This window comes from Pseudomonas sp. FG86 (assembly GCF_057808775.1).
Map to the genome: position 1 here is coordinate 1 of NZ_JBMDIS010000003.1, position 57,671 is coordinate 57,671.

Sequence of the window (57,671 nt, forward strand, 5' to 3'; positions counted from 1 at the left end):
GTGCGTCCTGCCAAGCGAACAGGACGAGCCGTACACGGTCAACGACAACGACCTCTGACGCTCTTAGCCTGGTCGACGAATCGATCACGAGACACACAAAACCGAAAGAGCACCACCGTGAAAACCATTAATACGAATTCCCACAGTGGGACTTTTCATGACTAGTGCGTCCTGCAAAGCGTACTGGGCAGGCCGTACAAGCTCAACAAGAACGAGCTCTGATGCACCCAGCCTGGGCGCTAACTCGATCACGGGCACACGAAACCAAAAAGGCACCACCGTGACAACCATAAACAGGAATTCCCACAGTGGGACTTTTCATGACTGATGCGTCCTGCCAAGAGCACTGGGCAGGACGCACACGCTCAACAAGAACGAGCTCTGACGCTCCCAGCCTGGGCGCTAACTTGATCACGGGCACACGAAACCAAAAGGGCACCACCGTGGCAATCATAAATACGAATTCCCACTATGGGACTTTTCATGACTGATGCGTCCTGCCAAGAGCACTGGGCAGGCCGTCCACGGTCAACGAGAACAAGTTCTGACCTTCCCAGCCTAGGCGCAAACTCGATCAGGGGCACACGAAACCAAAAGGGTACCGCCGTGACAATCATAAATACGAATTCCCACTATGGGACTTTACATGCTTGATGTGCCCTGCCCGTTGATTCGGGCAGCCCGTAACAAGGTCGACAAGAACCACACAGACGCCCCTAGCCTAGGACGCCGATTTGATCACGTGAGATGCAGAACAGCGAGGCCGGCTGCACTGACAAACAAAGGTTGGATTCCCACTATGGGACTTTTCCTGTGAAGGGACTGACCTGATAAATCGGCAAAAAGAAAAAATCACCTGAACAACGCATGCAGAGATTCCCACTATGGGAACAAACGAGGGATACTGACACCCAATAGAGATGCGATAGGTAGCGGAAATAAAAAATAATGGGAAGACGAAAACAGACGAAAGGGCGGTAAAAAGATCGGATATGTTGCATAATCCCAAACAAGATGTATGACATACCGAGTACTACATCGACCCATTAGGAGCTCTCATGGCCTCACCAAAAGCCAAAACTGCAGAAATCGAAACAGTCATTATTGCAATCGCCAACCACAAAGGCGGGGTAACGAAAACGACAACTGCAATCAATTTGGCGGATAACCTGGCAAAGCTCGACGAGAATTGCACAGTAGTGCTTATTGATATGGATCCACAGGCGAACGCATCTCAACACATTGGCGTTGCGCACCCGGCAAAAGTTTCCCATAACCTAGCCGAGTTAATGCTGAACCCAACCGCAAATATTGCGGCGTTCATCTTTGATGAAACACATGTTGAAGGCGTAAGTCTCATCTATGGTTCGATGAGCCTCGAAAACGTACCGGACATCATCCGGCACGAAGCTGCACGCCCAAATGAGGTATTGAAGGAAAGAATTAAGCCGCTGATTGGCAAAGCTAATTATATTATTCTCGATTGCCCGCCAAATTTAGGGCTGCTGACAATGAACGCCTTGGCCGCCGCTACGCACTACATTATTCCAGTTGAGTCGGGCGCTAGTTATGGTTTGTATGGACTGGCAGACCTCCAGTCTAGGATCACAAAAGTTAAACAGATCAACCCTGATTTGACCTTTCTAGGTGCGCTTCTTGCCAAACACGACAAGAGAATGACTCTTTGCCAAGAAACTGAAAATGATGCAGTAATTTTGTTTGGAAGCGTAGTTCCAGTTTATATATCGCCAACTACAAGAGTTAACCAATCAATTGCTAGAAAACAAACGGTTGGTGATTTCGACAAAAACAACAAGGTAGCGAAGCAATATGCAGAGCTAGCTGTGTATGTTGCAAAAGAAACAAAAGGGAAGGGGCTTAAAGCATGAGCCAGGCACAAAAAAATCCCACATCAAAAACAGCTGCAAAACCAGCTGCAAAACCAGCTTCTAAAACGACTGCCAAAACAGAAACCCCAGCGCCTCGTAGACGCCAAGGGCTTGGTGCATCGTTGGCAGGATCACTAGTTGCAGGCATGCAGGAGCACCAAGCAGCAATTGATGAAGCTGGCGACAGCCAAACAATGGTATGGACTGCACGTCCAATTGATCTAACGAGCATCGACCCAAATCCATACCAACCACGGATCCGTTTCATAGGAATTGAAGAGCTTGCGCAGCTGATAGATGAGCAAGGGCTCCAACAGCCAATCACAGTTCGCCCATATGGTAATAGGTATCAGATCGTATCTGGCGAGCGCCGTGTACGCGCCCATAGACACCTTGGTAAGACAGTTATTCTTGCACATGTGAAAAACATCACAGAAGAAGAAATGTCGGCTCTGGCGCTAGCAGAGAACCTTGGACGCGAGGATTTGACAGACTTTGAACTTGCTCGATCGTTGTTGAAACACAAAAGTAAGTTTGGCAGTAGTGTTGGTACACATGCTGAATTCGGCTTAACCAAAACTGTCTACTACCGTTTGATGGCATTCGAAAACCTACCGGAAGCTGTTAATACACTTCTAGAGAAAAAACCAGAGCTGATTTCAGGACTGACAGCGGAGAACACCGTTAAAGTAATTAAGAAGCGTATTGAAGAAGGTATTGAACCAGATCAATTACATAAAGCGCTTATTTCTATCGTACAAAAAGCGATTACTAGTAATACGCCACTTAAAAATTTGGCAAGCACTCTAGAAGCTAAATTCAATCAAAGCGGTTTAAAAATCACGCCACAAGCGATTGAATCGAACGGTGTAACTATGGGGCAGGTTAAGACCACTAAGACTCACTTCGAGCTGAAACTTAAACGTACCTCTTTTACTGAAGAGCAATTGAAGCAGATCGAAGAATTCGTCAAAAATCTGAAAACTGCCTAATAGGTCCCAATGTGAGCACTGAGAAACCAGACGAGCCCAGAACTCCTGATCTCTTCAAAAACGAAGAAACAAGCGAAGGAAAGACTGCTTCTTCCAAAAGAAAGCCTGGGGATGGTCTTCGTGCAGCAAAAGAAAGAGCAGCTGCCGTTCAAAAAGAAGCACAAAAAACAGCAGAAATACGTCTGAAGGCCTGGGGAGAGGAGGTCAGGGAAGCACCAAACGAAGCATTACGAAGCGCGTTATTCACGGCAAGGAACCGTAACACTCCTCGTGAGCAGATGAAAAATATCGAGGTAGTGTCCTACGGTAACTCAAGATTGATCTACAGCGGCGAAGAGCTTCGTCAAGACGATTTAGACGTTTGGTTCCAAGTAGTTCACCTGGCCAGGGAAGCTGAACTCGGCCACCCGATCTGCTTCAGCCCGCTGGCGATGAAAAAAGATCTGAAAATGCCATACGGTAAAAAACACACCGAACGGCTTAAAAACATTCTGACCAGGCTCAAAGCAACCGCCGTTGCAATTCATTCTGAGCGATTGGGCCGCGGGGTCGTTCTTTCTCTAATTCGGAAATTCGAATACAGCGACGACCTTGAAGAGGACAACACCGGCAGGGACCTAAGCTGGGTGATAGAACTAGAACCTGAAATTGCTAAGCTTTTTGGCGGTGGCTTTTACAGTACCAGGATTGAGTGGGAGCAACGGCTTTCCCTAAAAGGTAACCTCGCCAAATGGATGCACGGGTTTTATGCCTCACATTCAGAGCCATACGATCTTAAGGTTGAAACGCTCATAAAGAGTGCCGGATCGAGAGTCTCATCGATCGGCAAGGCAAGACAAATGATTCGCGAAGCTCTCGACGAGCTCAAAAGATCTGGATTTCTCCTAGAAGGATCAATCGACGCCAAGGACAAGGTCGTAGTGAAGCGACGTAAGAACACGACATCAGACCCCGCATAAGCGGGGTTTTTTTTGCTCACAAAAAATAAAAGCCTGATTAAGGCGTAAGCCAGGATCGAGAAAAACACGAGTTGCCCACTGGTAATCCACCGCGTAGGTAACGGATTAAGGGGTAACAGCGGCAAAGACCTACGCCGCGACGGAAAAACTGATTAAGGGGTAAAGAGTGAAACACCACCACGCACGTTATGGCAGGGGAGGGGATACGTTTAGAAATCACACAGAAATGAACGCAAGCCACGTTATACGCGGCCCTCAGGAGGGCGCAGATAGGGCTTAAAGGGGAGGGGAGGACCAGTATGATCTTGAACTTTTTACCTCATAATCAGTGCGAAAAAGCCTGTCGTTTCACTGAAATTCGCGTCAGATGCAATCAAGAAAAAAGCTATATATATCAATAGCTTAGGTTTGTTTACCCCATAATCAGAAGGCATACCCCAAAGTCAGTTGGCCTTACTCCATAATCAGACAAAGCGTAAAAAAGATAAATATCCTTATATATCAATGACTTGCAGTCGATATCTAAAGCAGGAAAGAGGCTAAAAAGCAGGCTTACCTCATGATCAGGTACGTTTACCTCATAGTGAGGTACGTTTACCTCATGATCAGGTATCAAAACCTCTTAGTGAGGTAAGAGAACAATCGTTGAAAGCCTTATAAATCAAGGGCTTCAGCCATATTCTTGAGCCCTATAACCGCTCTTAACCGCTTTATAACCGCTTTTAACCAGAAGGGGTCTTTTTTCAAATTTTTAAACGTAAAGCGCAAGCTATTGGAGACCGTGAAGTAGCCGGCCTGTTGTACCACGTAATAGAAGAAGGCACGTCTGAGTGTCAGCTCGCGTCTGAAGGGACAGAACCTTCATGCCAATGACACCAAGGTGAAAAACTTTGTCCGGAGAAATAGGAATGCTGTGGCCAATTTGACCCTCAGTCACGCGTAAGTACAAAACCCCCTTATCAGACTGGTTAGCCAAGGAAAGTGATTTGTTTTTTTTCGGACCATGATTTCTTAAATCAAACGTCGGAGTGATACCGAGTACCGCGCACATGAGCTGAGGCATCTCACGATCGGTCACCTGGATAGCGATCTTGTTCTCCCAATCAAATGAATCCCTTGAGGGAACACGACCAGCGATGTCGACAGCAAGCACGAACACACCACCACGGTTGGCCACAATCTCAAATTTTGCCGAAGCAGAAGCGCCATAAACATGAAAGCCATCTACAAGTTTCTCAGTCACGGAACACCTCAATATTTGTTACGTATGCAGGGTAGGGCAGGTACGGGTCAGGGCGAAAAGCGAAAGATTCTTTTCCTGCTGATAAACGCAAGACCTTTCCCAAATCTAAACAGAGCAAGGCAACTGGAATCACAGATAAACAGTCACTAGGAATTGAAGGCTTACACAAGCAGTAGATCGCCGAGATTTTCAGCTCCAGCCCAGCGCCAGGCCCAGATCCAAGTGAAGGTGGTGCTATGCAACATGATCACCAAACATCTCGGTGCCTAGTGAACAAATTTACAGGAGAGCGTAAACACGCAAGCCCGAAAACCCGAAACAAACATGTTGAATAGATACAAGCAATCGAACGATTACGGGAGGTAATGCCAAAAGCTCATCGAGCTCAGACTGGGTGATCGAATGACATCCAAAGCATCTTCATGGATCAAGGATCCTGAATACCGCGGTTAGAGCGAAGCAACTGTGCTCATTGGGGCTTTAGCGTAAAGAAGCAGGGCTGCCAGACCAACGAGAGTCAGGCAACCATTACCACGGACCACATCATAGACCGCAAAAAAGGGTCGGGCCGGCTTGCACAATCGCTGGCCAGCCAATCGGTGAGCCGTGGCGAACATCATTTTAAGCCGACAGATAGAGGTAAAAAACTGAGGAAGAGAGTCAATGATAAAGGGCAGGAAACAGACAAGAAACCGACCATCCAGGAACACCACCCATTAGCATGGGTGCAATAGATACCCGGTAGGGCACTGATTATCAGCAAAACCGTCGACAGTGGGTTGTATGATTTAACCAGGTAACACAAGCCAAACTCGCTCCAACTGCAGATCCTCTCGAAGCTAAGTCGGCTCCAGCTTGATGCCGGGACGTTGGGCATCAACATTCGGCTACATGGCGAATTGTTGCTTAGTAACCAACGCAGGCAAAAACGCGATCCAACCTCGAACCAGGGCAACCATGGCGTTGCCAATGCAGTACCAGGAGCCCAGTCCACGGTTCTCTTCACAATCGACAACCGGTCGACAATCGAAAATCAGTGCATCCAGAGGAAGAAACTCACCAGGACGCGCTTAATCTATACCACCCCTGCATTAAAGAAACGCGCTAAACACAAATCCTTCCCTTCTTCGAACTCTGAAAGACCGCCACGGCCTTCCTCTGAGCCCGGTAGACCTACGTTAGTGCAGGCATGCGCGGGGTCACCATACCCCCGTACCTGATCGGCCCGCGTAGCGCGCGATGGAAGGTAAGCGGAAGGCTAAATGGATGGGGAAAGGAAGGTAAAGCGGGCAGCCCCAGTGGGGGAGTGCGGCTGTACAGGGAAAGTCGGGGGTGAAAAAGGCACACCACTATGCAGGGGTGGTATAATTATGCAAACACCATGGAGGCAACCGTATGTACGAAGACGTCGAGCGGGCTTACCAGCAACTAGTGAGAGCTGTCACACGCTTCAACGCGACATGGCCATCCCTCGTTGTACGAGGCAAGGTGTGGCGCCTGCCTGTGCTGCAGGAGCAACGGACCCCCGACATCATTGACGTGTCAGAGGTTGCTGATGACGAAATCATTGAGGTGACACTGGAAGCAATTGGCACGTTCGAACGAGATCTTGGCCAAGCACCAGGAACAGTGATGCGGCTGCCAGGCTATTTCCAACTAAGCGAATCGGTTTTGCCGCTCGCGCTGGAAATCAACACAGCCAAGAAAAAAGTGCTCGACGCGATCGAGGCAGTACGAGTCGCACAAAATCTAACACCCGAGATGCGGCCGCGAATTATGCGCAGGGCGCTCGGTCCGGGTTTCAGCACAAAGCAATTGCAGAGAACACTCCACGCATTCGACGGAGCTCCGCGGCGGATCTCGTTCACGTGGGCTGGCCATACCACAGGGAACGAAAAGATTTCGGTGGCAAAGATTCGGCTTCAGTTAATCAACGAATCAGAAGCCCGTGCAGCAAGTGAAGAAATTCCTGTCCATGACACTCCAGAGTATCTCGACCTACGGGCGATCAATCACCTTGCCGATACCGAAGTTCTGATCAAGCATAAAAGCGTTGCTCCTCATCCAAGGTGCATTATCTGGTTTGGTGAAAAAGGCGAGAGGTGGGACGCGACGATCAAAGCGAACCTTCCCGTATTTGTTCTAGCCGGCGAGCTTGAAATGAAGCTCAGCAAGCTGAAATCATTCAACAAGGCAGCAAGAGGCGAAAAACGACGCGACATTAAAGCGAGAGATGAGGTATGGCCGCAGCGGGATATCTACATGCCAACAGCGGGTGGCCAAGCCCCTGTCCAGGAGAAGCATGAGGTCGACGACCAGGTGCCCTCAACGTATCGGTTGAGCGGCGTGATTTACCAGCGTCAGTAGGGTTGCAGTTTAACGGGGTAGGGTAGGATCTAAGTAAGTCGAAAGGAGAATTTCATGAAAGCAATCATCGCTGCCGAAACGAAACGAGCAGAATCACTGATCGAAGGGTTCATGGGCCTTCCACCTGAAACTGTGGACTTGGCCACCTTCAATGCCGCCGTGCTCCAACAGGCTCCGAAGGAATTCGTTAAGGCAGTCGAAGCAATCCAGCGGATCTCCGAAAAAGCTGCCCCAAGCCAGAATGATGCAGCCTTTGCCGTCAACGTAGTTGATTTGATGGCCGAGTATGCGCAGCGCCCTAAGATGTCTCCAGCAATCGAGCCACTCTGGAAAGCTGAACATCTAGTGCGTGAGTCAGGTCTGGGTTGGACTCTTCGGCATCTGCTTGCTGTAGCGCTTTCATTCGGTGGCCTCATCGCCGGCGCCAGCCAGGATATGTCAATGAATGCGCAGGCCTATGCTTACCTTGCACTGATTTTCGCAGTTGGGTCGGGAGCCTTGCATCTGACCCATGGAAGAGACCCTGAGGTAAGGGTGCCACTGTTTGTCGTTGGTAGTTTGATTGGCTTCTGCCTTCTGACCGCTAAATTTAGCGCAGCTGTAGGATTTCTTGCGTTGCTAGCCGTCTCGGTAATTTTCATGCTATCGAGCCTAATTGGCCTCATGAGTGGAGCGACAAACAAATCGAGCACTTACGAACCACAAATGCCTCAGCAGGTGGAATACAACCCTTATGTAATCACTGAGGGGAATGAAATGTCGGAGCCCATGAGACAGCTCAAATAAAAAAACCGGCCATTAGGCCGGTTTTTTTTGCTGCGCTGTGAGCCTTTTACTGACCCGAGCGCGGGATACTCAAACTCATTCGATCTGTAACCGAATCACGATCGTTTAACGTACGAATATCCGCGAGCTGTGCTCCTGACCCGTTATCGTGCAAGCCAGCTTGAATCAGTTGCTGGTACATGCCGTCACGCAAGTCATGGTCCATTCCAACCGAATCCGCATAAGCGTCCCAGTGATCTTTGGAGTTGTCACCGAAACCACCAACACGCGCAGTCGCAAAGACTTCAGCTTGCGCGTCATTCAACCCCAGGTGGCGGCCTTCCTCAAGGTATTCCTCCCTGTTACCTCGCATCCCAAGTGTGCTACCAATGTTGTTGGTGATACCAGCAATCCCCCCGCCGGAGGACTCCCCAAAGTCATGCACGTCCTTGGCCAGGCCACGAATGCGACTCTCGGCTTGATCAGCGGCAGGTTTCATAGCTGATTGGCCGTACACCTGTGCGTCGTTTTCCACCACCGGCTGCATGCGCTGGTACTCACCACCAGGATTGGAATTATTAATCGCAGCATCTTTCCTTCCAGCGAATGAAGAATTGAAGCTGGACGTATCAACAGAATGGCCAGCACGCTGCGTTTCTCCCTCGAGGTTACCGGGGGCAGGTGCTCGAAGATTTGCATAGCGATCGTAATCAACAGCTGGACCGTCAAGCGACGAAAAATCACCATGCTTAGCAAGTGTCATTAGAGCAGCAGCAGCGTCAGCTCGACGAGGATCAAGCATTGTGTTGCTCAATTGGCGCTGATGCTCCTGGAACTCTTCACCGTACTTGTTCATCGCATCGGAAACGACAGCACCATCGCGACCCTCACCAACAACCTTACCTGCCCAGGAATCCAATTTAAAATTCTCACTGTAGCCGGCGGACCGCACAAAGGATTCAGCTTGTTGGAACGCCTTCTGATCGGATAGCGTTTGCTGAGCTGATTTAGAAAGACTCTCCTGATCTGATTTGGAGACACCAGCTCTCTCTGAATGGTCAAAATTTTGAGCGAGGTTATAACCCTGTGTACGATTCAAAGAGTTGGCAATTCTCTCGCCAAGAACGGCTTTTACCGCATTGTTAACGTTCTCTGAGCTGTTCATGTTGTCAGATCTGGACGACTGACTGGTATTGGATGCATCCACACCACCGCTAACACCCACCCCAGCACTCCCTCCAGTTCCGCCTGGTGCTTCGGCCTTAGCACTTAGCCCCGCGGTACCAGAGGCGCCGCCACGCAAAGCGACACTGGCAATGCCGGCCTCAATTTGAGTCGAGGAGTATCCTTGCTGCCGTAACTGGTCGATACCGGCTTGAAAGCCAGCATCGCTATTCATACCAAAGGAGCTCTGCAAACCACGGCCAACTGCTGCCTGGTCACCGATGCTGTTTGAACTGTCAAGTTGACGGCCGTAGGCGCTGGTAAGTTGTTTCGAGAAACTTTCAGCGGAAGCTTCGGCACGAGTGCGCGTGCTGGAGAGCCCCTCGCTCATCATTGAGCCTACCGAAATATCGCCGCGTTGATTTTCTGAACCATTAATACGCAGACCTTTGTCGTAATCACTGGTAGCGAAAGGCGTCGTCTGAAGCCCTGCTGCAGGCGTGATGACGTCTGGAGAAGCTATTTTTTCGTTGATCTGATCGGAACCGTTCATACGCCCGGCGATACCAGATGCAGCGATGGCGGTTCCCGAAACAAGAAACAAGCAGATTGCTGGCACTGACGACGCCATCAGGCCTGCAACGCCAACAGCTTGCTCAAGGGCTGGCTGCATTTGCTTCAGCATCTCAAAAGATACAGCCGCACCGCCCACGTCAAATGACGAGGTATTCAACAACCCCTGCATCACCGACGCGGTGGAGGAAACCGTATATAAATTCACGATGGACAGCGCCGGCATCCACAGCACCATCCATGCGAGCAGCATCATGTACTTACCGATTAGGCTAATGCCAAAACCTCCCATAGCAATTAAGAACGCCATTAGGGGGGTGATCGCATAGATCAAACCTTCAAAGAACGTCATAAAGGGCCGAACGTACTTCGTGAACATCGTACCTTCTGCTGCCCACTGAGTGTTTTGCTGAGCTTGGGCCTGACTCATCATCACGGCATAACTACCCTGAAGATCCTCAACCGCCTTTTGACCAGGTGCTTGAGTGAAAATCGGGTAAAGGATAGAAGCCATCGTGAACGCGCGGGCATCCATCGAGGAAAGGTTCAAAGCATAAAGAGCATCACCGATCCGTGTGGTGACGTCATCACCACTCACTACCTTGCCTGGACGCTGGAAACCGGCCGTAGCCACTTCCTCCATCACGTTGTCAGCTGACGAATTGGTAGCAGAGACCAAAGCGCTATGAGCATCTGAACAGCTCAACGTCCGGCCGCCGGCGGTGCCATCAAAAATTTGTGTGTAATAGACGTTGCTGGAGAATTTCGCTGATTGCATTGGATCGTTGCTACGAGCGACATTCGCATAAACCGTCATGTCGTCCCCCATGCCGGCGAGGGTGCATTCGCGAAAGTAATTGGACCAGGATGAAAGTAGGTCCTGATTGACGGTACCACCGTTTGTAAAAGCAGGTATCGACATCAAGTTGCCCGTCACCGACCGAACTCTCATAAGAGTCTCGATAGGGTCAGCAAAACCATAATTTGTCATCGAAGGTGTAGAGAACGCCTGCTCCATCAGGTGAGTGATGTTGTAGCCGACGTTGGAGATGGTCGAGCCAACCATCAGCGGCCCCAACGGAACATTGTCTACGACCGTGACGGTGCCGTCATAGACGTCTTCGATGATTGCGCGTCCGGAAGGACCATACATTGCCAGATAGAGGATTAAGCAAACGCCAACCTGGTGGAATGGAATCGCCTGATTCTTATAAACAGCCTGGAAACCAAGAAAAAGGGCGCCAATCAAAAAACCAATTTTGGCCAAAGACTCAACATCACCGGTGCCGCAGATCATGGCCACGGCATTTAACACCTCTTCAAGGTAGGAGGCTGAACCTACCGAATAGATAGTGAACTCCATTACTGAGCCCTCACAGAGCGATTTCCCATAGTCGCAATAAAGTTCGGAGGCGGTATAACTTCCATGCGGACAGTCCAGTCCTTATACATGTCATTATCGTTACCGTATTTAGCTTGAAGTGCCAGATGTTCCGAGGTTAAACGATCACGTGCATCGACAATAAAATCTCGACTCTTCTCGCCTAATTGATCAACCATTTTCCCCCGTTGAAGCACAGATTCAGCGGTATTAATGTAGGACGATGTGAGCGAATAAGCCCCTTCCAAAGCAAGCATTTTGGCGTGTGCGGCGACAAATCCTTTAGCCATCGACTCACTTCGCTGAGCAATGCGTTGAATCATCGCGGAGAAACCAGCTTTCTGCAGTGCGCTAATAACAGCTACTTCATCTGCATTGAAAGAACCAACATTGGTTGCCCACTTATAAACGATACCTGGAGAGTTCGAATTGCCATTGAATGACTTAACGATCTTTTCGGCAAGACCATCGAATGCAATTTGCTGGCTCTTGATCTCCATGCATGCAGCTTCATCTGCAGAACAGTCGTAGATCGAGACTTGTTCTTCTTTTTTCCCCTCTACAATATCTTGCAGTGTAATACCCGTCGGACCGAAATACTGGGTCTCAGGGACTTTTCCCTTACCGTCTTCGGAATCAGTCAGAGACTTGATAATTACGGTGCCCGTAAAAGACATGATCATTTCATCAGTCTGCCTTGAACCGTATGTGAAGAAACTTCTTGCACCATACTGCTCCATGGAGCACCAGAGAACGTTACCGATATCTTCGCAGGACTTAAAATGCCCAGCATCATTTTGCTGTTCTTTAGGAGATTTCGAAGTCAGGCTCCCAGGCATAAGAGAAGCAAACGCATCGCCCACACCTGAAGTAACGTTGATGTTGGCAGCGCGCATTGTCTCCTTGGAGGTAAAAGAACTGAATGCGTCAGTTACCAAACCTTGCGCTAGTTGGCAGGAGTTAGACATCAAACTGTTGATGTCCTGCATAACCTCCTGAAGATTCTGAATAACGTTATGAACCGTAGGCCCCATAGCATTCAGTGCAAGCTTGAATGCGTAGCCAGATGCAACGCCGACAGCGTTCGACGCAACAGATCGAAGCGACTGAACGAATTGCTGTGCATTGATAAACGAGAAAGACCCCGCAAACATATCGATCCCACCACAACCTGCCTGAAATGACGGTGGTCTGAACGAGACAATGGGTGTGGTTGAGATCTTATTGCGAACTCGTAAGGAGCCCCCTGTGATGACGCCTCGTGTGGCAGTCTCATAAGCACCAGCGTCGGTAACGTTCGACATCGAATCAAACATCGAATCGAGTTGAGACTGTATATCCGCGTGTGCACCAAGCGGCGCTAAACCCAATAGCGCTGCAAGGATTAAGGTATTACTCTTCAGTCTCATTGTGAGGCTCCCCATCAATAGCCTTGCGTGCCAATTTCTTTTTCATTGCTTCGACGAATTTCTCAGGATTATTCAGAAGATCTTCGTTAATGCCATCGTTATCATCCAGTGACAGAAGACCGTTATCGAAGAACGGCTGCGTGCTATCGAACGTCTTTTTATCAATTAGACCTGTATCGCGCGCAGCAATTAATATCCGATTAAATAAGACGTCTAGAGTAATTGCGCCATAGCCGACTATTTCAGTCTTGTTAGGAGGAATAGCAAGCGCTAAAGCCGGAGTTTGGAACACTTCGAGTTTTTTAGACTGGCCGTCGTCGATGCGGTAATCAGGAAAAGCGTTGTTATCTAAAGGCTTACCATCCACCGAGACTGGGATAATATTGATTCCAGTAGACGTTGTCAGCGATTGCAAGACACTGGCTTGTTCAGCACAGAGAATGCAGTTCGATTTAAAGAAGAAAAATAGCCCAACCTTGTTACCAAGACTTCGAAGTACTTTGTCTTTATTCGATGTAACTTCCCGGTTTAGAGCATTTGCTGCATAAGTTGCAACTGGACGTCGACTATCCTCATCCAGGAATGGATCCTTCATGATTACTCTCGACGATGCTTCAGAGAACTGTGAAGCTTTGTCCATCATGACGCGCTGCAAATAATAATATGCCTGAACGTTAGCATCGGTCGGGTTATCAATTGCTCGATCACGATAGACAGGGAGATTTTTCTTAATCCACGCCACGCTGAAAACCTCCGGACCTTTTGGCGCAGGAGGTTCTTGTTTTTCCGGCTCTTTCTCTGGAACCGGGGCAGGCGGAGGAGGGGGTGGAGGCTTTATGGGTTCCTCAGGAATCTCCTCTGGGGGATCTTTGTACCAAAACCAGCCTTCTGCTTTGCCCTTATAAAAGCTTTCACTTCCCGCTGATGGCAGAGAAGGTTCTTCTTGAGTATCCGCATTAACGGAATTAGTAATCGAAATTAACAGAGCCGAAGCTAATGCTAGTGAAACCCGCATATTCAACTTCCTTGCCCAAGGTAAGTGGCGACAGCAGCAGTTCCATATACCCAGAATCTGCCCTTTTTTTTGCGTGCTGGGTTGATCACCTTCACCCACGCCAGGTGTTGATATTGAGCATTGCCAATTTTTTTCCTGAAGTAATTTTCGGAATAATTAAGCTCGCGAGAAACCTGTTCGCTCGTCATGTAATCGCCGTAGAGGCTAGACAAGCGCTTAAGGGTTTCTTCAAGAAGTTTTTCGTAGTTTATGGCCACAACCGCAGCTGAGGACTGCTGTCCATGGTCAGACGTGAGTTGAAGCATCGCAGCACCGCATTGTTGATCTGATGCCTTAATGCTATTGACCGAGCTCCTTTGATGGAGGCCAATTGGCCCCCTGCTGGGGTACGGAACGAGTCAGGTCTTTGTTGTCTACGTTACTGTGTACGCTTTGATACTGGATCAGTCCTGCCACAATCAGGCTCAGGGTAGGGCTAAAAATTGGGAATTGGACATTAATCGTCTACGTTATATCGATCAGAGGCGATTTCTAACAAGAAGGTGGTGAGACGCGTCTCCAGGCTCAGTCAGATGAGATAGACTCTAAATTTAATGTCTACGTTATGCAGGAAAGATGAGATGGCCAAATCGAAGGTAGTGGAGGCCGAAATCGTTGCTGAGCACGAACGCATGGACGGCGGTACCGACATGTTAGTGAAGTGCACCTTGATAGATTCTCAAATCAAGTGGCTTGCTTACCGATCGACAATCGATTCTGCATGCGTAGTCCATCAGCACATTAAGCGAGATCAGGGGAGGAGGGGGACATGCCTCAATACCAAGCCTGCACCTGTTCCTGTCGAAAGCATTGAAAGGAAAAGAACCTTTCGATCAACGACCCGAACAGCGCTGACAACCGCCACGTATGCCTTCAAAGCTGAATACTCAGACGCCCTCACTGATTATCTTCTTCTGAAAGGTGACGATGAATATGCGCGACAACACATCGTCAACCTTAAAAGGGTATGGCGCATCCACGAGCTATTGTGGCCTAAAGAAAAAGGTCATGACGGTGGCAGATTCCTAGCTCGTCTTTCCTGCAGCAGGAATGACAGTTATGGCTTTGCAACCACACAGTTTGTCCTTGAGGCAGCCCCGTTTGGCCAGATTGGCCTTCGGAGTCTGGATCCCCGCGGTTACTCACCAGAACCTGAATATGACAAGAAAATAATCGATGGGATTTCTAATGCTCTGCTGCAAGACAATCAACGCATTCTTTCAATGCTCTTGGTTGACCTCGAACGGGGAATTGAAAACGCCAGGGACGCACAAATTGTGTTCGACCGCCGGCGGAAAGAACTCGGTGACGGATTTACGTATTTCGACCTGCAACGGCCAAATTCAGTGCGACAAAAGGGCGGTGATCATGAAGCCCGATTGGAGGTTGTCCATTCCTACGATGGACGACTAGCGCAAGCATTCCTGATGAAAAACGACGAGTTCTGGTTCGTTCTACTCGTCACGCGCAATGTTTTTGGCAAGGAAAAGATGGCCAAGATCACAGGGGGCAACGGGCATTACAAGGAGGTTGTATTCACCACTCCTATTGAAACTGCGCGACGTTTACTTGGCCTGGCATCATCAGAGCAGACCGAAGCAGAAGCGAGAATTGAGCTGCAAAAAACGGTTGATCGTGATTTCCAACGATTGCTGACCGATCATAGCTCAAGGGCTTTAATCACCATCTGCGAAATTGCTGAATTAGATAGCGGTGGTGCTGCAGCCTTCTACTCGGTCCTGCCATCAACGCCAATGAGTTTACCGGCTAACTGCCCCCGGCCGATCTATCGCATCAAGGTTCTACAACCTAAAGACTCCAAATATGGCACCAAGAAGCTCTACAGCCTCACGACCCTTCCATCAGGCAGAGATTCATCCGCATTCAATGGAAAGGCATCTACCGATTTCCTTACTTTTTTGCGGGATGCAATCACTCCGAGTCGCTACAGCGAAGCCATTAAATACCTTCAGGACAACGTGTTCCATGATGACCCTGGATACCACGAACTGGACGAAGCTTGCAGTGCGTGGAGCATTCTCACTGCCGGCCGTACGTCGACAGCAATCGACGGCTTGGTATGCCCGGTGGGTGCACCAGTTCTTGAGCGCCTTGGTCAAATAGCTGTTGATCGAGAACTTAACAAAATTCGACAAGGTATCGAGGATGGCTACTGGGAGAAGGGATATCTTGAGGAGTTCATCGCCAAGTTAGAAAAACAGAAAATCCTCCCACCAGAAATTAATGAATGTGTTGAGTTCCACACAAAGCAGCACACCCGTAACGTAGACAATATTTTATCCCTCCCTCCGACAATCAAGAAGCGAGGTCGGCCCCCAAAGGCTTGGGACAGCGATGAAGCGAAAGCAATTGCTCGGCGGGAGGCGAAAGCCCAGTGGGCTAGAGATGCTCGAGAGGCTGGTAAGCTCAAAGAACCAAAAGAACGAGTCGCAGCTAGACAAGCACAGTGGCGCAAACGTAATGCAGACCGCGAAGAGTAGCCAACGGGCGCACGGGCGCATCAGCCATTTTAATTAGTACCAGCCGATAAGGATTCTCAATGTTTGTTGGGCCCGACCAGTATCAGGACTGTATTCGCTCTATGGTTGCTAGCGAGGACCGGTTGGACGTCGCCGTGGCATTTTGGGGGAGGGGGGCTGATAAGTTAATTCATCCCAAGCGGGATAAACCACTCCGTATTGTTTGCAATCTCAGAAGTGGCGGAACAAACCCCGCGGTTATCAAAAAGCTGGTCGCTCGCGCAAAAAAAATAGAACACGTACAGATCCTTCAGTGCGATCGCCTTCACGCGAAAGTAATCGTTGGGCCATCCCAGGCAATCATCGGATCAGCGAACCTATCAGCCAACGGCTTAGGTTTTGAAGGGGCCGAACTCTCCAAATGGTTGGAAGCAGCAATCCACACTACCGAAGAATCGGAGGTCGGTTCAGCGCAGAAATGGTTTGAACAGCTTTGGGCATCGAGAGATACACGAGAAATAACCGACCAAGACCTGGTAGAAGCAGAGGAGGCATATAAGAAGAATCGTAACGGTCGCCCGGACTACGGAAAAAAGGGGCCTTTCTCTTTTACCAATTATTCGATCTCAGACCTCGAGGGACGCGATGCATTTGCGCTGCTATATACGTCGAGGCCTGGACCGGAGGCGGATGCTCGTAAGGACCAACACGACAAACAGGAACACCTTGAACATGCAAACACAGCTAGTGATGGGGAGGGGACCGAACGGTGGGCATTTGAGACATGGCCCGAATCTCTCGACACCACAGACAAGAATGAGTACCTGTGCGTTTTTTGGGACGATCGAAAGCGTCTAAGGGTCGACGGCGCGTGCCGCATGACAGATACAAAACTGAAATTCATCTACGAAGAGGATGGAAGCGATGGCTGGGTGGATCTGGCAAAGCCTGCGGCCACGCTGCTCGGACGCCGGCTTACAACCGGTGATTGCAGGAGGCTTACTACGGAAATCAGGCCAAGATTTGAGGCCATCTGGAATGCATCAGAGATGCTGGATGAGGACGCCAGGAGAATTCACCTTTCCATCCTTCTAAGCATTCTTCAATCTGAGAACACATGAGCAAGCCTACGGATTAGCAGCTGTATTAACTCAACCAAAGGGCTATTTAGTTGAGTTATCTTCTTTAGCTACTTTAGGAGGAGGGGATCAGTCTCTGTAGTGTATGGAATATCTACCAATAATCGATCACCTTTTGTTTTTATGAATAATCCAGCCCTGCAAACCAAATCATCAATAATTCCTGCTATTAAAAAAAATCTCGCTGTATCAGTCCATTTTCCAAAATCTTTAGCGATCTCCTGGCAAGCATCACCGAGCCTTTCGAAATACGGCAAAAACCAATGGCCATGCAGGGCTAACGCTGTTTTTTCCGAATTATGCCACGGTATCCCCAGGCCTTGAAGATTGCCGAGGTGATAGGCCGCGAACTTTAACAATGTGCCGTAACAACCGTATATTTCTCCTAAAATCTGCTCAACTGACTGATGCCTTCTGAATTCCAAAATCAGCTTATTAGATTGCTCATCGACTAAAGCCAAGTCGTTTAGAAAACTGTTTTCGTAGGATTCAGTTTGGCTTTCACCGAATGGCGCAGAAATCATCGTAACTGCATACTCATCCCAAACTGATAAAATAACTTTCCACTGAAGCTGCTCTAGAATCGGCCCATATTTAGGCCGTAGCAGTACATTTGGAAAGCATCGATCGAATGCATTCGTCACTTCAACATGACCACACTCATGAGCTAAAACATGGATTGCGTGAGCTCGACCCTCGGCATCGTCCAATTCAAGAAGAGGCCAAATGTGTCCTGCATTTACGACGATATGCGATTTCAGAACGTCGCCGCGCAAGACGGCAGGTGTCATGGCGACTCCGGCAACATGCGAGTTCGTAGCGGTCAATTTGAAGGTCGTTTCGTAACCGCGATCCAGTTCAAGCAGTGCCTGGTTGTAGTCCACAGCAATCGTGACGCCATCTAGGCCGCTTAGATCGAATTTGTTGCCTAAAGCACGAACAACTTCGCCGGTGATCGTAGCAAGACGAGTTGCTGAATCGGCGTCACTAAAACCTCTCGCGCTGATACCGAAATTTGGTGTCATGGACGTGACCTGGTTGAGGGTGTCAGCGGAAGTATCCTGCGAGTCATCCATGATAATTACTCCTTCGATGGTTAGAGCAGCCTGTGTGATCCAAACCGTTTCCGTCAAGGCGTACCTGCCAATTTGCTGCCGTTTGATTCCATGCCAGTTACCAAACACGCCTACCTGAGCGGTTTAGCACTACTGATGATCTAGGCAGATTAAATGAAAGGAAAACTGTCACTTTGCGTAGTATCATATGGCCATCATTTAACATAATGTTTATTATATGAAACGTAAGCATTTGTTTTTTCTAGAAATTTTTTAAATCTAGGAATTATTGCGAAATGCGCGTACTGATCGTTTTAAACAGACTTTAGCTTTCTATAAAATATCTTTTTCGTCAAGCTTCGTCGTCAATGGTTAAGATCAACGATCATCGATGCCTATCAGGAAACCCACTTGTCAGACTCGAACGAAATACTGAATCTTCTGGGACAAGCAAAAATCGTTGCGCAGAAATATCGCGCCCTCACAGGGAAGCCTTTGGGTATCACAGGCGAAGTTGCTGAATTTGAAGCTGCGCATCTTCTCGGGCTAACCCTAAGCGATGCCCGACAATCAGGCTACGACGCCACTGAGGTGCGTTCAGGGCACACATGGAAGATCCAGATCAAAGGGCGGTGTGTGACGTCCACTTCAGCTATGGGCCGCTTGGGGAGTATCGACGTCACTAAGGAATTTGATGCGGTCATGCTGGTACTGTTGGATTTCAACTTCAACGCGATCGCTATCTATGAGGCGTCACGTGACAAGGTTATTTCGAGGATCGCGGAGCCTGGTTCAAAGGCCCGCAACATTCGTGGCTCATTGGGAATTCAGCAATTCAAGTCGATAGCAACACTTCGTTGGAAGCGGACAGAACCTGCCAAACCTGCTTGCGGTTAGCCTCCAACAATTCCTGCCAAACTTCGCCGGCGACACCCTAGCTAAAGAAGATCGAGCAACTCAGATCCGTGAATCTGCTTGCCTGTCTCCATACTCACGAATTCGTCAAGGCGACCGATCAGGTTGGGCCCTTCAAGGGGTACATCGCGGCCGACGTGATGTACTGGAACACCTACCAATTGAACTGCAAGAGGAAGGCCGCGGTCATCGTAGGTGATCTGCCTGGTCTGTAGTCGATATACCCCCCCATTGGAGATTCGCTGTACGAAGGAGCTCTCGGAAAAGCCTGCTGCGCATAGCGCCCGTTGTGAAATGTTCTGCAGAATTACTGGCTGCCCTATCAGGTAGTCAACTGCTAACTGATCTCTATCAACCGAGCACTCGAAGATATCCTTCCCTGCTTCCCATGCCGTGGGGTCTGTGATTTTTAGCAGCGAGACTAGATCGTCCATAAACCGTTCAACGTGTTGCCTAAGCCTATCCATTTGCTATTCCGCTATGCCTGCCTTTGATACACCGTCAATGCGACGAGCGCGTCCTTGTTTTCTGTTGGTCGGACAACAATTTGCCAACCTGCTGAGTTGTTCAGGTATCGAACGCCATCTTGAGAGCTCCCATACCGCCGAGCCTTGTAACCCGCCTCCTTATCTGGGAGCGCTGCCTCCCGATCCGCATCCCGCACCAGGCGGCTCAATCTAGCGAAAACATTCTCCTCCTTGCACTCGCCATTGGTCTCGTCCAAGTACTCAACAGCGGAGTGATAGGTCAGGAAAATCTTTCCAAAAACTGGATTGTCAATTGAAGGCTGGGGTGGAGGTTTGCCATCCCATTTGACGCTGATACCCGGATGAGTTTCAGCTGTCCACCCTTCTCCCTTCTCAACCGATATGTCATGAAGACCGAAGAGTTGTGTACGCAGCGCATACGCATGCTGATACAGCTCCTCCTTTGAACTCGTGACCATAAGGAGGCGCTTTACAGCGCCACGTGAAACAACGATTTTCAGATTTCGAGATGTGCGCCCAGAGCCGGCAAGCTCCAGCCACACCAAGCAGCACCAGAGTCCGTAGATTTCAATAAAATCTAGCGTGTTCGGCCCGAAGTCACGGGACACGTGAATCTCAATCGAACGAAAGAACCGGTCATCGCCATTAAACAGAACTTGATAGACGCCTGGCTGCGCGGTTGCTGATGTGCTGACTTTGACGACTTTGAAGGTCATGTAAATTCTCTGTTGGACTCACTTCATGAGACCACGCTTATCGTACATTGCAATTGTAATTCTACAGACAGACGGTTAGCGGCGACAAAAAAAAAGGGCCAGCATCAGCTGGCCCTTCTCATTGTGGTTTCCGCAGCGCAAATCCGAGAGAGAATCTCGACTGCAGCTACAGCATATCGTCCCGTAACAGTGATACCGCCCTCCTCTAAGGATCTTGCATGATCCATGATGACGCGACGTGTCGATGGAACCCTGAACCGGCGAACCATCAACAGTCGGTAATCCGCCGACCCACCGATAAAATCGGCGGGTGGCGAGAAAGGACATGACTCACAGCTACCAGGATCAGTTACGACGACCCTTGGGTCGAAGTCGAGGCACTGACTCATGCCACCGCCCTCCTTCGCTTAGGGAAGCCCATACGGCCGAGCTGGATCAAAACATCATTCCAGTCGACAGATTTATCACCATCAGCGATAGGCAACGAAGGCATCATGATCTGAGCCTTGATACCTTTCTCCCATAGGCGCCGTTTTAGCTCCAAGGCTGCCTCTTCACCGCGTCCAGATCTGTCTTTATCAGCCCAAATCACCACCATCTTTGTGTTTGGTCCTGGTGTGAAACTTTCAAGCAATGTCGCATTAACGGTAGGAAAAACATCAATTTCCTGATCCATACCTGTCTCGATTGCCCAAGCAGTTTCTAGCCCCTCACACACATGGACAACCTCTGCATCCATGTTGCCGATGATGATTCCACCTCCCGTCACCAACCTATCGGTTGGATACGAGCACATCTTTTTTGAGCTCTCCACCGGCGCCTTCAGACCTTTATCAGTCAGAAAATACCTGTGAAGCGTTATTGGCACTCCATCTCTGGTGACCTTTGCCACGATTCCGGGAAACTCACCCTCAAACTCCCCGTCTTCGTTGTAGCTGGCCAGCCTTGGATGAAACCTCACTACTCGTGCAGCACCTGGCTTGTCCCAGCAAAGAATCTTTCGACTTGCTAGGTAAAGTCGCGCCGGCTCTGCATCGGTATGAGTTAAAGGTAACGTCTCCGACCAGATCTGGTTGAGCCGTGATCGAAGGTATAGGTTTGAAGCCCTTTCCTTCTCCTCAAACTCTCTACGTCGCTCATCAAGCTTGGACTTGTTTTCGCGATTGATACGCTCCTGTGCATGCTCGTCGTCAGTTGAGCGGATGCCCAGTTCATCTCCGACCAATGCAACAGCATCTGCGAAATCAATGCGCTTAAGCCATTGGAGAAGTGCGAAACCGTCCGGAAATAACCCGCACGTATTGCAAACACCTCCACCTGCCTCCGCGAACGGAATTTTCTTGTTTAAGAACCTGAAACCATCACCACCCCGACTTGGTTTTCCATGGACGGGGCACCGGACGTGACGGCCAGGTTTGTCGAATGCACGAGTTTCAATCTCGGGGCATAGGCTCTGTAGTATCGAATCCCATCCCTTCTGCTTCGCTGCATTACGAACAACCTCTGCTTTTAAGTTTCTCATCATGTACCTCCAGAAAAGCCCAACTCGGGACTTCCCAAAGCCTCCGACACGGGAGCTTGGGGAAGCCCCGAAGCCGGGGGAAAAGTGACTGGAGGTACTCCGCCCCAAGGGGGCCAGAGACCCCCATGGGATTGTTTTATGCTGCTTGCCGCAATCGCGGCTTAAGAAGTTTGGTGTACGTTTCTCGAGCTTCGACTATTGCTTCACGCACCAAAGACCGACTGTGTGGACACAGCCCAGAGATTGACGAGTCCCTTGAGAACCCTTCAAAAACACTCATGGCCAGAGTTGAAATTTCTTCGCCATCATCGTCTAGCATCTCGATTCGAACCTCTAATCCGAGCGCTTCGATTTTTCCACACAGGACTTCCTGTATGACCAAGTCGAGCTCATCGGTGGAGGTTGCTTCACCAAAAATGTCATAGCGCTCGTCTGAGAACTTATAGACTTCGACTCTGAAATTTCGCCTTGAGAAGCGTCGAATCAGTTTTTCCTCACTTGGATAGGCCTCTATGATTTTGTAGCCCAGTGATGCGAGCTCACTGCCGGTATCGACAATGTCTGCCTCCAAAGCCTGAACCAGACAGTGGAAAGCTACCCGCTGCGCTGCGCCACCCAACTCGTGTGCCTCAGTGAGCTCAACGCATTTAGCGTCATGGCTTAAAGAGGTGGATCTTTCATGGACATAACGACAGCTACTGATCCGATTGATCGCAAGCTTTTCGTCAAGCTGGAGGCCTTTCCAAATCTCCTCCGAGTACTGTGGGACCAGCCGCTTGGCCAGGGTCACAATATCAAGCTCGCCGGCAAAGCTCGCTCCGTCACCCTGGCAGCTACTTAGGGAATAACGGATGTCATCCGTTGGATACCCCTTCGCTGTTAAGTGACGAGTCATTGCTGTTTTGATTGCATGATTCATAGACATAGAAGAACTCCAGTAATGGAGGCTTCTCACCCCACCGGGGCAAAAAGCCCCTGATAGGGATGGTCGGTTTTATTTATTGAGGCTGGAGAGGAAAGTCTCCCACTGCTGATTGCCGTGAGAAACAACCGCTCCGTCGTGAATCAGCACACGTCGTCGACCGGTGTAGCCTCGATCGATCGCATATACCGTCTTATCAGCGGCGGCCGGATATCGACGCATGAGTCGAGAAACCGCCAGATTTTGTCGAAGAGCGAAAGCTCGGCGAACAACTTTATTTCTTCCGCCACATCTTGATACCGCTTCAGCCTCGACTCCCCTTGTGAGGGCTTCGGCTTCACCAAGAGTAAGATTCATGGTTTCACGGAGGAGCTCGATCAGTCTGGGAAATTTCTTCATTTTCCACCCGCCTTGGGCTTCGAAGGAATTCCACACAAACTGCTCATCAGATCAACAAAACGATCATCAGTGAGCGCATCAAGATGATGTCCAACCCGATTTATCGGCTTGGGGACAATAGGCTGCTGTGGTTGCTTGGGCTTATTGCTCATGCAGAACCTCCAGTGCCAGGCTGGAGCAAATCAAGGTCGAAATGCTTGCGAGATGGCCTTGGCCACGTACATGCCGTAACACGGGTAGACGTGGATTTTCAGAATTGATCATGAACACCTCCAGAATGGAGATGAAGTTCCGCCCCAATGAGGGAGGAACCCCATCGGGAGCGGCTGATGCCGAGTGCTGACTACGAGGGTCAGCTGCCTATCAAGAAGAAGCCACAGGGCGTCTTCTGGAATCTACTTTCGCAACACTGGTTTGCGGAAATAGACTCAAGACCTAAGGGTCTATCGCTTCAAGGAAGCGGTAGACCCCGGCCCAGATCGGTTTCACATGATGTCGAAAACGAAGTCGACAATGATGATGATCAAATCGAACATGGTGCACCTCATATTCAAGATGCAGAACCCACCCCAACAGGGGGTAAGACCCTGCAGGGTTGTGTAGCCCGAATGGGCAGTTAAGTGCTGCAAAGAATCGCGCAGCTTGCGATATCTCCAATCGCACAGGCGAGAGGAAGAATCTTGCTTTGGAAATACTGGTTTTCCAAAGCAATTCAGAAATCGGATATGACGATTTGCCTGCCGGCATGAGAGGTGCTGAGTCAGCTGTGTTGAAATATAGCACCAGGTATTGAGAGAAGAAAGCGGGGGAAAATCCCCCGCTTCTATCACTTACGCACTCTTTCGAACATCCACCATTTCAGCTTTCATCGCCCGGAGTAAATCCAAGCTATAAAGCCTCAACTCGGATGCAGGAACATTGCGACATTCCGCCGAGATCTGGTGAACCAACTCAATATGCTCACGAAGATGCTCCGTGGTAGTGATTCCGCGCTCACCGAGCCCTGCATCGATCTCCAGCTGAGAAATTCCAGCCAAAGCCGCCAGGTAGTGAGGACGATCTCTTCGATCCAGCAGAAGGGAATCTGCGAATCCCTCCTCCTCCCCGTTTGGGAACAACCGACGCTTACGCTGCTCGATGATTTCACGATAGTGTGAATACCGAAGCTGCAGATCATCAGTCAGTTTGTGGACAGGTTCATAATGCATAGGGCCTCCAACAGTTGATGCCGAGACCGCTCCCAATCGGGAGAGGCCCCGACTGGGTTTGCTGCAAACTGCAGCTGTAAATGCACCAAGGTGCGGTTTTTTACCAGGTTGCTTCCACAGCCTCGAACATCATATGAAGTCGAAGAAGCGGCTGCGTGAGAAGCCATTCTCTGGATTCACTGGTGTACTGGACAAGAAGGTTCACAAGGCGGCCGTGCTCATCGAGCTCAGCTTGAGTTGAAACCTTGACCAGTCGCATCCGACATTGAATGGAAAGCAATGTTTGCCTCTCAACCAACGTAAGAGTGTCTTCTGCGCTGCATTCAATTCCATTGGACATCATGCGCGCAACTCGTCCAGGCAGGGTCGCTGCAGCGGAATTCAAGCCTGCTGCTTCAAGCTGTTGAAAAATGTTCATAGGGACCTCCGGAAAAAGGAGATCTCATGCCCACAGGGGGATAAGAACCCCCATGGGTGAATTGGCGAATGCCAAAATGATTGCTGCATAGAGCTGCAGCTGACTATCAGCCTAGAAAACGCATTGCTTCCAGGTGGGATTCAATATCGACATCCGACAGAAGCTGCCTGAAAAATGTCGATATTGAACCCATCGAATTAGATGAGTGAAGAAATCAAATGAGAATCGACTGCCCTAGAGGAGGCAACCACAAACGGGGTGGAACCCGATCAGGAGGGAAAGAAGTTGCCCCTCGAAGAGGGGCAGATTTGAGCTATCAGCGGTTCTTTTTTGCTTGCTGGCGTACAGCTTTTGCGCCCACTACAGGTGCGAAGAAAATCGCCGGAGCAGCTTTGGCAGCAACGGCAAACTCAGCTGCAAAGCCTTTGACGAAGTCTACAAGTTGTTTCCGAACCATGATGAGCTCCTCGCTACGTTCATGATTTGAGCATACTCCTTGAGACTACGTCAGACAATGCAATCAGGCCCGCTTTGGGGTGTCGCCACGTGGTCCGTTTCTTTCACGCAACTTGCGCCATTGCTGAACCACCCCTTGAATCGCTCCACGTGCGGGAGCGAAATAAATCGCCGGCGCTTCAAGAGCCGCTTTGGCAAACTCATCGAAGCTATCAACGATCCAACTTGTATTACTCGCCATCCTTCATCTCCTTAAACGCACTGAGCGCCGTAAAGGCTAAATGTGAAAGAAACAAAGCACAGTCGACCATTAGGATGGTTCGTTCAAGCACTGAAAGGACGCTGATCGTGAACTCATCAACGTGATATTCCTTAAGTGTGTGCACGAGCCAGCCGAGCGCAACCGCGGGTGTAGCCACGATGACGAAGATGCCGCTCCCGATGATCGAGTGCGCCGCGAAATGAGCCAAAGGCGCATACCACGGTTTCTTGTGCGGAGACGAATTGTTCTCCATAGGTACCTCCATAGAAGATGCAGGGAGGTCACCACCCCACAGGGATGGATGTCCCTGCGGATTTTGGAATGCTGAAGAGAAAGTGCTCAGCTTCACTACTCAACCTGGTCACATGACCGGGCAGAAGATTCTTTGTTACCAGCTAAAACCACTTTGGAAATTGTTGAATTTCCAAAGTGGTTTCCGAATCAGCAGCCTAGGGCATGCGCCCTAGGATGCGATCAGATCCTGCCCTTGCGGAGAGGAAGTGCTGCAGTGCAATTGTGAGTTGGACCGCGGCGGATTTGAAGCAGGAAAGCCTAAGAGTCGAGTCTTGAAACACTATCCACCAGGTTGATGGTTGTGTTCTTCAACAGTACCCATAACGCTACAGCGGGTGCCCAGTAACCAATTGAAGATTGCTTGACGCCACGCTTGAAGCCACGGATGAAGTTATCCATTGGCGAATCCCTCTGTATTTCCTGTTTGTTTGGTAGGCGAGCTCGAGCCGCCTCATTGAGTCAGACTCAGCCACGCAGCTCTTTGCATGCCTTCCAGGTAGAAAAAAGCACCCACCAAGAAACGAACACGCAGTCCGCTACCAAAAGCAAAGACTCTATGAACCCGAGGAAGGGAACGAGATGTTTGCCAGCCTCAAAGCCACCGACCCAGTGAGTTACAACTGAGATCAGCAGACTAGCGAGAGCAAGTATTACGAAAAATACGATGCCCATTAGGATGTGGGCGAAGTACTCCCCCAACAATTCAAGTTTTTTCATGTGTTAACTCCAGAAATGGACGGAGCTAACACCCCAAACGGAGTGCCAAACCCCGTCGGTTGGTTTATGTGCTGATCAAGATGAACAGCTTTTCAGATCAGACGCACATTGGTCTGATTGAAACCGCTTGAGCAATTTGCCCTTGCCGAAGCGGTCTCTTCATCACCCCGGTTACCCGGAGTGATGTGAGATTCATTCTCTAGGCTGCGAGCCGATAGGTACCTGGCGCAACACGCTCAAAAAATCGAGCGTCTTGGCAGACCTGGCGGATTTTCGCTTCCCAATGTTGATTGGCCCGTGTCTGAGCGTAAGGCGCAATCAGTTCATTTATTTCCCGCAGGTGCATCACTTTTCCGCCCTGCAGAATTCGCCTTACAGCAGCCCTCCAGGTGGTACCGATCATCGAGGACGCTCGACGATCAACCTTGGCCAGGAAGAGAAGCGAACTTTGATCCTTTCTGAAAACCAGCAGTTTTTCGTGAGCGATCCTGACGATATTCCCATAGGTTTTTTGATCGGATAAACAGTTGTGCTGAGTCTTGATAATCTCATCAATCAGCTTTCCTGGAGCCACCCGCTCGACCAACGAAGACAGGTTGTAATACTCCCCCTTTCTCCTCAAATTACCCATGAGGATTCCGTAGGTACCGCCCCGCTCCATCGAGTCGTGGATATTCATGATCGCAAGCTCTAGGGCCTCAACAAAGTCGTTCATGGCCATGCGGCTCATGTCCCATTTGTTTGGCTCTCCCCACATGTTTCCACTGTACGTGATCATGTCCAGGTAAGCCGGGTGCCAAAAACAGCTGTGTGCTTCCTCTCCAAGAAACTGACCGACATCGTCAAGTAGGAGATTGAACCCCTGGTGTAGGTCTGTTCCTTTGAAACGAAGCCCCAGTTCCTTGGCTACGTCTACGGACGTCCCACCGCCGATGCTTGGGTCAAAGGCTAAGCCTGCTTTGTTCCGGTGATAGGTCTCGAAGAAACCTCGGATGACGTGCCCACTGCAGTTGCCGCGGTACTTGTTATCACCCCAAGGTCCACGATTTGGAAAGGACAGAACAGAGGATTGAAATTTCATGGTTTGCACTCCGGTTTAGGAGGGCACCACACCCAATGGGAGTGATACCCCCATTGGGTTTTTGAAGTTGATTGAGAAATGCTGAATTGCTGTCAGCTTAGCGATCTGCAGTCGAGCAACGACTGCGAGAGACAATTGCTTTCGCAAAGCAAGCTTGGGAAAGAAATCGTGAGGATGGTGGTGTTAACAAGAGTGCTGATCATCCAGCTATGCAGATAAGGCTGTGGAGCCTCAGCAAAACTATACGACAAGAAATCGCGAGATGGTAGAGGCTTCACCCGCCCCAAAGGACAGGTGAAACCGGATCAAGCAGCCATAAAGCGATTGGGTGAGAAGACCCGTGCGTGCCCCCGCTCGTAGTAATTGAGGAGAGTCTCAAAAGGCTCACCTCGCTCCTTCACACTACGAAAGCAGTGAGTGCCTGAGATTGGCGTATCACGAATCAACTCAATCACCTTTCCGTCATCAAGCTCCCAAAGAAAAATCGTACAGGACTCCGTCTTGGCAGTCCCACGTCGAGTCATCTTCCGATCGCCCATCATCCGGGCTGCAAGAAGTATTGGGTTCATGCATGGCACCTATGGTTAAGGCGGACACGCACCCCTGACGGGATGAATGCCCGTCAGGGTAGAAAATAAGGTCAGATCGACCTCACGTAGTTAACGATGAACACCATCGCCAACAAGGTTTCAGAATTCGCTAGGCGAACTCTAGCGCTACCTGGGAGGGGAAAGGCTGACTGGTGATTAACTGCGGCACCTGATCTGCTTTATTCCCTACTTCCAGAATTACATCCCAATCTGTAACGCCATCCTCAGCTGTCTCCTGACCAGGAAAATCAATCACACCGGATACAACCAGCTCGTTGAAAACGGGCTTAGGCTTTTGATTTGTCAGCGCCAGACCGAGGCTATATCCCACCGCTTCAAAGACCGGCCCAATAACAGATTGACCTAAGAGTTCATGCGCCGTTGTTTCTGAAAGCCCCTCAATAAGACTTTGGGGAACACCTTTCAAACGGGCATGCTCAAGCGGCGTGAAGAGACGGGAGAGGGTCGAATTCTCCGGGTGTTGAAGATGAGGATCTGTACTGCGCACCTTCTGATAACCGCGAGTCATCGTTCCCACTGATGTACTGTCATAGCTGATCAGCTGACGACGAAACCCTTTGCCATTTGCCTTATCGCGCTCCTCCTTGATAGCGAGGTAGTCATACGCTTTCCAGCGGTCCGAACTCAGAGAAATTTCGCTGTCAAGAATGTCAGCAACTGTTTGCGTTGTTTTCTTACCTTTCTCAGGGAAAGAAAAGTCCACATCCAGCCCCTTCGTAATGGCAACAAACACCATTCGCTCACGAGCCTCAAGAACGCCAAAATCCGTACCAACGAGAACCGTTTCGTACAGGTTGTAGCCTCTAGAAGTCAGGGTGCTGCGAATCACTGCCATGCCGGCCGAACTCGCATAATCCTTGACGTTTTCAATCAGAATGACCGCTGGATTGGAGGCTTTTGTAAAATCAAGGAAGTCGTTGAACAGCGTTCCTGCCGAATCGTGCTCTTCAGCATGCTTGATCTTATTTTTCGCCTTACCGGACCGACTGGCGCCCGTGCAAGGCACTCCACCGACCACCATCGACAATTGAGGAATGGCATTGCTCATGTCCAGGTCGCGGATGTCCGAGCAGACAGCGATCGAGTCAGCGCTCCATAGCTCTTGATTGTTGCGCAACGATGCATCCAGGTAGTCGCCGTTTATCTCAACGCCTACCTGAATAAACGTTGCTACTCCGGCAGCTAGCAAGCCTGAGTGCAACGCTTTATCGAGAACACCTCCGCCGTGAAACAGCGAGCCACATGCCAATTTCTCCTTGTTGGCCAGTTTCTGCTTAAGTCGCTCCACGCGTTCGCGAATCTTCATCTCAACATGCAGCGCTGAGATCGCGAGACGACCATTACGAATCACCACACGAACTTTCTCGCAGCCCTCATAGAAGGACTTGAGCAGCTCGGTGCGAATCTCCAATAGTGGGGTGATCAAACCGTTGCGCTCACGCTTGGAGACGGTCACAAGACCCTCTACAACCGAACCATCATCGACCGGCACAAGCTCGATGCGCTTTTGTGTTTCATCGCCTCGAACCAGGTACTTCGCACCGATCTTAATGCCAGCGTGAACCAGCTTTTGACCTTCCATCCAGACCCGAGCAACGCCGCTTCTGGATTCGCCAATTGTTACGTTTAAAATAGTCGTCATGGTGATACTCCGGTTTAGCAGGAGCACCACCCCCAAGGGGATGATTGCCCCTGTGGGTTTTAAAGTGCTGACGATCGCCAGCTGTTTTTCTCGTCCGCTCACATGAGCAGTCGAAGAATCCTTGCCTATATCCTTTGCGTTGACAGAGGAAAGAATTCTTTAGTTGTGGCCGGCCCAAAAGGGCCGGCACATTTAGGTTTTTTGATTGAGCAGCACGCTAAAATCTTCAGCCGTGGGAGGCCACACCAGATCCTCAACAAGGCGGTCGACATCTACATCACATAGGGACGTAACCTCATCACCATTTGTGGCCAGGTCCTGCATTTCATCCGATCGATTAACGGGATCGCACATCCCCTTCTCTTGCCAAAAGCGCAAAGCCGCAATCAGGGTATGGCGAACCTCTTCATCGCGGACGAAAATCGCCGGCGCTGTAGAACTCGTACTCCCAATACCACCGTCAGATTCATTCTGGGTGGCCAAATTCGAATCGGTTGTCATCTCACACTCCTAGAAATGGGAGGAGCAACGCCCATAAGGGACGATGCCCTCAAGGGTCAGGCCAGAACAGCCAAATCTTTTATGCTTTTCACGATCTGAACTTCTGGCGTCACGTCCTTCACGGACTCGACAACTTGCCCGTTGGCGAACGAAAGCCTCAGCAGATCTAACGGATCCTCGGACGTCACTTCATCCTGATGCAACTGGTTCACAACAGTGATTTTAGTAATGTCCGGCAAACCAAACGTCTGCACTTGAACTGGGTTTCCGTCGTTGAGAATCACTAGGACCTGCGGTGCAAGGGCGTCAAGATTGGAGTGATTAGCCATAACCGCTCGCATGTATTCGTCGTGCACAACGTGGAACTCGCCGGCGGAATAGCCAAGACAACCTTGGATATGCAGCCAAAGAGCACTCAACCGAGTGAATCGACCAAAGTTTGCGACCCAGTAGTTCTTTAAGCCCGCTTTGACGAGGAACATCAAACAAGCGGAAATATCTACATCACCATCGACTACGCAACCCAGATGGGTTGCATTTACTGGTACCTGCGCTGAAAGGAGACCACTGCTGAAATCCCGAAACGATGCCTTGAAGGCCTCGAAAACACTTCCCGCAGTAGCCTGGGATGCATTCGGGATGTCCCCAACACGCTTGGTTGCTGACAGGTAAACGATTGCCCGACCATCGTTGGTATGGGAAATCCAGGCTTGTAAGTTATTCATGATGCAGCTCCGTGATGGAGCAGAGCCATATCCCCAATGCGGGGTCATGAAACCCTGCAGGGTGATTGATGTGCTGGTAACACCAGCTAGTTTTCTCTGACGCCTCAAGGCAACAGATGAATCTTCTCACCAAGACTTTCAGCTTGGTCAAAGGACTCTTTGATGACGCGTGAGAAAGCCCGACATCTGGGCTACCTCACGCGAAGTATTTCTACATCACACCAACGCTTCCAAACGGAAGGCCGGCCAGTTTTGCAACATCGGCCTTGGACTGAAGCGGCGTCCAGCCCTTCTCCACTTCGAATTTCCCGCCAACGAGGATCTGAAAGCATCCACCTTCATACGGCCCATATATCTCAGGGAATTTTGCGATTTGAGAAACGTCACGCTGCCACTCAGCAAAAAGCCACTGATTGAAAGCCGCAACAAACTCGTTTGTGAGAAGCTCTGGTGGATAGCACGTCACCATTCCAAGCTTTCCATTTACTTGCAATTCCCAGTCAGCCTCAGAAATAGTTGCAGGCTGAATGTATGGCTGGCGTTCCACACGGCACATGAGCCGCACACATTCGCCTCCAGAGCGTCCATTTGGAATGGTAGCTTCATAGCTGAATACGCCCTGGTAGCTGCTAATAAATCGAAATCCGAATTGGGTATCGGTGATGCACGTCATGGTTTCTCTCCTGTGAAAGAGAGAGCCAAGCCCAAGAGGGGCTTCGCTCCCTCGAGGGTGGTTTTATGATGGTGAGCTCACCAAGCCAAAAGCTTGATACGCGCGCTGTGATTAAACCCATGCCACGTCACGACGCCTATCTGAGGTGACTCAGCGGTGTCCGTAAAGTGGAATCGATTGGTATCAATTAGCCTAGGATGCAGCTCTTACCGAAAAGCTGCCCCGCCGCGGATGGCGTCCGCATGGGATGAGATAGTTGCTGGAAATTCAGCTGAGAACAGTCGGCTCAAGCCGAATGAAACTGCTAACGATTGTGCCTGGTGATCACAGGCTGTGCAAGCCAGGCAATACCACACAAAAGCCCTCCCTGTCTGACCTGAAAGGCTCCTACTTTGTTGAGAGCGGACACCATCAAAGGACAATCTCAACAACTGTTATTCCAACCCAATGAAACAGGTTTCGAAACTCACTGAATCTCAATCGTTGGGTCGATGGCCACGTCAAAAGGTATGCCGGCCAAGTTCCTCACGTCCTCGAAGCTCTGTAGTCGAATCCAACCCGTTGGGCTGTAAACAGCGCCCACATAAACCTTGAATCCTTCAGGGATAAATCCCTTAAAGCGTTCCGGTTGCTTGAGCATTTCACTTACTTGGGCCGACCACTCCTCGTATCTCAAGCGATTGAACATTGCGATGAAATCGGTAGTGAGCCTTGACGGTGCAGAGGTCACGAACCCGACGGCACCGTTCACCGATCGCTCAAACGATTCTTGGGTCAGGTTTGAGTATTCGGGGTAGCGCTCCTTTGCAATTTGCACCTCTACTCGGAACTGCTCACCCTCGAAAGCACATTCGTAGGTATGCCGGCCTTGGTAAGACAGCAACCAATGAACACTCGAACGGTGAGCTAAGGTGGATTCATTAAACATAGGATCATCTCCAGAAGACGGACCCCTCCCCCGACGGGGAAAAAGGCCCGCAGGGGTTAAATCGGCATAGGCCGGTGCTGAGTTTTCAGCTTTTCCTGTCAGTACACACTGACAACAGAAAACGTATTCCGGAGCAGCTTCATGCTTTGGGATATGTTCTCAAAACGCCCCCCGACAAAGGGGGACGGATATACATTGAATGTCACTTTCCGGGTTTCAGATACTCATCAATTGCCTTCAGCCCCAGCGGGTCATCGGGCAAAAGCGCGTGCCAGGAAAGATTGCCATACCGGTCAATCACCGCTTTATCAGCTAAAAGTACCTTTGAACTGAATGGGCTTCTGAAAACCGAGATCTGACCTTCGTATTGGATGGCCTCCTGAGAATTACAGCCGCTCACTGAAAGTTCTCCTTTAAGCCGGTGCGAATCCACCCAGCACCTTGCCGATAGACGACAGGTACCACCGTTGGGAATGGGAGCAGTGATGGATCGCTGGGATGAATCACCCCATAACGCTCAGGCTGGCTTGTCAGGCGTAGTACCCTTTCAACATGCACTACATGCCTCCACTCATTGAACGCCACTACGAGCTCATCTGGCACCACGTTGTTGTCCGTAAAGCAGATCGTGTCCCTTCGACCAACGACATCCCGAACGAACTCTTCGTCACTCAGCCCTGAGAAGTACTCCCGCCGCCCATCGTATGAATTATCGCCAACGACAAGCTTGTGTTGTTTTCCGTCGATCCAGCAATCGTGCTCCCATGTTCCGTGGTACCGGAGGCCTTGTCTAAATCGAATATTAGGGTTTTGGTAAGTATTTTGAGTCACGGCTTGCTCCTCGTTTGAAGCAAGACCCCGCCCCAGCAGGGACAGAGCCCTGCTGGGTTATGTGTGATGCGAGCCCCTTCAGTAAGTCGGGGCACCGCGGTTAAATGGCAGGTTCTGAAAACTGTGTTTTTACACACTGATTCACGAAATTTATCCGCTCATCCGCGTTCAATTGGTCGAATCCAATTGGTAATTTGCGGTCGGCAACATCTCTAACAAGCGACATACCACCGAGATACACTGCTGTCGCTGGCATCCTGACAGTGAGAACAACTTGATCAGCACTATCGTCACCGGTGTCTTCGGTTGCGAGTTCAAGAGCCGAATGCTCGAGTCCAAAATGGCTCGCAAGTGCCTTGGCCCCCTGGATTGTTGCTACCTCTGGTATGCCGTACTTACTAGCATTTGGGTACGACGTATTCATGTGAAGAGCCGAAGCGCCAGCTACATGAGTGCGATCAATCAATACGCGACGTCCCGTAAGGGCGTGTACGGCAGCCCCTAGATCAGGATCCTGAAGGCCATCGGACGTGTCGACATCGAATGTTACTTCGACGGTACATTTCGACAGGTCCAGCTCACCTTGGTGGTTTAAGAGATCACGAGTTTCAAGACTCTCGACAAGCTCATCAAGGACATCGCCTAGATAAAACCCCTTCCCATGAATATTGGCAGCATGAACCGCAATACTCAGGATTTCTGAGATTGCAGCTGTGCTGAGCGCCGGCCTTATTTCCCCATAGAGCTCGCCAAAGCGGTCTAGGGTGGATAGCGTCAGTTGAATCGACACTTCGCCGGTTGCCTCAAGCGGACGATCAAGTTCAAAGATTTGGTTGCGAACCTGCTTGAGATAGCCAGAATCGACCACCGTTAGGCTGGCGTCACAACCAGTATCGTCGGCAGAAGATATGAGTGTTTCAGCGGCTTCCTGAAGTGACTCCAAAGCAGTCAGATATGTAAACAGCTCTGGAGGAACAGATATTCCCTGGCCACTGAGAACCGTGAGGTATTTTCGAACTGGATTAATGTTGGACATAGCGACTCCTAGAGAGAGTGAGGCCATACCCCCCAAGCGGGAGTATGAAACCCCGCTGGGTGTTTAAATGCTGATATCAGCTACTCAAGCGTCGGAACATCCGGACGCGATGAATCCTTTTTTGACAACGAGTGGTTCTCGAAAAAGGACTCAGCCAGGGCCGCCGTATGGCGACCCTGACTGAACAACTACTTATCCTGCGGTGGCTCAGGTGCACGTTGATGAACCTTTGCTACCCAGGTGTTGCGCTCTACCCACTTCTTGACAGTGATAACAGACTGATCAGGCTGAATCTCATCAACCTCGACTTCAACAGGCTGCTTACCAACACACTTCAAGGAAATGCGATCACCACGCTTGATGCCGTGAAGATTCACGACACGCTCAAGGTCTATACCCCAAACGTAGTTATGCTGACCCAGGCGAACCAGGTACGACATTGATTCCTTCTGGTCAAACTTGTAACGATAGCGGCCGACCTGCCGAACAACACCCGTCTTAGCATTGGACCAGTCGATCCCCTCGGAATCGTCCACCAATTGCTGCTGAGATTGAACAGTCCGATCATTACCGGTAACCGAGGTTTTTGAGTTCCCGTCATTTCGAGGCGGGCTCAATGCCAAGGTAGGTTGCCCATCCAAGTCGTCATCCATGCAGAGATTCGCATAGTCATCCAAAGTGCCTATTGGAACCTCATCCAACAGATGATGACTTGCCGCGGTGATAGGAAGATCGAGAGTCAAACGAGGCGCCGGCGGCATCTCATAACCCGCGAAAGACCCACGAAGATCTGCCGGAAACGAGCGAATGGAATCACCCGTAGCTTTCAGCACCTCAAACCGCTTCAGGAAGTCCTTCCGGCGTTCGCAATTCATCTCTTGCTGTTGCGAAGCCATAGCACTGAACTCTGCTCTGGATCGATTGTGGGGCGTCTCCTGATAGGGAAACAGTTCAATGCACAGTGGTTGTGTGATTTGAGCTTGATTAAAACGCATGAGTCTTCTCCGGTTTGGAGGGAAGCTCCTCCCCAAAGGGAAAGATGACTTCCCATTGGGTTATAAAAATTTTGCGGCCTGGTTAGGCAACATGCTGAAGCTGATCAATTACTTTTTCACGACGGCAAAGATGAACGAGGGATTCACGAAGCTCGTCCCCCCTTACACCCGCAAAGTAGGCGCAGACCATGAAAGAAAATGGTCCAACACTTTCACTCATGATCCACCCCCATCTGTCACGACGAGTCGCAACTGCTGCACGCTTGTCCAACAGAACATGGCACGCCTCATGTAGGAGCTTCTCTCGAAGCAAATCAACGTAGTCATCAGTCCACTCGAACTGCTCCAACTGATCTTCCGGCATAGCCAGGAGATCTAGGTAGAGCTGCTCAATGTCAGCATTGGTAAGAAGCTTTTTCGGACGCCGGGTTTTCGGTAATTGCTTACCTAGGAACTCACGCCCCTCAGGGATAAATCCCTCTCCTAAAGCTAAAGCAAATTGCATGGTGGAACCTCCGGGTAGGAGGAGGCGCACCACCCCTAAGGGGGTGATGAACCCCCTAGGGTTTGCCGGTTTTACACGGCTTGTATTAATACCTGTTGAACCAGGTTATTCAGAGCGTTCCGTAACTGACATAGGTCAGTAAGGAACTCCCAATGGTTGTCACCGAAAATATCCTGAAGCTTTCTGGTGTTCGCCGATCCAAAAGCGATAGCAAACACCTCGATCCCTGAAGCACGGCAACGATCCACCATGTTCTTTGCGGAGTCAGCATGATCAGGGTCGCCGTCGGTAATAACGATCATTACCTTCCGCTCACCTTTGGCTTTCAGAAGATCACCAGCGGCTGGCCACATTGCGTTAGACAATGGTGTTGATCCGCAGGGAACCTGCCCAAAACGACCTTCGCGGAAAGCGTTGGCCAAGTTCTGACTATGCCGCTTCAGCACACCTACGGCGTTCTCACGACCGTGGCTCTTTGGAAAGATCATTGCTCCAGTGGTTACACCGGAAATGCCTTCCAATGCCGTCAAAATTGCATACGCACTTTCTTCGGCGATCTGTAGCGCAGATTTACGAGCGTTAATTACAGCCTCTCGCTCGGCATCTGATAGCACATCAAGGTTTTCATTCGGACCGACAATTTTCATCGCCATCGAAGTAGAGCCATCCAGGACTAGCTGAATAGCGGCATTCGTCCGCTGCACAGGTTCTTGTCGCCGGAAGATCCGGTTTTCCCCAACCCGCACCCGTGCAAGACGACTGCCCTCAATTTTGCTGCCGCTACTTCTCAGACTTGCACGTGCGTTACGAGACCCTTGAATCAGACTGCTCATAACCTGGCGGAGCCCCATGGAAGCGGCCTGGCCATTTTTAAAAACGCGCATCGCCTGCAGCTCAGAACCGATCGGGTCTTTTATTACCAATGAAGGTACTGGCGTTTGATGATCTACAACCGTGGCAACCATGTCGGATGCCAAAGATGCGACATCAGAAATGGCATCCTTCAAGTCGTCTTCGGAAGCAGAAAGGATCTTCTGTTTCATATTCTGACCATCAGAAGCACCACTCGCAGGACTTCCAGACAGAGCTGGATCGTCCTTGCTATCCCCTTTATCACCAGCGCCGAAGCCATTGCTTTTGGGTTGAGAATCTTGGTCCTGATCGTTGCCATCCTGACCGGGTCCAGGCTCTCCACTTGATTGCTGTTGCGGCTGGTTTTGCGGGGATTGAGGCTGTTGCGGTTGAGTCGGCGGCTTCTGTTGATCCTCGTCCTCAGCCAGCACATCCAACATCCGGTGCGTCATTTGATACACCGCCTCAGTATCCGGCAGATCGGCGACTTGGCTTAAAAGCCCGAGCACTTTCGTGCTCCTCCCGACACCGAAAACCTTCTTGAACTCCGGCTCGATGATTGTCGCCTCAGCTTGCAGAGGTTGATTCAAAAGCCGAGCCCGACCAATGATCAAACATGCGTTCATCAAGAGTGTTGCTTCGTTCTGGCCGCTAAAATCACGCCCTCCGGCAATCACTTCCTTGACCATCACCGTAAGGGGATGAACCGTGGAAAAATGTTCAGCCATCATCCGTTTTTCGATCCGGATGTCCTCGAGCATGTTCATGAACCGAACGATGAACAATGCCTCAGCTTCAGCCTTGTCATACACCCCATCGTCCGAGTACTTGATATGAGCAGATTCATGCGCAGTCCAACCTAGCGCGACGAGAATCATTGTCTGAGACTCATCGGTAAGCATTGGAAGATAAAGAACCTTGTTTTTGGTCGCGGGCTGATTTCCACCCCACACCACTGTCACACCCAAATCATCGGTGTAGTAACGAGCGATGATTGGAAAAGCATTGTTCAAAGACTTTTGCATAGGTACCTCCAGGAAGTAGAGGCACTCCAACCCCGAGGGGGCAAGAGCGCCCCGAAAGGGTTGGTTTGATTAAAGGCAGAAATCCATGCTGTCGACCGCAAACGTATCGGCAGCCACCACGTGAGCAAACACCTCATTGGAAAGCACTTGAGGAGCTACTTCATCTACATCCGCCTTCTCCGCAGCGGCGTCGATCGCAGCGTTCTGAACCTCGTGAGCCAGTGAAGCCAGCTCGTTAACGTTCAGCGATGTCAGATCGGCGCCGGCCATAAGGTCAGCAAAAGATGTTGCGGAGGACTCAGCTACGAGAGCTGAATCCATCGCTCCAGCCAACACATCAAAGGCAGTTTCAACGTCCAGGATGTTGAAATCGGAGAAGTCTGGAGTTGTGTCATCCGACAGTTGCAGTGTTGGATCAACGAACGCACCTGGTGCATCCGCATTTGACTTCTGGAAGAGCCCCGCCATTTTCAAGATTTTGGTCTCGTCAGACAAAGTAAGAATCAGGGACAACAAATCCTGAAAGTCACTTCCCTTGTAAGGCCCCGATTTTGGAAGCTTACCGATAACATTCGTCATGTAGTCGGCAACCAACGAAACACCAGGGTTCAAAAAGGCCAGCGAGGACAGCTTTTTGTGCATTTTCAGCATCGAGCTCACTGCCTTTCTGCTCACGGAGTCCTTACCGACGAAGCTGTTATCCAGAAGATCTTCAGCAGCATCAGCAATTTCTCGGAACAGTTGGCCGGAAAGGCCATTGACCTCCTGAGCCAGACCTTTCGCAATGCTAGGGTTCGAGGTATCAGGAGCAACGCGGCAGAGCGTGAAGCGAAAACTAAATTTATGGGCAACCACATCCTTTGGAGTTTTGGCACTCAATACTGCCGAACGCCATTGAGGGTTAGCCCATTTGTTGACCCAAGCATCGAAATTCGAGTCGTAGGCCTTGATAAAGGCAACACGCTGATCCTCAAATTTGCGCTTGATGTCTTCAAGCTCAGCAGCAACCTCCGGTGCAACCTCATCTGGAAGACCGTAGCCACCCAGAAAACGTACACCGTTAAGCTCGAGCAAACGAACTGCCCTTCGCTTGAGATTTTCGAACTCTTTGAGCTCGTCTGAGTTGATGATTTTCTTACTTCCGAGGGAAGCAAGTTCAGAAGGAGGCAGGGTGACACCTGCTCCAAGATCCTCTGTACGAAGCTTCTTCCTGCCCGACCAAATGCTGACATTTAGGTCGACCAGCAGAAGCTTGCTGAGAGTATCGATTTCTTTTACGGGTGATGAAATTTGCATGAGATGCCTCCGGGTATAGAGGACGGTCTCGCCCCGACGGGGTAAGAACGCCCCGATGGGTTTCAATAGGAAATGCTGTTTTATAGTGAACAGCTATCACTTCACAAGGCCACTCACATAAGCGACCAGAGAACCTTCTTTGCTATAGCCCGACTATAGCAAAGGAGGCTCGAATGAGGGAGCCCTTACGGGCTCCCTTACTACCACTCGAATTGTGGCACGTCTTCATCCAGATACCCGTCTCGATCAAACCCCAAGTAGGTAACATTCTCCTCAGGAGAGATGCACCAATTGAGGATGTCTCGAAACTCGGTTGACGCGCCGGATTCGATGATGCCACGAACGGTCAATTCACCGATCGGGATCACAAAACCATAGCGGGTTTTAAGCACTACAGGACCAGTCCACCCTTCACAATGAAATCGCTGAAAATGCCGCGCAGATAGGTGCTCTAGTAGCTCGGCATCGCTTTTTCGAAGATGATTGGTGCAAAGCTCTACTGATTTACAGGTTGGAAGATTCATTGATGCTCCGGGTTGTTTTACGGAGCCCTCCCCAGCGGGAAGAGCCCCGCAAGGTTTAGAAACAAAAGTCTATTTCACCGACTGCCTGCGAACCGAAATCCGCATTTGCCAAGCTAGATAGATCGATCGGACGAGGTAGCGCACCGAGCTCAACAAGAGCTTTTACGCACACATCGTATTGCCCTGCTTCCTGGCCAACGATACGCAGCAGGTAAGCATCGACTTGTTTGGAGTCGCCGAAGTTCAGAGCGGCGCCATCGGTATCTGACAGCGACAGAACAGGGCTTGTGTTACTGGCGTCGCCGAGGTGGTGAGCAACAGCGACCAACAGAAGAACCAAGTTGCGATCCTCTATGAGATCAAGCTCGCCGGCGCCCACTGGGGTAAACATACGGTCGTGAAGATCTGATACAGCGCCCGCAAGACCAAGCACAGCAGCTACAGAGTCGAGACTCTGCAGTGCTTGCTTGATGGTTTCACGGGCCTGATCCTCACTTACAACAGAGAAGAACAGGCTCATTTTCCTACCCCTTAGCTAACCACCGGGTCAGCGCCCCAAGCACTACCGAATTTGTCTTTAGCAATGGTATGGAGAACCAGACGCATCGCTTTATCAGCACGGTTGCTCAGAGACTCACGCAATGCTTGAGCCAAAGGTGAAGCGAACGGGAACGAACCCGAATTAGCATTTGCAGCTTTGCTGTAGGTAATGCCCAAACGAGCCCACCGCAGCAGGGTACGAGTCGAGAAGGTCACCGTAATGCCCTGCTCACCAGGTTTGAGATCCATTTCAGGATTGCCAACAAATTGCTTTCGCACTTGGTTAGCGATGTCGACCATGGTTTCCAAAATAGAGATATCTACAGTCGGCATTGTCGATTGAAGAATCGCCATCTCAGACGCCTTATCGATGTATGGCACCTCAAGCAACCGAATACGATCCCAGGACGCAAGGTTCTGCGACAAGGTACCGTTGTAGAGCCCAGTCTCATCACCTTGGCCGCGGGTATTCCCTGTGATGCAGAAACGGAAATTCGGGTGAGCGTGAATGATCTCCCCTCCGTTATCTGCAAGCACCAGGTACCCACCTTCAAGCACGGCATTCAAACCTGCGAAAACGGAGGGATCCAGTACGTCAGCCTCGTTCAGAAGGAATATTGCTCCTTCTTTCATCGCCAAGGCCAAAGGACCATAACGAAACACGGTGCGTTGATCACCGGTCACGGGATCACACTCGAGGCCCATCTGTCCGACCAGCTCAGGAATCTCCATACGGGAGTGAGCATCGATCGTACGAAATGGCCAATTCAAACGAGCTGCGACCTGTGCAACGATTGAGGTTTTGCCAGCACCAGTAGGGCCAACAAGTCCCAACGCATCCCCACCAGGATTGACGAGGAAATTCATTACCGGCAACCGAAGTTCAGGGCGGAATAGGTAATGAGGGTTAACGCTTGGAACAATACCCATCAACTCATGGTCGGGCGCAAAACCTGGGGCTTTAACATCGCCTTGGGGACCTTGGATGCCGAACGAGCTGAGAGGGATAATGGATTGAAGTTTCATGGTGTATCTCCGGTTTGGAGGGACACCACACCCCTACTGGGATGTGAGTGTCCCAGAGGGTTTAGATTTTTGCTGTTGAGCGAACAGCTGCGCTATCGTCCTTTGCCACATGGCAAGGAACAGATTCGAAAGACTCTGGTAAGGAAGCCCTTGCCGCAGCCTTCAGAAAGAATACAAGGGCCCGAAGGCCCCTGTTTCTATATGCAAAATGCCTGATCAGACTCATCAAAGTCAACTGTCTGAAGTAGCTGCTCAAGCGGTGCTGTTGTGATCGGCGTTTGTGCATTCACCGTAATCCTGACCCTCTCCGAAGACGCTCCACGGAAAACATCAAGGTTCTCTGCAGGATAGTTTGGATGAAGCGAAGTGAACGCTTCCTTCCACCTCACATATCCTTGCTGGTTGTAGCGACAAACTCTAACGCCTGAAGCCTCTGCAAGGAGGTAGTCTCCCATCAAGCTGACAAAGCCCTGCTGGAGTTGCTCACGCTCAGCCTTCAGTTCCTTGATACGTAACTCAAGTGAAGCTAGTTCCGAGTCAAGCGTTGCCGCCTTGGAAGCGTGACCTTCCCACTCAATCAAACCTCCCCCCGTTGGCGTAAAGTAATCACGTTCAGGATCCTTTTCAGGCTCCTTATCCGCGACGACACTAGCCCAAAATCCGAGAGATGCTTTCAGAATGAGTTGGATTGCTTGATCGCTTCGAGCGACCTCGAAAACGATTGGTTGATTGCGAGTATGGTAGAAGACCAGATAACCAAAATCGGCCCCTGATACTGCAAGCTGATGTTGGACCTGCCACCAGTACAGACGGTAATGCGATGACCCCTCACCCTGCTCTGCAACCTCATTGAAATTCGAGTCAGCCAAGATTTTGATCTCAACCGGCCGCATCGTATCCAACTCCACCCCATCGAAGCTTGCCCGAAGCAAAGGATGAAGCGTTGACTCCCCACAGTACGGCATTAGCACCGTGTCGTATTTGTCCTGGAACCACGATAAAGCATGTGGCTCTAGCATGATTGCCAGTCGGACCTGAGGAATCATCGATAGATCTAATGGAGGCACACGCCCAGTGAGCTCAGCCCACAACCGCCAGCGAGTTTTGTTCGGATGATGCCCAAGGATGACAGCTGCAGACGTCGCAGTTACTCCTTGTGCACGCCAGGCATGCCATTCCGGCGTGCGTTGTCGCAAGTCCACAATTTTCATATTCACCTCCAGATTATGGAGGGACCCAGCCCCAACGGGGAGGAATCCCCGTAAGGGTTGGGCTAGACATTAGGCTGAAGCCTTCTGCCGCTCTTGAAACTCCGCCTCCCCCCTCTTAAAGAGAGCGAAAGCCTCGGCTTGTAGATCGTCGCGGAGATGGGCCTGAGCCCACTCGATTGCGGCGTTCCAACTGCCATTTTTCATGGTTCGATCGTAAACGCTCTGAATCCGTTTTTTGATGACTTCACTAGGATCACCTCTCCCATCAGGTTTGGAGTTTTCCAGTGGAGTACTCGGCCCTTGAGGTTGAGGATCAGCTGACCGCACTGTCTCACCATCAACATGTTTCGGAGCGTCTCCATCGACGACACTTTGCGGTGCCTCGCGTTGTTGGCCATGCTCGTATACGTTTCCACTTAGATCCACCACATTAGGTGCATGGGAGGTCCCATGCATATCCCTTGCAGCAGTCGCTAGCGAAATCGGCCCAGTGCTGAATCCCTCATCGGCTTCCTCATTGAGGTAGCTAATAACGTTCTCAAGTACAGGACTGGTTTTAGGCCAGTACTTCGAAGCACTTTTGATCCCGGTCTTGATGGCCATCGGCTCAAAATGAGTTTCCCACGGACCACGCTTGCTGGGATCGGTATGCTGAAAGGCCTTTGATAGCGATCGAGCTGAATACACATCCTCCGCACTGAGTGGGTCGACAACCAACCTGCCAGACGGCAGATAAGCTTTGACGTATACCCCCCGAAAACTGCCCCGATCTTTCTTGCTAAGAAAAGGATCGAAGACATGATCAGGCTCGGCTGTAGGACCGTTGTAGATGAACCGATCACCGCTATAAACGGCTTCAGCAACCACCAGGTCGACGGCACGAGAATCCGTTGCGATTTTCATGAGGCCGCGATACGAGACATCGGCAATTATCTTGCCCTGACGCGGAACCAAAAAGGCGAGACCGAGCGCAGGGTTGAGCGAAAGACCAGAGGATGCAATCTGCTGCATCGCCAGGTTAAAGCTCCACTCATTGCTTGCAGCCGTTTCGTACAAAGAAGGGTTAGACATCATCGCGTGATACGCAAATAACGCCTCTTGGGTGAAAACCATTCGACTGTTGAGGGACGAGACGATTTTCTGAAAGTCGTCTTTCGCCTTCAGGATGAGATCGTTAGCTTTCTCAGGTGTGAAGGCAGCTTTAGGACGAGCTACATATTGATTTCTTGACATTGGAACCTCCGGGTTAAAAGCGGAGGCGATCCCCATTCGGGGATTGCACCCCGCGCGGGTTTTATTGCATTTCATGACATATCAAACGTGCCTCTGAGCTATCAAGCCCAACGAGACAGAGTTCGATGGTTTACCGGTTACAACTGCTTGTTCGTTAAGCCTGACGCGATACAGGTGTACCTCTTGAATCACCGCCTGGGCGGGAACCCAAAAGCTGAAGGGTACCTTGCATGTCGACGACAACCTCTGTCGTGTAACGCTTGATACCGTCTTTCTCCCACTCACGTGTTTGAAGCTTGCCCTCGATATAAACCTGAGAGCCTTTGACGATATGTTCACCGGCAATTTCAGCGACTCGTCCGAAAAGACTCACACGATGCCACTCAGTTTTTTCAACTTTCTGACCAGTTTGCTTATCGGTCCACTGCTCAGAAGTAGCCAAGCTAAGGTTGGTAACTGCATTCCCATTGGGAAGGTATTTCACCTCGGGTACCTGGCCACTGGTACCAACCAAAATTACTTTGTTCACGCCACGAGCCATGAAGATCACTCCACGTTTTCGAGGCGTACCAACCCAACTGGGAAGGAATGCCCCAGAGGGGTTATAAGGGTGCTGGATAAAGCAGTCCAGCTTCTGCATCTGATGGACCACAAGGACCACCAGAAATCCGTGAAGTGAGTTCGGAAGATTCTTTTCCATCGCAGCCGTGCAGTCGATGGAAAAGAAGCCTCAAGGGGGAGCCAGCTCCCCCCAGCCACAAATAGAGCTACATCGTTATCCCGATCTCCGCGGCTTCCGGAATAATGTTGTTGAACACAGCCCATCGCTTTAAATAGCGAATGTCGAGTACATCGGGAGACACCGTCTGAGCAATATTCTCTGGAACCTTAACGGTTCCATCGCTCACAAGGAGCTCCCGCAGCTCCATCAAGTAGATTGCTTGTAACTGATTCATGGTGGGGCTCCTCGCCAGGTGGTCCACCGAAATCCTTCTTGAAGGACTTTGGTGGACCACCTAACGGCGGCCCTGCAGCACTACGCCCTCAAGAGGGCGCAGTCCATAACTTAACTTTGAAAGCTAAGCGTTTTGCCAAGACGCAGGTAAGCCGGCTCGTCGTAGACCGAGTAATCGATCCCCTTCGGAAGACGGTTGATACGGGTGGCACCTCGCAGAGCGAAGATGTCACTTTTCTCGAGACCCAGCGTTGCTTGAGCTGCTTTAGCTGGAGCGGCCTTACTCGGCGACACCAGAGAAACATCAGTGGCTTCACGACCGATCGTAGGCTCCTGGCGAGGAGTTACTTTGCGACGACGTGTAAGCAAGAGATAACCAACAACCAAAGCAGCGATCAAAATGACTACAGGAAATGTATTCATTGTGCGATCTCCCCATTCGCGCGCATACGCAGGGCGAAGTGAGTTGCTGAAGTGTTAGCAGGTTGAACGACGCATTCGACCAAAGAAGCTGGCCGAGGGGCGAAGGTAAGCAGGTTGAGCTTAGCGAGAGAAGTTTTCATGGAGGCCTCCAAAAAAAAGAGCCTTCCATCCCTAAGGGGACAGAAAGCCCCTCTAGGGTTAGGTCATGACCGCGAATCGTGACCGGATGTGCTGGTATTAGGTGCCCAGCTTCACACAAAACCCGAAAGGCAGAGCCTTCGGGGAACTACACTCAAGCAACATGCTTGGGTGAAGAATGAGCCGAGAATACCTCCACTCCAATGAGCTGTAAAGCATCAGCTACCGCTTCTGACCCCCCTATAGGGTCAGATTAAGAAAAAATGCAACCCTATGCCGAATAAGGTAAAGGCTCCCCAACTCAAGGAGCCAAAACATGGCTAACGGAAACGATTTCAAGCCGCAAGGTAAATACTCGAGCGCTACGCTCACATCCCAATACACCCTGAATACCGAGCATGCGCAGCGAGTTCATCGCCGATGCTTCGAGGGTGCTGCGCGGGCCCTCTTCACCATCGACGTAATCGCAAGAGCCCTGTCACATGGCAACAAAGCATTTAACTATTCAGAGGTCATGGCCGCTGTTGAAACACTGCTGAGCGGACTGGAGCGCGACGTCATAAATGAGCGTGATCGCTTCAAACATATCCTCGAGCAAAACAATAGCGCCGGCGTGACAGCACGTTATGACAACGCCGCGGAATTCAGCTTCACAGTGTCCACACCGCTGATCATGCGCCTGGCGCAGATCATTCAAGCATTTGACCAGATGCTCATCGCAGCTCAGACCTGCTGGCTCATGTGCTTTCTGGATTCAGACAAGAACGACCTGGTAGCCAATGAACGCATGCGTCAACTTATGCGTGTGATCCGCAAGCTCCAGTTGATGGCAACGGACGCGCGCAAGAAAGCCAAGAAAGACGTAAACGCCGACGCAATTGCTGCAAATCTCGGCGATGCGGCGGAAGAAAGTGAAGTGGATAAACAAACTGCTTCAGCGATTGAAGAAGAAACCGCGGCGGCAAAATCAGCAGCTTAAACACTGACAAAAAAAAGGGGCCTCGAAGGCCCCTTTTTTTATTTGTTGAACGTGTCCCTTAAGTTGTCCTCAGCTGCCTTCCTTGTCTCAGAGAAACTTTCATTGAGGCCATCCAATCGTTCTGTATTTCGATTAAGTGTATCTGTACGTCCTTCGCCAATATTTAATGCTGAACCCGACCCAGTTAAATTATCTAGATTTATCTTGTCAGCCGTCGGGTAAAAATTGGTGACTTGAAGTAAGCCAATCCATTCAGAGATATCAATTTTACTCCAATCGAGCTTGGCAATCTGATCCACACCAAGTGCTTCGCATGAAGGGTTTTCAGCATCCCCCCATGTCATGCCCAGCTGAGGCCGAGCCTGCTCTTGAATAATACGACCTAATGGCGAGTTAAAGCAGCAATAAGACTCCCTTTTCTCTATGCAACCAAATGGTGTCTTACTGGCGCAGTAACTACCAACATAATGACAAACTTTTGTTTCCTTTTTCGCACCTAACTCAAACTCTTTGGGCTCACACTCCCAAATGATTTTAACCAAAATGTTAGCAATCTGGTAAACCATATAGGCAATCATTACGACGGACAGAACTGCAGCGAAACTCGACGCCAAAGTTGCATTAGGAGCCGTAGTCACAGCACCTGTAGCGGGGTTTGCGGAGGCAAAAGCCTCAGTAGAGGGACCGTTGGCCGCGATCCCGCTTGCAAAGACCGCATTTGCAGCAGCCGGCCCGAACGTATTTGCGGTCCAGTTTGCGACATAGTTCATCATTTGTTGCTTGAAGCCTTCAATAACGCCGAGTTGCGCGACGTCCGTCACCGCTGCGTTGGTAGCCGAGGCAGCACTCCAAGCGGAATCCCAGCCACTCCCACTTGCCAATTCTTTACCCAGAGTCCAGGCGCTGGATAAGGTAGGCGCGTTATCGATAATTCCGACCTTCTCTGTGAGCTGGATCGTGTTGTACGTAAGTGATATGTAGTCCATTAGCGATACACCGTCCGGCGCCTCACAGCAGTCCACCCATCCCCCTACGGCCTTCTTACACTCCATCATCTCGCCCTTGAACACCTTGCATACGTGGTCGGATGTTGTGTCCTCAGGATTTTCACCGCAGTCGAGATCATGCTCAGCAAATTGCGCAATCTGCAGGGCTGCGGCTGCATAGCCAAACTCTGTGGATTTTTCATCTGTAGGGTTAAAGCACTCCTTCCCTAGACAGCGAACTGGTCCCGCACACTGATATGTTGTCTTGGTATCAGTAGATGGGACTTGCACATCGTAGCCACAATCCCAGACTTCCTCAGTGACATAACATTGACCAGAATCCCCCTTAGCACCATCCACACACTTCTGAGAGATAAATCCACATGTTTTATCAGCCTCAAATTTTGCACAGGTATTGAGGTTCATTCCCCCGTTTACACAACCAGTCACTTTAGCCGCTTGAAATAGTTTGTCCACACCCTGGACAGGAGATGGCAGCATTGCTGCATACATGCTATCACCAGGGCATACGGTTATACCGTTCAGAGGCAAGCAACCTGACGCCACACCTTTTGTGACTTGAACCGCTCCACCTTCAGAACATTGACCAGATTGAACCTTATTGGCTGCATCAATACAGAATTTAGGGCCATAGGATTCAGCAGCAATTCGAACAGCTTTGAAACGAAATTCGTGAGCATAAAACCAACCTGGAGTTCCGCTACCGGTATCCTTGATATCCACGATCATTTTTAGACCGTTCTCGCAAGCCGGCATCTGAATGATACTGGCGGAATCGACACCCAACGTCTTCGGAGCGTATTTGTGACCGGTCCATAGGTTAATTGAAGAAACAGCAATCTTTTGTGGCAGTGGCCTACCATCCTCTCCTTTTGCCTTGCAGAGGTAATCAAAATTTGCCTGATCAATGCTGGCATCAGATTTTAAAGAGCTAGTCGTGTTTTGGAATGAACCACTCGAAAAATCTACCACTACGCGATTCGTCTCACCCGAACCAGGTGCATCCTCTACGGCAATTTTCGCAGCGAATGGAATCTCCATCACTTTCATATTGTGGTTTACTGAGCAGGTTCTGTCAGTATTGACCGGACACTGTTGTTGCCCTTGCGCGTCGGTATAGCACTCCATATCTCCTTTATAAAAGTTACATTGAGAGTTTATTGATACCTCTTGGCAAAGAGGTGAAATTCCAGGTAAGGGTGGTCCTTTGCCAAACGAACTTTCACAAACGGTAACGCCGTCAATCTCCGCACACCCAGTTTCAGATATAGCTGGCATTTTTGTACAAACAAAAGAGCCCTGGCAATAACCATCATTAATAGATGAAGCTACATCAACAGCTTCCTGCGAATACCATTTTTCTTCACTAACAGCCTTCAACGGATCATAAAGCACGCGCAACTTGGCGTAAGCCTCACCGGCACCCGCGACAGACGCGCGGATTTTAAACTCTTTTCTACCCTTCTCTTTCAGAAGAGAAGTCATATTGACGTTGGGAGCTGTCTCCCATGATGTGCCAAGCTCGCACGCACCTCCCGTTTCAGGAGGAAAGTTCTCGTTGGGACCTGACCAAACTTTCGTGTTGGCGACCCACACCTGCATATAGTCATCCCATTTTGCATAGGTAAGACTTGCAGATTGAATCGCATCAGGATTGACAACTTCAAATGTCATTTTATTTTCGAAAATGGTGCAGTAACCAGACCAATAGTTATCACCTACCTGACCCAACCAAATATCAATACATCCCGGTCCACATGATTGAAAGTTCGTGGGACCATCGACATACTTAACTACCCCTGCCGTGTAGTCATGCTTAAGAGTAAAGGTACCCGACTTATCGGCGACCCGCTCGCAAGTTTTCATGTCAGACACGTGTTTCGACGTAGTTGACTTCGTCGTTTCTGTGGTCTGTTTACAATCAGCGAAATCTTTATTGAATATGTCTTGGTTATCGATTGTCTTGTCAGTATTCGTCCATAGTGGGTCGTTTTTCAAATCAGGTCGTTTAGTGCCAGAAGTATCTTTCAACAAGCGGTAAGCATCACCGCTCATCGAGTTCTCACTCAACAAAGACGTATTAGCAGTAGACCCTGCACTGAGGGTACCTTCATCGTTGCCATAGAGATTTTTCAAGTCGCCAGATCCTGTCGTATCAGATACGCCAGGGAACAGCTCAGACAAATTGATGGTTTGCTTCTGCCCGCCACTACCAAACGTGATCTCAGATGAAGACGCTGTCGGCGCCGACCATGAGTTCATCGCGTCTTGCGCAGCTTTATTACCGGCCGCTGCTGATGATGAAATGCTATCCGCCCATGCAGGCACGCAGATAGCGTACCCGTAAAAGAATAGTGTTACTGCCGCAGTGATCCTGGATAGAGAACGCATGTCAAAATCTCATAGTGTGTTACAGCAGTCATTCCACCGGAACAACATGTAGAGCGCGTCTTCCCCGACTTGAGGAATAACTCTGCCCTCCCCACCTTGCCATGTCATCGGGTGCGACCCGATGTAATGCGCTTCCTTCGACTCTGCACGAGGAAAGAACATAGACATTTTGTACTGGGATTTAGGAACTGTGGGGAAGATTGAGCCCCTACAAATGGTTTCATCGCCAATAGTCAAATGCGCAAGGCCTCGGCGGTGTTGAGTTGCAATAGTGCGCGCAGCTAGTAACGATGTGGTGCGCCCGAAGTCGTTGGGCAGGGCTGTCCCAGCCATTGGATAGATCTCGCCCCAAGTCCCTGCGCACCACCAAAGGGAGGTTAAAGGCTCTTGACCAGCAACACCTAAGGCAGCGTCAGCCGTGCATGCTGCTTGTGCCAGTGGGTTAGCGACGGCTGCGGCTTCAGGGTTAACAAAGAAGGCCAGTTCGTCATTCGTCCAGACCGGATCGATTTCAGTTAACTGAATTATATCGAAGTCAGCATAACCATCTGGAGAACAACGTTTTGGCATGTACATTTCGAGAATCGATAACAGCGGGAACGCGTAATAATGGACGTTGTAGAAAGATAGTTTCTCTTTCGTAATCGTATTGCCGCCAACAGCATCAGATAACGTCCCCCATAGGCGCTTGTCGCCAATAGGTAAAGTAATGCCGCCCAATGCAAGGGAACACCCTGGCTTCCTAACAACTTCGATCAGCCGAGCAGGCTCCCATAGTGAGTTAACAATACCTGGCTTCCACAGGCCTAAGTTGTCCTCACACATGCAGATACTCTTGGTAGAAGCGCCTGACGGTGCATCACCAGGCGTAATGCTCACGCCAGCAATTCGGATAGGAAACAAACACGCCCAACAGACGTCAGTAAATAATTTACCGCTAAAAAGCTCAGCATTAGGGCAGGACAAAGAATCAGTTACAGACTGATCTGAGGCCGAATACTGAGAATAAAAACACAATAACAGAGAGACCATCAGGCCTAAACTACGGATGAACATAACTACTACCTTGAACTCTGTGAAAGCGAAGGCGCTCGATTGAGTACGTCTGGTTTAGAGAGAGCGAAGCCTTGGAGCGAAGCACCATTCAGTGGCTTGAGCCAACCACTTAGAATGGAAACGTCTTCAACTTTCTCTAAAATCAAACCTACATGATTGGCCATGCAGTAATCGCGAATTTCAGTAAGGAGAGCAAGATTAGTCGGGACTAACAAGGCAGGCAGGTCAATTTTGCAGTAATCCCACTTATGTCCGACCAATCGTGCCATATTTGAGTTTTCCGAACCAAAGTCATCAATTGCAACTCCTAAGCCCAAAGACCTTGCAAACAACAACAATGAATCAAGACTCTCGGCACCGTCGGAGTACTTCTCAGAAATTTCAAGCACGATTTCCAATCCTAGCGAACAGACACCGGCTAGCGCCTTTATCAAAGACTTGGCGTCAGAAATCGACGTTAGTGTTTCAGCACTGATATTAATAAATAACGGGCCGATGCCACTTAGCTCAGCAATGTTATCGGCGACTAGAGTTACTATCTCGCGGTCCAATAGAATCCACTCACCTGGTTGCGAGTTCGCCATGAACTGTCCTGGTGAAAGCATACGACCCGAGACAATGCGACGAGCCAACACCTCGTACCCTAGAACCTTACCGTTGGAAAAGTGGATTGATTGGAGCGCTAGCACTGTCACGGCAATGACTCTCCTGCAACTTCTTCAATATAAAAATTTTTATCTGCCGCGGTTACGACTGACGGCGTAAAGTCGATTGAAAACCTCGTACGCACATCGTCTTTTAAGATGTATACCGCACGGCCTACTTTATTTTGGACCTCTGTAAATCCATCCCAACCTTTCTCACGATCTACCTCTGACAAAATAATCACAACATTTTGCTTATCACTATATTTTTCTATCTGTGCCTTTGCAAAATTGATCTGTTTTTCATAACTAGGATCAATAATCACAAGTCGCTGAGTAAAAGGTCGAATGTCAAGCGGGTTTATATGATCACCAGCTTTGTGAATTAAAGTTCCGTCAGCGCCTGTGATATCTTGTGGCACCACGACTGAAGGATCCAGCTTTCTGACTCTGCTCGTTGGTGCAGGCACTAATTCAGCGAATACCTGGTTAGACCAAAACCTCCTCAGTGCCTTATCTTTCAGTTCAGCAAAATTAACTTTGGCGAGTCGTTCCTTCATAACCTCGATTAAATCTCGCTCAGCTATTCGCAGGCCGGGCCCAATTGCGTTCGGCTTAGGTGTTTTAAATTTTTGGAACTGCTCTTCCGCAGCTTGAACAGAGGTGGTTCCAGATACCACATAAACTGTTTGCTTCCCTGAAACTTTACGAATCTGGGGGACAGTTTCAATTCCCGACTCCCCAAATAAAACAGGGTTTATAAGCACCGGGGTGTTTGACTTCGTTTCAAGGCTCAACCGCTGTACCTTTGCTAGCGCGTCTTGCAATGAAACTCCGTCAGGTATCCCCCTGAAAACCAGTTCAACTTCTCTATTGCCGTGATACTGCTTTAACAGATTCTTGATCTCACTTTCACCAAGACTCCATGACACGAATATCTGATATGCCCTAGCCTGCTCAACTGGTGCGGGAATGGCTGAATTACTGTCTGGCATCAGCGGTGTTTGGGCAAAACTGAGGTCTTCAGTTTTCAGAACAAAGTCGACTTGCTTGTCTGTGTTGGTCTTTATTCCGTCCAGGACCTCTTTGAAACTCTCAATTGCTGCACTCTCTTGAGCCGCAAAGTCGGTGCTCCCATAAGCCGGCGCGACAGAACCGATTACAACCAAACAAAGAAGTGCTGATCGTAGACTTACCATATCGGGTAGGCTCTCCCGACCACATCAGAACTAGAAACGTAGCCCCAGTATCTCGAATCAAAACTATCGTGAGATGTGCCCATAAACCAAAACATATTGTCTGGAATAATCTCATCTCTTATGTATCGATTTTCTGGCTTACCTAGGCGTGCAGCAAGCAGTAGCCCTTCACCTCTGGAAGTACCATTCACAGAGATCACTTCTTTGCCTACCGTGACGCGATCGCCTGGGATACCGCGGACGTATTTGATGATTTTCGTGCCATTCGGAAAAAATGGCTCCATCTGAGTCGATCGAAACGCATATATTTTGTCACGATCTACTTTCGTATCATATCGATCAACTACAAAGACCCGCCAATTCAAGCACGTGTTTTTTTGTGGATCTATTCCAATTTCATATCGGGACGTCACGTATAAAGCGGCACCTGCCATAGCTACCGAGAGCGGCAATGCTTTCAAAATGAATTTTAAATGCTTATTCACTTACCGCCCCCTCGGCTCCATCAGTTGCATCACCATGTTCAATTAATGGAATCTCTAGCTCTGGTGGGTATGAAACTAACGATCGTGAGTCGACCACAACATACCCTGCAGCAGTTAATTTATTAGCCGACTCGCGGAGGTTCGTATAGCTTTCTTCAAGCTCCGAGTTCGAGCGTCCAGCACCTTGCAGATTAACAACGTCGTAATTCAGCACAGCGAGCTGAGTTGCTGAAGTTTCACCCTTAATTAAACTGTAGGCTGCAATCGTCCCCAACGAGCACGCGATGGAAACTATAACGTTCACTATTACTGGCTTCATACGGATACTCCCCGATCGCGCAATACAGCGTTGATACCTTCAGCCGTATTCATGCCTTTGTTAACGTAGACATTGATGTCATGCACGTCTTTAGGAGTGGTGGAGTAAAGAAGCTTAGAAAAGTTATCAACTGTCAAACGCCCGACACCGGAGCCTGACTCCGTCATAAAGAATATCTCAGAGTATTGGCCACGGATCGTGTGAACTGACTTGAGGATGCTGAACCCTCCATCACTCAAAGCCAGTCGACCCTCTTTTTTAATGATGTTGATAGCATCATCCTTCTGGCCCAGCAAAAAGGTGTTTGCTGAGTTTTCCGCAATTGCACGACCTGTCGGGCTTGCATACAAGTCGTTTACAGATTGTGTGATTGTGATTGCAGCGCCGTTGTATTTACGGAAGCGGCGGTAGCCATGCTCGATGAACTTTGCGACGTCACCTTCTGTAAGCAACGACCAAGCCTCATCGATCACAACAATTTTCTGGCGATCTCGATCCCCTAGGAACATTGCCTGCTGAATCTGATAGATGAGCTGGAGTAAAACCACCTGCTGAAGATGCTTCCGGCCCTTCAGCTCCTCGAGCTCAAGAACGGTAAACGGGTTTTTAAAGTCAACGTTATTCTTGCCATTGAAGTACTTCCCGTACATTCCTTTTGACGTAAACGGGTACAGTTGCTTCCCGACGTCCTGGATACGACTGTCTTCATCGCCAAGCAAAGACTGCTCGACGTCATCGACGCTCATATCACGGCCTTTGACTTCCCAAACGTCATGAGTGTGCTTTCGAAGACCTGCGACTTGAAGGTCTTCAAGCGCTTTCGTAGGAGCGGCCATCGCGCACAGAAGCCCAATGAGGACATCCTCCTCCTCTGAGTACTGTTGAACCAACTCGAAGGGATTCAGACATATCGTGACGTCTGGCTTAAACTCGAGGAAATCACCGTTAAATGCTTTGGCAAGCTTCTCGTACGATCGACCTACGTCAATCACCCATACCTGAGCTCCAGCTGACCGATATGCTGTGATCAAGTAGTTTGTTAAGAATGACTTTCCGCTACCGGACTGCGCAGCTACCGTGGCGTTGTAATTGGTTTCCGAATCGAAAAGGCAGTAGGACATCAACTGCCCGTTACGTGAAACAAACTGCATCATCGGGGAGCCGGTGCCCTTCCAATCACCATAAATTGGTAGCAGTGGCAGCGCTTGAGTCACCGACATAGTTTTATAACGATAGCTCTCATTAATTGCATTTGCGTCAGCGCCAAATGGGAGAGCATTCAAAAATAATGGAAGTACAAAATATTTGTCTTCCAGGAATGAAAACTGACGAATACCTAGATAATTTCGTGCTTCGGACGATGCACGTACTAGACGATCACGATCATTAGCAAAAACGATCACTGTCATGTTGCATCGGACTATAGCCTCGCCTTCCTCAATCTCCTTGAACAGGTCATCCATCCCCTGTTTTTTTGCACCCAATTTTGGTACAAATTTTAGAAGAGGTCCGTAGGCCTGGTTATTGGCCCACTGACGCTTGGTGTTCATTTTGTCCTTTGCAGCTTGTTGATCAGGAAAATAAACAGTAAAGCTAATTATGCAATTTTCTCTAATTCCATTGTTTCCGGTAAGTAAATCACCAAGATACCAAGCTGCAGACCCCTGTATCACGCGCCGAGGGAATTTTTTAACACTAAGAGTTTTTACCAGAGTGTTTCCAATTTTTAGATGATCACTGAAAACCTCTAGCGTACGATCATAATCCAAGACCTGTGTTTTAAGCGGCTTATCATCATCCGCCTCCTGCGCCATTCGATCCCGCCAAGACGCAGTTGGTCCTTGATTCAAGATCGACGACATAATTTCCAAATATAGGTTTTGTGTTAAACCTATAGGGCAGAAACCGATACTCTTGAATGTCGAATCAAATTGAGCCCTAAGTTCACTAATGATCTGAATTTCTTTTTCACTTGGCAACGGCTCGGCTATTGGAAACTTGACAGTGATGATTGTGTGAATTTCACGTACTTTGATACCTGAATAATCATCAATCGGTTCGAGTGTTCCTTTGAACAGATACGAAGCGCGGCTCTTAATTGCTTGATGCGCAATGTCATCTGGAGAATGCATCCGCATTCTCAGCATCGAATTCACTTGATCGTTAATGTTCTGCGATGGGAATGACGAAAAATTAATCATTGTTCCAGCAGGCCATGCTTGTTTCATGACGCTTTTAAGTTGGTCGCCCTCTTTGCCATCGCTTCCAGGCAGCGGGCGACACAAAAAGGCGAACCCAGCCATGTTGTCGTCCATGACGAAGTACTTCTTATCCTCGTCATAGGCAACTACGCTAAGCAAATCTGCAAGTGGAAATTTAGCTTTGGGAAAGGTGCTCATTTTGCGGCTCCAATCAGCCAAGGCTCGAGCGAACCTTTTGCATATCCTTGGCGCGTTAAACCATCGTCACGAATAATAAACGGGACGCCTTTAAGCCCGAACATTTGGGCTGTAATAATTCTTTTGCCTATTGCAGAGGTGTCGCAATCTGCTCCGCGACTGTCTATCACTCGCGGCTTCTGAAGTCCTACAGCAATTTCATAGGCTTGTTTCTGATCGTTTGCACAATGCATCGATCTAACAATTTTAGAACTTTCTTCGCCGAGGGCTGACAGCTCGACAATTTTGAATGTGTAGCCTTCAACTTTTTTGAGGTCAGTTAGAAGCAAGCTGCATGCCGGGCACTGAGGGTCGGTAAAAATTATGACCTGCTTCTTTCCAGTCCCATAAGTAAAGGGGCTCAGATCGTCAACGTTGAACTTGAGCTTCGCCACATCGATATAGCGGAATGCTTGATCAGCGTCATCGATCGAAGAAATTTCTTTTTGGCTCCACGTGTCATACAAACTCCCACGAAAAACAAATCTGCCATTATCACTTACGAACGCAAGCTTTCCGTTCTTGACGGCCGCGATCATTCCGTTAATTGGCAATGGCGTTGTTACGTTATTTTCTTGGGCATTTGCAGTGCAGTAGCTGCTTGCAGACGTGATGAGCAAAATTGCGCAGAAGATTCTTCGGAGCATGAGGACACCTCTTTTACGATGTCATCAGGCTATAGCTGCACACTTTTCGAGGGTGTTGAATCTGACCCTTCATTGGGGTCAAAAGAAAGGGCGCCTTTCGGCGCCCTATGGCGTTACCAAACTACTGGTGCTGAGTCTTCAGCAGAGTCATCTGTGGCGTAGAGCAGGATCTTCGGTGCTTCAGGGTACGTTCTTTTCGAAATTGTGATCATCGACCCTCCTAACCCCTGCAATTTGTCATTTACGAACCAATTGTGACGGGCTATCCGGCCATCAGGATCAACACATTTCGCGGTGGCAGTCCACGCTGAACCACTCTCCTTGACCTGCAAGTCGCAGGTAGGTTTCTGGTTCTGCTTCACATCGATAGACACCTCACCGGTTCCTCCCTTGTTCATTTGGGACTGAACAGCCATGGCGACCTGGTACTGACCTTCTGCAGGTAGCGTTGCGCGCGCATATCGAGATCCGCCGGTATCGATCTCAGATCCGTTAAGGGTGTACGTCATGTTCGTAATCCGGTCTTTTGGATGTCCACCAGTGATTTCAGGCCGAACCATGATGCCGAGAGGTGCACGGGCTGCGTTGTTATCACCTGTCCACTTAAGCGTGATTGTCCATGGTGGTGGCTCCTTGAAGATCATATTTTTTTCAACAAGGGTGTAGTTGCCACGAGCGTCGTAAACATGCACCTTGAATGGAAACTCGCCTGGCTCATCAATGGTCAGTATCCGCAGCGCCATGTTGTCGTCTTTCACAACTGAATAACCGGGCATAGCTGGCATCTCCCAGTCGTAATAGACACCCTCGACGGCTTTGAACTCACCGATATTCCTTACGCGTAAGCTCAGGTCGGCCGGTGCGTACTCAGCTGAGAATGTCGGGGAGATCGCCCAGGCCGGCCAATCGTAAATCCAGAAAGTAATTCGCTGCTGAGTTATGCCCTCACCTCCTCGATCACGGTACCC

At 49.8% G+C, this 57,671-nt stretch carries 56 protein-coding genes and 1 pseudogene (1 of these 57 running past the window's edge); 9 read left to right on the top strand and 48 right to left on the bottom strand.

Features of this window, described 5'->3' with window-relative positions:
* The first annotated feature begins 1,058 nt into the window (after window positions 1–1,058).
* From ACODSV_RS02355 to trfA, 3 genes are read left to right on the top strand one after another with little or no spacing between them, the layout of a single operon-like run.
* Window positions 1,059–1,889: a ParA family protein gene (locus ACODSV_RS02355; protein WP_010466349.1), complete on the top strand. Its 831-nt coding sequence runs from the start codon at window positions 1,059–1,061 to the stop codon at window positions 1,887–1,889.
* Window positions 1,886–2,881 (top strand): ParB/RepB/Spo0J family partition protein, encoded by a 996-nt coding sequence (locus tag ACODSV_RS02360; RefSeq protein ID WP_489044690.1) that lies wholly within the window; start codon window positions 1,886–1,888, stop codon window positions 2,879–2,881. Before ACODSV_RS02355 ends, ACODSV_RS02360 begins: the two co-directional genes overlap by 4 nt.
* Window positions 2,882–2,892: 11 nt before the next feature.
* Window positions 2,893–3,840: a plasmid replication initiator TrfA gene (trfA, locus tag ACODSV_RS02365; RefSeq protein ID WP_158491256.1), complete on the top strand. Its 948-nt coding sequence runs from the start codon at window positions 2,893–2,895 to the stop codon at window positions 3,838–3,840.
* A 769-nt stretch (window positions 3,841–4,609) separates the two neighbouring features.
* On the opposite strand, the gene ACODSV_RS02370 is transcribed toward trfA, so the two are convergent.
* Window positions 4,610–5,083, bottom strand: a complete 474-nt coding sequence (locus ACODSV_RS02370; RefSeq protein WP_489044692.1) for a hypothetical protein — start codon at window positions 5,081–5,083, stop codon at window positions 4,610–4,612.
* Between the two features lie 1,395 nt (window positions 5,084–6,478).
* Between ACODSV_RS02370 and ACODSV_RS02375 the strand changes: the two genes are divergently transcribed.
* Complete coding sequence (locus ACODSV_RS02375; protein WP_489044694.1) at window positions 6,479–7,450, top strand: DNA replication terminus site-binding protein; 972 nt, start codon at window positions 6,479–6,481, stop codon at window positions 7,448–7,450.
* Between the two features lie 54 nt (window positions 7,451–7,504).
* Window positions 7,505–8,236 carry a hypothetical protein gene (locus tag ACODSV_RS02380; RefSeq protein WP_010466360.1) on the top strand — a complete coding sequence of 244 codons (732 nt, stop codon included), beginning with the start codon at window positions 7,505–7,507 and terminating at the stop codon, window positions 8,234–8,236.
* Window positions 8,237–8,282: 46 nt separating this feature from the next.
* Here the strand turns inward: ACODSV_RS02380 and ACODSV_RS02385 are convergent, their stop codons facing one another.
* From ACODSV_RS02385 to ACODSV_RS02400, 4 genes are read right to left on the bottom strand one after another with little or no spacing between them, the layout of a single operon-like run.
* The gene (locus ACODSV_RS02385) at window positions 8,283–11,315 is read right to left on the bottom strand and encodes a conjugal transfer protein TraG N-terminal domain-containing protein (protein ID WP_010466362.1); all 3,033 of its coding nucleotides are present in this window, start codon (window positions 11,313–11,315) and stop codon (window positions 8,283–8,285) included.
* Window positions 11,315–12,742, bottom strand: coding sequence for a conjugal transfer protein TraH (locus ACODSV_RS02390; protein ID WP_010466363.1), 1,428 nt, complete (start codon window positions 12,740–12,742; stop codon window positions 11,315–11,317). The genes ACODSV_RS02385 and ACODSV_RS02390 overlap by 1 nt, the downstream gene beginning before the upstream one ends.
* Complete coding sequence (gene traF, locus ACODSV_RS02395; RefSeq protein WP_081854031.1) at window positions 12,726–13,757, bottom strand: conjugal transfer protein TraF; 1,032 nt, start codon at window positions 13,755–13,757, stop codon at window positions 12,726–12,728. The genes ACODSV_RS02390 and traF overlap by 17 nt, the downstream gene beginning before the upstream one ends.
* Window positions 13,758–13,759: 2 nt before the next feature.
* Window positions 13,760–14,062: a hypothetical protein gene (locus tag ACODSV_RS02400; RefSeq protein WP_010466368.1), complete on the bottom strand. Its 303-nt coding sequence runs from the start codon at window positions 14,060–14,062 to the stop codon at window positions 13,760–13,762.
* Window positions 14,063–14,377: 315 nt separating this feature from the next.
* On the opposite strand from ACODSV_RS02400, the gene ACODSV_RS02405 reads away from it, so the two are divergent.
* Together ACODSV_RS02405 and ACODSV_RS02410 are read left to right on the top strand one after the other, a co-directional pair.
* A complete protein-coding gene (locus ACODSV_RS02405; protein ID WP_010465807.1) occupies window positions 14,378–16,297 on the top strand; it encodes a hypothetical protein in 1,920 nt (639 codons plus the stop codon).
* Window positions 16,298–16,356: 59 nt separating this feature from the next.
* Window positions 16,357–17,397 carry a phospholipase D family protein gene (locus tag ACODSV_RS02410; protein WP_489044698.1) on the top strand — a complete coding sequence of 347 codons (1,041 nt, stop codon included), beginning with the start codon at window positions 16,357–16,359 and terminating at the stop codon, window positions 17,395–17,397.
* 68 nt (window positions 17,398–17,465) lie between these two features.
* Here ACODSV_RS02410 and ACODSV_RS02415 read toward each other — a convergent pair whose 3' ends face one another.
* Window positions 17,466–18,491, bottom strand: a complete 1,026-nt coding sequence (locus ACODSV_RS02415) for a hypothetical protein (protein ID WP_489044700.1) — start codon at window positions 18,489–18,491, stop codon at window positions 17,466–17,468.
* A gap of 390 nt (window positions 18,492–18,881) precedes the next feature.
* On the opposite strand from ACODSV_RS02415, the gene ACODSV_RS02420 reads away from it, so the two are divergent.
* Window positions 18,882–19,367, top strand: coding sequence for a hypothetical protein (locus ACODSV_RS02420; RefSeq protein ID WP_489044702.1), 486 nt, complete (start codon window positions 18,882–18,884; stop codon window positions 19,365–19,367).
* Between the two features lie 41 nt (window positions 19,368–19,408).
* On the opposite strand, the gene ACODSV_RS02425 is transcribed toward ACODSV_RS02420, so the two are convergent.
* From ACODSV_RS02425 to ACODSV_RS02585, 33 genes and pseudogenes are all read right to left on the bottom strand, one after another.
* Window positions 19,409–19,819, bottom strand: coding sequence for a hypothetical protein (locus ACODSV_RS02425; protein WP_454838431.1), 411 nt, complete (start codon window positions 19,817–19,819; stop codon window positions 19,409–19,411).
* A gap of 44 nt (window positions 19,820–19,863) precedes the next feature.
* The gene (locus ACODSV_RS02430; RefSeq protein ID WP_454838432.1) at window positions 19,864–20,589 is read right to left on the bottom strand and encodes a hypothetical protein; all 726 of its coding nucleotides are present in this window, start codon (window positions 20,587–20,589) and stop codon (window positions 19,864–19,866) included.
* Between the two features lie 385 nt (window positions 20,590–20,974).
* The gene (locus ACODSV_RS02435) at window positions 20,975–22,111 is read right to left on the bottom strand and encodes a DUF7146 domain-containing protein (RefSeq protein WP_454838433.1); all 1,137 of its coding nucleotides are present in this window, start codon (window positions 22,109–22,111) and stop codon (window positions 20,975–20,977) included.
* Window positions 22,112–22,247: 136 nt separating this feature from the next.
* Window positions 22,248–23,036: a hypothetical protein gene (locus tag ACODSV_RS02440; RefSeq protein ID WP_489044705.1), complete on the bottom strand. Its 789-nt coding sequence runs from the start codon at window positions 23,034–23,036 to the stop codon at window positions 22,248–22,250.
* A gap of 69 nt (window positions 23,037–23,105) precedes the next feature.
* Entirely contained in the window at window positions 23,106–23,432 is a 327-nt protein-coding gene (locus tag ACODSV_RS02445; protein ID WP_454838435.1) for a hypothetical protein, read from the bottom strand.
* On the bottom strand, window positions 23,429–23,584 hold the full coding sequence (locus tag ACODSV_RS02450; RefSeq protein WP_198865899.1) for a hypothetical protein: 156 nt from the start codon (window positions 23,582–23,584) through the stop codon (window positions 23,429–23,431). Before ACODSV_RS02450 ends, ACODSV_RS02445 begins: the two co-directional genes overlap by 4 nt.
* Before the next feature lie 678 nt (window positions 23,585–24,262).
* Window positions 24,263–24,640 (bottom strand): hypothetical protein, encoded by a 378-nt coding sequence (locus ACODSV_RS02455; RefSeq protein ID WP_010465787.1) that lies wholly within the window; start codon window positions 24,638–24,640, stop codon window positions 24,263–24,265.
* A gap of 100 nt (window positions 24,641–24,740) precedes the next feature.
* Window positions 24,741–25,058, bottom strand: a complete 318-nt coding sequence (locus ACODSV_RS02460) for a hypothetical protein (protein WP_454838436.1) — start codon at window positions 25,056–25,058, stop codon at window positions 24,741–24,743.
* A gap of 316 nt (window positions 25,059–25,374) precedes the next feature.
* On the bottom strand, window positions 25,375–25,515 hold the full coding sequence (locus tag ACODSV_RS02465; protein ID WP_454838437.1) for a hypothetical protein: 141 nt from the start codon (window positions 25,513–25,515) through the stop codon (window positions 25,375–25,377).
* Window positions 25,516–25,578: 63 nt separating this feature from the next.
* Window positions 25,579–25,755 (bottom strand): hypothetical protein, encoded by a 177-nt coding sequence (locus ACODSV_RS02470; protein WP_185710098.1) that lies wholly within the window; start codon window positions 25,753–25,755, stop codon window positions 25,579–25,581.
* Window positions 25,745–26,029: a hypothetical protein gene (locus ACODSV_RS02475; protein WP_010465784.1), complete on the bottom strand. Its 285-nt coding sequence runs from the start codon at window positions 26,027–26,029 to the stop codon at window positions 25,745–25,747. Before ACODSV_RS02475 ends, ACODSV_RS02470 begins: the two co-directional genes overlap by 11 nt.
* Before the next feature lie 299 nt (window positions 26,030–26,328).
* Window positions 26,329–26,469 carry a hypothetical protein gene (locus ACODSV_RS02480; protein WP_158491248.1) on the bottom strand — a complete coding sequence of 47 codons (141 nt, stop codon included), beginning with the start codon at window positions 26,467–26,469 and terminating at the stop codon, window positions 26,329–26,331.
* A 66-nt stretch (window positions 26,470–26,535) separates the two neighbouring features.
* On the bottom strand, window positions 26,536–26,787 hold the full coding sequence (locus ACODSV_RS02485; RefSeq protein WP_158456555.1) for a hypothetical protein: 252 nt from the start codon (window positions 26,785–26,787) through the stop codon (window positions 26,536–26,538).
* A gap of 199 nt (window positions 26,788–26,986) precedes the next feature.
* Window positions 26,987–27,868 (bottom strand): hypothetical protein, encoded by an 882-nt coding sequence (locus tag ACODSV_RS02490; RefSeq protein WP_010465773.1) that lies wholly within the window; start codon window positions 27,866–27,868, stop codon window positions 26,987–26,989.
* A 699-nt stretch (window positions 27,869–28,567) separates the two neighbouring features.
* On the bottom strand, window positions 28,568–30,121 hold the full coding sequence (locus tag ACODSV_RS02495; protein WP_489044711.1) for a DNA cytosine methyltransferase: 1,554 nt from the start codon (window positions 30,119–30,121) through the stop codon (window positions 28,568–28,570).
* Window positions 30,122–30,313: 192 nt separating this feature from the next.
* Window positions 30,314–30,622: a hypothetical protein gene (locus tag ACODSV_RS02500; protein ID WP_454838440.1), complete on the bottom strand. Its 309-nt coding sequence runs from the start codon at window positions 30,620–30,622 to the stop codon at window positions 30,314–30,316.
* Between the two features lie 56 nt (window positions 30,623–30,678).
* Window positions 30,679–31,347 (bottom strand): hypothetical protein, encoded by a 669-nt coding sequence (locus ACODSV_RS02505; RefSeq protein ID WP_454838441.1) that lies wholly within the window; start codon window positions 31,345–31,347, stop codon window positions 30,679–30,681.
* A 211-nt stretch (window positions 31,348–31,558) separates the two neighbouring features.
* Window positions 31,559–32,020, bottom strand: coding sequence for a hypothetical protein (locus tag ACODSV_RS02510; RefSeq protein ID WP_454838442.1), 462 nt, complete (start codon window positions 32,018–32,020; stop codon window positions 31,559–31,561).
* A 466-nt stretch (window positions 32,021–32,486) separates the two neighbouring features.
* The gene (locus tag ACODSV_RS02515; protein ID WP_198865892.1) at window positions 32,487–32,948 is read right to left on the bottom strand and encodes a hypothetical protein; all 462 of its coding nucleotides are present in this window, start codon (window positions 32,946–32,948) and stop codon (window positions 32,487–32,489) included.
* Between the two features lie 202 nt (window positions 32,949–33,150).
* On the bottom strand, window positions 33,151–33,348 hold the full coding sequence (locus tag ACODSV_RS02520; protein ID WP_454838443.1) for a hypothetical protein: 198 nt from the start codon (window positions 33,346–33,348) through the stop codon (window positions 33,151–33,153).
* Between the two features lie 531 nt (window positions 33,349–33,879).
* Window positions 33,880–34,815 (bottom strand): hypothetical protein, encoded by a 936-nt coding sequence (locus ACODSV_RS02525; protein WP_489044715.1) that lies wholly within the window; start codon window positions 34,813–34,815, stop codon window positions 33,880–33,882.
* A 188-nt stretch (window positions 34,816–35,003) separates the two neighbouring features.
* Window positions 35,004–35,810 (bottom strand): hypothetical protein, encoded by an 807-nt coding sequence (locus ACODSV_RS02530; protein WP_454838445.1) that lies wholly within the window; start codon window positions 35,808–35,810, stop codon window positions 35,004–35,006.
* 82 nt (window positions 35,811–35,892) lie between these two features.
* Entirely contained in the window at window positions 35,893–36,315 is a 423-nt protein-coding gene (locus ACODSV_RS02535) for a hypothetical protein (RefSeq protein ID WP_218538218.1), read from the bottom strand.
* 71 nt (window positions 36,316–36,386) lie between these two features.
* Window positions 36,387–38,192 (bottom strand): VWA domain-containing protein, encoded by a 1,806-nt coding sequence (locus ACODSV_RS02540; RefSeq protein WP_489044718.1) that lies wholly within the window; start codon window positions 38,190–38,192, stop codon window positions 36,387–36,389.
* Window positions 38,193–38,261: 69 nt separating this feature from the next.
* On the bottom strand, window positions 38,262–39,488 hold the full coding sequence (locus tag ACODSV_RS02545; RefSeq protein ID WP_489044720.1) for a DUF3150 domain-containing protein: 1,227 nt from the start codon (window positions 39,486–39,488) through the stop codon (window positions 38,262–38,264).
* Between the two features lie 200 nt (window positions 39,489–39,688).
* A complete protein-coding gene (locus tag ACODSV_RS02550; protein WP_218538215.1) occupies window positions 39,689–40,012 on the bottom strand; it encodes a DUF5983 family protein in 324 nt (107 codons plus the stop codon).
* A 55-nt stretch (window positions 40,013–40,067) separates the two neighbouring features.
* Entirely contained in the window at window positions 40,068–40,532 is a 465-nt protein-coding gene (locus ACODSV_RS02555; RefSeq protein ID WP_185710084.1) for a hypothetical protein, read from the bottom strand.
* Between the two features lie 11 nt (window positions 40,533–40,543).
* Window positions 40,544–41,578, bottom strand: a complete 1,035-nt coding sequence (locus ACODSV_RS02560; protein WP_185710083.1) for an AAA family ATPase — start codon at window positions 41,576–41,578, stop codon at window positions 40,544–40,546.
* Between the two features lie 197 nt (window positions 41,579–41,775).
* Window positions 41,776–42,789 (bottom strand): YqaJ viral recombinase family nuclease, encoded by a 1,014-nt coding sequence (locus ACODSV_RS02565; protein ID WP_454838448.1) that lies wholly within the window; start codon window positions 42,787–42,789, stop codon window positions 41,776–41,778.
* Between the two features lie 69 nt (window positions 42,790–42,858).
* Window positions 42,859–44,022 carry a recombinase RecT gene (locus ACODSV_RS02570; RefSeq protein WP_454838449.1) on the bottom strand — a complete coding sequence of 388 codons (1,164 nt, stop codon included), beginning with the start codon at window positions 44,020–44,022 and terminating at the stop codon, window positions 42,859–42,861.
* Between the two features lie 178 nt (window positions 44,023–44,200).
* Window positions 44,201–44,563: pseudogene (ssb, locus tag ACODSV_RS02575) on the bottom strand (single-stranded DNA-binding protein); the annotation flags it as partial.
* 226 nt (window positions 44,564–44,789) lie between these two features.
* On the bottom strand, window positions 44,790–44,978 hold the full coding sequence (locus ACODSV_RS02580; protein ID WP_010466589.1) for a hypothetical protein: 189 nt from the start codon (window positions 44,976–44,978) through the stop codon (window positions 44,790–44,792).
* A gap of 110 nt (window positions 44,979–45,088) precedes the next feature.
* On the bottom strand, window positions 45,089–45,400 hold the full coding sequence (locus tag ACODSV_RS02585) for a Loki-CTERM sorting domain-containing protein (RefSeq protein ID WP_185710079.1): 312 nt from the start codon (window positions 45,398–45,400) through the stop codon (window positions 45,089–45,091).
* A 454-nt stretch (window positions 45,401–45,854) separates the two neighbouring features.
* Between ACODSV_RS02585 and ACODSV_RS02590 the strand changes: the two genes are divergently transcribed.
* Entirely contained in the window at window positions 45,855–46,517 is a 663-nt protein-coding gene (locus ACODSV_RS02590; RefSeq protein ID WP_185710078.1) for a hypothetical protein, read from the top strand.
* 38 nt (window positions 46,518–46,555) lie between these two features.
* On the opposite strand, the gene traN is transcribed toward ACODSV_RS02590, so the two are convergent.
* The 9 genes from traN to ACODSV_RS02635 form a co-directional block, all read right to left on the bottom strand.
* Window positions 46,556–49,915 carry a conjugal transfer protein TraN gene (traN, locus tag ACODSV_RS02595; RefSeq protein WP_489044725.1) on the bottom strand — a complete coding sequence of 1,120 codons (3,360 nt, stop codon included), beginning with the start codon at window positions 49,913–49,915 and terminating at the stop codon, window positions 46,556–46,558.
* 9 nt (window positions 49,916–49,924) lie between these two features.
* Window positions 49,925–50,971, bottom strand: a complete 1,047-nt coding sequence (locus tag ACODSV_RS02600) for a TraU family protein (protein ID WP_185710076.1) — start codon at window positions 50,969–50,971, stop codon at window positions 49,925–49,927.
* A gap of 5 nt (window positions 50,972–50,976) precedes the next feature.
* Window positions 50,977–51,666 (bottom strand): EAL domain-containing protein, encoded by a 690-nt coding sequence (locus ACODSV_RS02605; RefSeq protein WP_218538210.1) that lies wholly within the window; start codon window positions 51,664–51,666, stop codon window positions 50,977–50,979.
* Window positions 51,663–52,814 (bottom strand): TrbC family F-type conjugative pilus assembly protein, encoded by a 1,152-nt coding sequence (locus ACODSV_RS02610; RefSeq protein WP_489078197.1) that lies wholly within the window; start codon window positions 52,812–52,814, stop codon window positions 51,663–51,665. The genes ACODSV_RS02605 and ACODSV_RS02610 overlap by 4 nt, the downstream gene beginning before the upstream one ends.
* Window positions 52,808–53,299 carry a signal peptidase I gene (lepB, locus tag ACODSV_RS02615; RefSeq protein WP_185710073.1) on the bottom strand — a complete coding sequence of 164 codons (492 nt, stop codon included), beginning with the start codon at window positions 53,297–53,299 and terminating at the stop codon, window positions 52,808–52,810. The genes ACODSV_RS02610 and lepB overlap by 7 nt, the downstream gene beginning before the upstream one ends.
* Window positions 53,292–53,618, bottom strand: coding sequence for a hypothetical protein (locus ACODSV_RS02620; RefSeq protein ID WP_218538207.1), 327 nt, complete (start codon window positions 53,616–53,618; stop codon window positions 53,292–53,294). The genes lepB and ACODSV_RS02620 overlap by 8 nt, the downstream gene beginning before the upstream one ends.
* A complete protein-coding gene (gene traC, locus ACODSV_RS02625) occupies window positions 53,615–56,017 on the bottom strand; it encodes a type IV secretion system protein TraC (RefSeq protein ID WP_185710071.1) in 2,403 nt (800 codons plus the stop codon). The genes ACODSV_RS02620 and traC overlap by 4 nt, the downstream gene beginning before the upstream one ends.
* Window positions 56,014–56,703, bottom strand: a complete 690-nt coding sequence (locus ACODSV_RS02630; protein WP_454838455.1) for a DsbC family protein — start codon at window positions 56,701–56,703, stop codon at window positions 56,014–56,016. Before ACODSV_RS02630 ends, traC begins: the two co-directional genes overlap by 4 nt.
* A 113-nt stretch (window positions 56,704–56,816) precedes the next feature.
* Window positions 56,817–57,671 carry the 3' end of an Ig-like domain-containing protein gene (locus ACODSV_RS02635; protein WP_489044930.1) on the bottom strand. The gene runs 5,922 nt beyond the window's last position, so 855 of the gene's 6,777 nt are visible here — the last part of the coding sequence; its start codon lies beyond the right edge, outside the window — the gene reads right to left on this strand; it ends in the stop codon at window positions 56,817–56,819.

Excerpts from the sequence above, each read along its gene's own strand:
- ACODSV_RS02355 (WP_010466349.1), top strand. The coding sequence starts at position 1,059 with ATGGCCTCACCAAAAGCCAAAACTGCAGAAATCGAAACAGTCATTATT.
- ACODSV_RS02360 (WP_489044690.1), top strand. The coding sequence starts at position 1,886 with ATGAGCCAGGCACAAAAAAATCCCACATCAAAAACAGCTGCAAAACCA.
- ACODSV_RS02375 (WP_489044694.1), top strand. The coding sequence starts at position 6,479 with ATGTACGAAGACGTCGAGCGGGCTTACCAGCAACTAGTGAGAGCTGTC.
- ACODSV_RS02380 (WP_010466360.1), top strand. The coding sequence starts at position 7,505 with ATGAAAGCAATCATCGCTGCCGAAACGAAACGAGCAGAATCACTGATC.
- ACODSV_RS02385 (WP_010466362.1), bottom strand. The coding sequence starts at position 11,315 with ATGGAGTTCACTATCTATTCGGTAGGTTCAGCCTCCTACCTTGAAGAG.
- ACODSV_RS02390 (WP_010466363.1), bottom strand. The coding sequence starts at position 12,742 with ATGAGACTGAAGAGTAATACCTTAATCCTTGCAGCGCTATTGGGTTTA.
- traF (WP_081854031.1), bottom strand. The coding sequence starts at position 13,757 with ATGCGGGTTTCACTAGCATTAGCTTCGGCTCTGTTAATTTCGATTACT.
- ACODSV_RS02400 (WP_010466368.1), bottom strand. The coding sequence starts at position 14,062 with ATGCTTCAACTCACGTCTGACCATGGACAGCAGTCCTCAGCTGCGGTT.
- ACODSV_RS02405 (WP_010465807.1), top strand. The coding sequence starts at position 14,378 with ATGGCCAAATCGAAGGTAGTGGAGGCCGAAATCGTTGCTGAGCACGAA.
- ACODSV_RS02410 (WP_489044698.1), top strand. The coding sequence starts at position 16,357 with ATGTTTGTTGGGCCCGACCAGTATCAGGACTGTATTCGCTCTATGGTT.
- ACODSV_RS02415 (WP_489044700.1), bottom strand. The coding sequence starts at position 18,491 with ATGGATGACTCGCAGGATACTTCCGCTGACACCCTCAACCAGGTCACG.
- ACODSV_RS02425 (WP_454838431.1), bottom strand. The coding sequence starts at position 19,819 with ATGGACGATCTAGTCTCGCTGCTAAAAATCACAGACCCCACGGCATGG.
- ACODSV_RS02430 (WP_454838432.1), bottom strand. The coding sequence starts at position 20,589 with ATGACCTTCAAAGTCGTCAAAGTCAGCACATCAGCAACCGCGCAGCCA.
- ACODSV_RS02435 (WP_454838433.1), bottom strand. The coding sequence starts at position 22,111 with ATGAGAAACTTAAAAGCAGAGGTTGTTCGTAATGCAGCGAAGCAGAAG.
- ACODSV_RS02440 (WP_489044705.1), bottom strand. The coding sequence starts at position 23,036 with ATGTCTATGAATCATGCAATCAAAACAGCAATGACTCGTCACTTAACA.
- ACODSV_RS02445 (WP_454838435.1), bottom strand. The coding sequence starts at position 23,432 with ATGAAGAAATTTCCCAGACTGATCGAGCTCCTCCGTGAAACCATGAAT.
- ACODSV_RS02450 (WP_198865899.1), bottom strand. The coding sequence starts at position 23,584 with ATGAGCAATAAGCCCAAGCAACCACAGCAGCCTATTGTCCCCAAGCCG.
- ACODSV_RS02455 (WP_010465787.1), bottom strand. The coding sequence starts at position 24,640 with ATGCATTATGAACCTGTCCACAAACTGACTGATGATCTGCAGCTTCGG.
- ACODSV_RS02460 (WP_454838436.1), bottom strand. The coding sequence starts at position 25,058 with ATGAACATTTTTCAACAGCTTGAAGCAGCAGGCTTGAATTCCGCTGCA.
- ACODSV_RS02465 (WP_454838437.1), bottom strand. The coding sequence starts at position 25,515 with ATGGTTCGGAAACAACTTGTAGACTTCGTCAAAGGCTTTGCAGCTGAG.
- ACODSV_RS02470 (WP_185710098.1), bottom strand. The coding sequence starts at position 25,755 with ATGGCGAGTAATACAAGTTGGATCGTTGATAGCTTCGATGAGTTTGCC.
- ACODSV_RS02475 (WP_010465784.1), bottom strand. The coding sequence starts at position 26,029 with ATGGAGAACAATTCGTCTCCGCACAAGAAACCGTGGTATGCGCCTTTG.
- ACODSV_RS02480 (WP_158491248.1), bottom strand. The coding sequence starts at position 26,469 with ATGGATAACTTCATCCGTGGCTTCAAGCGTGGCGTCAAGCAATCTTCA.
- ACODSV_RS02485 (WP_158456555.1), bottom strand. The coding sequence starts at position 26,787 with ATGAAAAAACTTGAATTGTTGGGGGAGTACTTCGCCCACATCCTAATG.
- ACODSV_RS02490 (WP_010465773.1), bottom strand. The coding sequence starts at position 27,868 with ATGAAATTTCAATCCTCTGTTCTGTCCTTTCCAAATCGTGGACCTTGG.
- ACODSV_RS02495 (WP_489044711.1), bottom strand. The coding sequence starts at position 30,121 with ATGACGACTATTTTAAACGTAACAATTGGCGAATCCAGAAGCGGCGTT.
- ACODSV_RS02500 (WP_454838440.1), bottom strand. The coding sequence starts at position 30,622 with ATGACAACCGATTCGAATTTGGCCACCCAGAATGAATCTGACGGTGGT.
- ACODSV_RS02505 (WP_454838441.1), bottom strand. The coding sequence starts at position 31,347 with ATGAATAACTTACAAGCCTGGATTTCCCATACCAACGATGGTCGGGCA.
- ACODSV_RS02510 (WP_454838442.1), bottom strand. The coding sequence starts at position 32,020 with ATGACGTGCATCACCGATACCCAATTCGGATTTCGATTTATTAGCAGC.
- ACODSV_RS02515 (WP_198865892.1), bottom strand. The coding sequence starts at position 32,948 with ATGTTTAATGAATCCACCTTAGCTCACCGTTCGAGTGTTCATTGGTTG.
- ACODSV_RS02525 (WP_489044715.1), bottom strand. The coding sequence starts at position 34,815 with ATGTCCAACATTAATCCAGTTCGAAAATACCTCACGGTTCTCAGTGGC.
- ACODSV_RS02530 (WP_454838445.1), bottom strand. The coding sequence starts at position 35,810 with ATGCGTTTTAATCAAGCTCAAATCACACAACCACTGTGCATTGAACTG.
- ACODSV_RS02535 (WP_218538218.1), bottom strand. The coding sequence starts at position 36,315 with ATGCAATTTGCTTTAGCTTTAGGAGAGGGATTTATCCCTGAGGGGCGT.
- ACODSV_RS02540 (WP_489044718.1), bottom strand. The coding sequence starts at position 38,192 with ATGCAAAAGTCTTTGAACAATGCTTTTCCAATCATCGCTCGTTACTAC.
- ACODSV_RS02545 (WP_489044720.1), bottom strand. The coding sequence starts at position 39,488 with ATGCAAATTTCATCACCCGTAAAAGAAATCGATACTCTCAGCAAGCTT.
- ACODSV_RS02550 (WP_218538215.1), bottom strand. The coding sequence starts at position 40,012 with ATGAATCTTCCAACCTGTAAATCAGTAGAGCTTTGCACCAATCATCTT.
- ACODSV_RS02555 (WP_185710084.1), bottom strand. The coding sequence starts at position 40,532 with ATGAGCCTGTTCTTCTCTGTTGTAAGTGAGGATCAGGCCCGTGAAACC.
- ACODSV_RS02560 (WP_185710083.1), bottom strand. The coding sequence starts at position 41,578 with ATGAAACTTCAATCCATTATCCCTCTCAGCTCGTTCGGCATCCAAGGT.
- ACODSV_RS02565 (WP_454838448.1), bottom strand. The coding sequence starts at position 42,789 with ATGAAAATTGTGGACTTGCGACAACGCACGCCGGAATGGCATGCCTGG.
- ACODSV_RS02570 (WP_454838449.1), bottom strand. The coding sequence starts at position 44,022 with ATGTCAAGAAATCAATATGTAGCTCGTCCTAAAGCTGCCTTCACACCT.
- ACODSV_RS02580 (WP_010466589.1), bottom strand. The coding sequence starts at position 44,978 with ATGAATCAGTTACAAGCAATCTACTTGATGGAGCTGCGGGAGCTCCTT.
- ACODSV_RS02585 (WP_185710079.1), bottom strand. The coding sequence starts at position 45,400 with ATGAATACATTTCCTGTAGTCATTTTGATCGCTGCTTTGGTTGTTGGT.
- ACODSV_RS02590 (WP_185710078.1), top strand. The coding sequence starts at position 45,855 with ATGGCTAACGGAAACGATTTCAAGCCGCAAGGTAAATACTCGAGCGCT.
- traN (WP_489044725.1), bottom strand. The coding sequence starts at position 49,915 with ATGCGTTCTCTATCCAGGATCACTGCGGCAGTAACACTATTCTTTTAC.
- ACODSV_RS02600 (WP_185710076.1), bottom strand. The coding sequence starts at position 50,971 with ATGTTCATCCGTAGTTTAGGCCTGATGGTCTCTCTGTTATTGTGTTTT.
- ACODSV_RS02610 (WP_489078197.1), bottom strand. The coding sequence starts at position 52,814 with ATGGTAAGTCTACGATCAGCACTTCTTTGTTTGGTTGTAATCGGTTCT.
- ACODSV_RS02620 (WP_218538207.1), bottom strand. The coding sequence starts at position 53,618 with ATGAAGCCAGTAATAGTGAACGTTATAGTTTCCATCGCGTGCTCGTTG.
- traC (WP_185710071.1), bottom strand. The coding sequence starts at position 56,017 with ATGAGCACCTTTCCCAAAGCTAAATTTCCACTTGCAGATTTGCTTAGC.
- ACODSV_RS02630 (WP_454838455.1), bottom strand. The coding sequence starts at position 56,703 with ATGCTCCGAAGAATCTTCTGCGCAATTTTGCTCATCACGTCTGCAAGC.